Annotated in this window: 50 protein-coding genes and 1 tRNA gene; 28 read left to right on the forward strand and 23 right to left on the reverse strand. The window is 62.0% G+C overall.

Annotated elements, in window-relative coordinates:
• Nucleotides 1-122: 122 nt before the first annotated feature.
• On the forward strand, nucleotides 123-491 hold the full coding sequence (locus ECTPHS_RS09775) for a hypothetical protein (RefSeq protein WP_008932577.1): 369 nt from the start codon (nucleotides 123-125) through the stop codon (nucleotides 489-491).
• On the opposite strand, the gene cyaY is transcribed toward ECTPHS_RS09775, so the two are convergent.
• The gene (gene cyaY / locus ECTPHS_RS09780; protein WP_008932578.1) at nucleotides 475-804 is read right to left on the reverse strand and encodes an iron donor protein CyaY; all 330 of its coding nucleotides are present in this window, start codon (nucleotides 802-804) and stop codon (nucleotides 475-477) included. The two genes, ECTPHS_RS09775 and cyaY, sit on opposite strands and share 17 nt — an antisense overlap.
• 183 nt (nucleotides 805-987) lie before the next feature.
• Here cyaY and ECTPHS_RS09785 point away from each other — a divergent pair, with 183 nt between their 5' ends.
• Nucleotides 988-1,470 (forward strand): YajQ family cyclic di-GMP-binding protein, encoded by a 483-nt coding sequence (locus tag ECTPHS_RS09785; protein WP_008932579.1) that lies wholly within the window; start codon nucleotides 988-990, stop codon nucleotides 1,468-1,470.
• On the opposite strand, the gene ECTPHS_RS09790 is transcribed toward ECTPHS_RS09785, so the two are convergent.
• Nucleotides 1,467-1,814, reverse strand: coding sequence for a hypothetical protein (locus tag ECTPHS_RS09790; RefSeq protein ID WP_008932580.1), 348 nt, complete (start codon nucleotides 1,812-1,814; stop codon nucleotides 1,467-1,469). The two genes, ECTPHS_RS09785 and ECTPHS_RS09790, sit on opposite strands and share 4 nt — an antisense overlap.
• A gap of 35 nt (nucleotides 1,815-1,849) precedes the next feature.
• Between ECTPHS_RS09790 and ECTPHS_RS09795 the strand changes: the two genes are divergently transcribed.
• Both ECTPHS_RS09795 and ECTPHS_RS09800 read left to right on the forward strand, forming a co-directional pair.
• Complete coding sequence (locus tag ECTPHS_RS09795) at nucleotides 1,850-2,428, forward strand: hypothetical protein (RefSeq protein WP_008932581.1); 579 nt, start codon at nucleotides 1,850-1,852, stop codon at nucleotides 2,426-2,428.
• A 10-nt stretch (nucleotides 2,429-2,438) separates the two neighbouring features.
• The gene (locus ECTPHS_RS09800) at nucleotides 2,439-3,218 is read left to right on the forward strand and encodes a class I SAM-dependent methyltransferase (protein ID WP_008932582.1); all 780 of its coding nucleotides are present in this window, start codon (nucleotides 2,439-2,441) and stop codon (nucleotides 3,216-3,218) included.
• A gap of 15 nt (nucleotides 3,219-3,233) precedes the next feature.
• Here ECTPHS_RS09800 and ECTPHS_RS09805 read toward each other — a convergent pair whose 3' ends face one another.
• From ECTPHS_RS09805 to ECTPHS_RS09815, 3 genes are all read right to left on the reverse strand, one after another.
• Entirely contained in the window at nucleotides 3,234-3,452 is a 219-nt protein-coding gene (locus tag ECTPHS_RS09805; protein WP_008932583.1) for a SlyX family protein, read from the reverse strand.
• An 8-nt stretch (nucleotides 3,453-3,460) separates the two neighbouring features.
• A complete protein-coding gene (locus tag ECTPHS_RS09810; RefSeq protein ID WP_008932584.1) occupies nucleotides 3,461-4,429 on the reverse strand; it encodes a 2-hydroxyacid dehydrogenase in 969 nt (322 codons plus the stop codon).
• Nucleotides 4,430-4,534: 105 nt separating this feature from the next.
• Nucleotides 4,535-5,206 carry a Bax inhibitor-1/YccA family protein gene (locus tag ECTPHS_RS09815; protein ID WP_008932585.1) on the reverse strand — a complete coding sequence of 224 codons (672 nt, stop codon included), beginning with the start codon at nucleotides 5,204-5,206 and terminating at the stop codon, nucleotides 4,535-4,537.
• A 229-nt stretch (nucleotides 5,207-5,435) separates the two neighbouring features.
• Here ECTPHS_RS09815 and ECTPHS_RS09820 point away from each other — a divergent pair.
• The 7 genes from ECTPHS_RS09820 to ECTPHS_RS09850 all read left to right on the forward strand — a co-directional run bounded on the left by ECTPHS_RS09820 (nucleotide 5,436) and on the right by ECTPHS_RS09850 (nucleotide 13,804).
• Nucleotides 5,436-5,523 (forward strand) — tRNA-Ser (locus tag ECTPHS_RS09820).
• A 101-nt stretch (nucleotides 5,524-5,624) separates the two neighbouring features.
• Complete coding sequence (gene sugE, locus ECTPHS_RS09825) at nucleotides 5,625-5,939, forward strand: quaternary ammonium compound efflux SMR transporter SugE (protein WP_008932586.1); 315 nt, start codon at nucleotides 5,625-5,627, stop codon at nucleotides 5,937-5,939.
• Nucleotides 5,940-6,201: 262 nt separating this feature from the next.
• Nucleotides 6,202-8,160, forward strand: coding sequence for a methyl-accepting chemotaxis protein (locus tag ECTPHS_RS09830; protein WP_050814247.1), 1,959 nt, complete (start codon nucleotides 6,202-6,204; stop codon nucleotides 8,158-8,160).
• 25 nt (nucleotides 8,161-8,185) lie between these two features.
• On the forward strand, nucleotides 8,186-9,709 hold the full coding sequence (locus tag ECTPHS_RS09835; RefSeq protein ID WP_008932588.1) for a DUF342 domain-containing protein: 1,524 nt from the start codon (nucleotides 8,186-8,188) through the stop codon (nucleotides 9,707-9,709).
• Between the two features lie 192 nt (nucleotides 9,710-9,901).
• Nucleotides 9,902-10,471 carry an NnrU family protein gene (locus tag ECTPHS_RS09840; RefSeq protein ID WP_008932590.1) on the forward strand — a complete coding sequence of 190 codons (570 nt, stop codon included), beginning with the start codon at nucleotides 9,902-9,904 and terminating at the stop codon, nucleotides 10,469-10,471.
• Between the two features lie 110 nt (nucleotides 10,472-10,581).
• Nucleotides 10,582-12,162: a PAS domain-containing methyl-accepting chemotaxis protein gene (locus tag ECTPHS_RS09845; RefSeq protein ID WP_008932591.1), complete on the forward strand. Its 1,581-nt coding sequence runs from the start codon at nucleotides 10,582-10,584 to the stop codon at nucleotides 12,160-12,162.
• Between the two features lie 61 nt (nucleotides 12,163-12,223).
• Complete coding sequence (locus tag ECTPHS_RS09850) at nucleotides 12,224-13,804, forward strand: PAS domain-containing methyl-accepting chemotaxis protein (RefSeq protein WP_008932592.1); 1,581 nt, start codon at nucleotides 12,224-12,226, stop codon at nucleotides 13,802-13,804.
• Here the strand turns inward: ECTPHS_RS09850 and ECTPHS_RS09855 are convergent.
• The 4 genes from ECTPHS_RS09855 to ECTPHS_RS09870 all read right to left on the reverse strand — a co-directional run bounded on the left by ECTPHS_RS09855 (nucleotide 13,798) and on the right by ECTPHS_RS09870 (nucleotide 17,466).
• A complete protein-coding gene (locus ECTPHS_RS09855) occupies nucleotides 13,798-15,090 on the reverse strand; it encodes a RuBisCO large subunit C-terminal-like domain-containing protein (RefSeq protein WP_008932593.1) in 1,293 nt (430 codons plus the stop codon). The genes ECTPHS_RS09850 and ECTPHS_RS09855 overlap by 7 nt on opposite strands.
• Before the next feature lie 5 nt (nucleotides 15,091-15,095).
• Entirely contained in the window at nucleotides 15,096-15,524 is a 429-nt protein-coding gene (locus ECTPHS_RS09860; protein WP_008932594.1) for a secondary thiamine-phosphate synthase enzyme YjbQ, read from the reverse strand.
• Between the two features lie 75 nt (nucleotides 15,525-15,599).
• The gene (locus ECTPHS_RS09865) at nucleotides 15,600-16,049 is read right to left on the reverse strand and encodes a hypothetical protein (protein WP_008932595.1); all 450 of its coding nucleotides are present in this window, start codon (nucleotides 16,047-16,049) and stop codon (nucleotides 15,600-15,602) included.
• A 46-nt stretch (nucleotides 16,050-16,095) separates the two neighbouring features.
• The gene (locus ECTPHS_RS09870; protein WP_008932596.1) at nucleotides 16,096-17,466 is read right to left on the reverse strand and encodes an NAD(P)/FAD-dependent oxidoreductase; all 1,371 of its coding nucleotides are present in this window, start codon (nucleotides 17,464-17,466) and stop codon (nucleotides 16,096-16,098) included.
• 230 nt (nucleotides 17,467-17,696) lie between these two features.
• Between ECTPHS_RS09870 and minC the strand changes: the two genes are divergently transcribed.
• The 3 genes from minC to minE are packed head-to-tail and all read left to right on the forward strand — an operon-like array spanning nucleotide 17,697 to nucleotide 19,562.
• A complete protein-coding gene (gene minC, locus ECTPHS_RS09875; protein ID WP_008932597.1) occupies nucleotides 17,697-18,452 on the forward strand; it encodes a septum site-determining protein MinC in 756 nt (251 codons plus the stop codon).
• A 28-nt stretch (nucleotides 18,453-18,480) separates the two neighbouring features.
• Nucleotides 18,481-19,290 (forward strand): septum site-determining protein MinD, encoded by an 810-nt coding sequence (gene minD, locus ECTPHS_RS09880; RefSeq protein ID WP_008932598.1) that lies wholly within the window; start codon nucleotides 18,481-18,483, stop codon nucleotides 19,288-19,290.
• On the forward strand, nucleotides 19,290-19,562 hold the full coding sequence (gene minE / locus ECTPHS_RS09885) for a cell division topological specificity factor MinE (RefSeq protein WP_008932599.1): 273 nt from the start codon (nucleotides 19,290-19,292) through the stop codon (nucleotides 19,560-19,562). The genes minD and minE overlap by 1 nt, the downstream gene beginning before the upstream one ends.
• Here the strand turns inward: minE and aat are convergent, their stop codons facing one another.
• The 3 genes from aat to trxB form a co-directional block, all read right to left on the reverse strand.
• Nucleotides 19,563-20,306 (reverse strand): leucyl/phenylalanyl-tRNA--protein transferase, encoded by a 744-nt coding sequence (aat, locus tag ECTPHS_RS09890; RefSeq protein WP_008932600.1) that lies wholly within the window; start codon nucleotides 20,304-20,306, stop codon nucleotides 19,563-19,565.
• A gap of 34 nt (nucleotides 20,307-20,340) precedes the next feature.
• Nucleotides 20,341-21,513 carry a GNAT family N-acetyltransferase gene (locus tag ECTPHS_RS09895; RefSeq protein ID WP_008932601.1) on the reverse strand — a complete coding sequence of 391 codons (1,173 nt, stop codon included), beginning with the start codon at nucleotides 21,511-21,513 and terminating at the stop codon, nucleotides 20,341-20,343.
• A gap of 75 nt (nucleotides 21,514-21,588) precedes the next feature.
• The gene (gene trxB / locus ECTPHS_RS09900; RefSeq protein ID WP_008932602.1) at nucleotides 21,589-22,539 is read right to left on the reverse strand and encodes a thioredoxin-disulfide reductase; all 951 of its coding nucleotides are present in this window, start codon (nucleotides 22,537-22,539) and stop codon (nucleotides 21,589-21,591) included.
• Nucleotides 22,540-22,744: 205 nt separating this feature from the next.
• Here trxB and ECTPHS_RS09905 point away from each other — a divergent pair, with 205 nt between their 5' ends.
• A complete protein-coding gene (locus ECTPHS_RS09905; protein WP_008932603.1) occupies nucleotides 22,745-25,195 on the forward strand; it encodes a DNA translocase FtsK in 2,451 nt (816 codons plus the stop codon).
• Nucleotides 25,196-25,202: 7 nt separating this feature from the next.
• Nucleotides 25,203-25,832, forward strand: a complete 630-nt coding sequence (lolA, locus tag ECTPHS_RS09910) for an outer membrane lipoprotein chaperone LolA (protein ID WP_246828351.1) — start codon at nucleotides 25,203-25,205, stop codon at nucleotides 25,830-25,832.
• 49 nt (nucleotides 25,833-25,881) lie between these two features.
• Here lolA and ECTPHS_RS09915 read toward each other — a convergent pair whose 3' ends face one another.
• From ECTPHS_RS09915 to ECTPHS_RS09935, 5 genes are all read right to left on the reverse strand, one after another.
• Nucleotides 25,882-26,547, reverse strand: coding sequence for a trimeric intracellular cation channel family protein (locus tag ECTPHS_RS09915; protein ID WP_008932605.1), 666 nt, complete (start codon nucleotides 26,545-26,547; stop codon nucleotides 25,882-25,884).
• Between the two features lie 16 nt (nucleotides 26,548-26,563).
• A complete protein-coding gene (locus ECTPHS_RS09920; protein ID WP_008932606.1) occupies nucleotides 26,564-28,882 on the reverse strand; it encodes a nitric oxide reductase activation protein NorD in 2,319 nt (772 codons plus the stop codon).
• Nucleotides 28,883-28,911: 29 nt separating this feature from the next.
• Nucleotides 28,912-29,715: a CbbQ/NirQ/NorQ/GpvN family protein gene (locus ECTPHS_RS09925; protein ID WP_008932607.1), complete on the reverse strand. Its 804-nt coding sequence runs from the start codon at nucleotides 29,713-29,715 to the stop codon at nucleotides 28,912-28,914.
• Nucleotides 29,716-29,780: 65 nt separating this feature from the next.
• On the reverse strand, nucleotides 29,781-30,113 hold the full coding sequence (locus ECTPHS_RS09930) for a ribulose bisphosphate carboxylase small subunit (RefSeq protein WP_008932608.1): 333 nt from the start codon (nucleotides 30,111-30,113) through the stop codon (nucleotides 29,781-29,783).
• A 65-nt stretch (nucleotides 30,114-30,178) separates the two neighbouring features.
• Nucleotides 30,179-31,600, reverse strand: coding sequence for a form I ribulose bisphosphate carboxylase large subunit (locus tag ECTPHS_RS09935; protein ID WP_008932609.1), 1,422 nt, complete (start codon nucleotides 31,598-31,600; stop codon nucleotides 30,179-30,181).
• A gap of 274 nt (nucleotides 31,601-31,874) precedes the next feature.
• Here ECTPHS_RS09935 and ECTPHS_RS09940 point away from each other — a divergent pair, with 274 nt between their 5' ends.
• The 3 genes from ECTPHS_RS09940 (at nucleotide 31,875) to ECTPHS_RS09950 (ending at nucleotide 34,721) form a co-directional block, all read left to right on the forward strand.
• On the forward strand, nucleotides 31,875-34,001 hold the full coding sequence (locus ECTPHS_RS09940; RefSeq protein ID WP_040405751.1) for a SulP family inorganic anion transporter: 2,127 nt from the start codon (nucleotides 31,875-31,877) through the stop codon (nucleotides 33,999-34,001).
• Between the two features lie 85 nt (nucleotides 34,002-34,086).
• The gene (locus ECTPHS_RS09945; protein ID WP_008932611.1) at nucleotides 34,087-34,338 is read left to right on the forward strand and encodes a type II toxin-antitoxin system Phd/YefM family antitoxin; all 252 of its coding nucleotides are present in this window, start codon (nucleotides 34,087-34,089) and stop codon (nucleotides 34,336-34,338) included.
• On the forward strand, nucleotides 34,335-34,721 hold the full coding sequence (locus tag ECTPHS_RS09950; RefSeq protein WP_008932612.1) for a type II toxin-antitoxin system VapC family toxin: 387 nt from the start codon (nucleotides 34,335-34,337) through the stop codon (nucleotides 34,719-34,721). The genes ECTPHS_RS09945 and ECTPHS_RS09950 overlap by 4 nt, the downstream gene beginning before the upstream one ends.
• Nucleotides 34,722-34,772: 51 nt before the next feature.
• Here the strand turns inward: ECTPHS_RS09950 and rfbD are convergent, their stop codons facing one another.
• From rfbD to ECTPHS_RS09965, 3 genes are read right to left on the reverse strand one after another with little or no spacing between them, the layout of a single operon-like run.
• Nucleotides 34,773-35,681 (reverse strand): dTDP-4-dehydrorhamnose reductase, encoded by a 909-nt coding sequence (gene rfbD, locus ECTPHS_RS09955; RefSeq protein ID WP_008932613.1) that lies wholly within the window; start codon nucleotides 35,679-35,681, stop codon nucleotides 34,773-34,775.
• Nucleotides 35,678-36,751 (reverse strand): dTDP-glucose 4,6-dehydratase, encoded by a 1,074-nt coding sequence (gene rfbB, locus ECTPHS_RS09960; protein ID WP_008932614.1) that lies wholly within the window; start codon nucleotides 36,749-36,751, stop codon nucleotides 35,678-35,680. Before rfbB ends, rfbD begins: the two co-directional genes overlap by 4 nt.
• Before the next feature lie 22 nt (nucleotides 36,752-36,773).
• On the reverse strand, nucleotides 36,774-37,466 hold the full coding sequence (locus ECTPHS_RS09965) for a hypothetical protein (protein WP_008932615.1): 693 nt from the start codon (nucleotides 37,464-37,466) through the stop codon (nucleotides 36,774-36,776).
• Nucleotides 37,467-37,787: 321 nt separating this feature from the next.
• On the opposite strand from ECTPHS_RS09965, the gene ECTPHS_RS09970 reads away from it, so the two are divergent.
• On the forward strand, nucleotides 37,788-39,077 hold the full coding sequence (locus ECTPHS_RS09970) for a capsule biosynthesis protein (RefSeq protein ID WP_246828352.1): 1,290 nt from the start codon (nucleotides 37,788-37,790) through the stop codon (nucleotides 39,075-39,077).
• A 58-nt stretch (nucleotides 39,078-39,135) separates the two neighbouring features.
• On the opposite strand, the gene rfbC is transcribed toward ECTPHS_RS09970, so the two are convergent.
• Both rfbC and rfbA read right to left on the reverse strand, forming a co-directional pair.
• On the reverse strand, nucleotides 39,136-39,684 hold the full coding sequence (gene rfbC / locus ECTPHS_RS09975) for a dTDP-4-dehydrorhamnose 3,5-epimerase (RefSeq protein WP_008932617.1): 549 nt from the start codon (nucleotides 39,682-39,684) through the stop codon (nucleotides 39,136-39,138).
• A gap of 2 nt (nucleotides 39,685-39,686) precedes the next feature.
• Complete coding sequence (gene rfbA, locus ECTPHS_RS09980; protein ID WP_008932618.1) at nucleotides 39,687-40,571, reverse strand: glucose-1-phosphate thymidylyltransferase RfbA; 885 nt, start codon at nucleotides 40,569-40,571, stop codon at nucleotides 39,687-39,689.
• A 195-nt stretch (nucleotides 40,572-40,766) separates the two neighbouring features.
• Between rfbA and ECTPHS_RS09985 the strand changes: the two genes are divergently transcribed.
• Both ECTPHS_RS09985 and ECTPHS_RS09990 read left to right on the forward strand, forming a co-directional pair.
• Complete coding sequence (locus ECTPHS_RS09985; protein WP_008932619.1) at nucleotides 40,767-40,997, forward strand: ParD-like family protein; 231 nt, start codon at nucleotides 40,767-40,769, stop codon at nucleotides 40,995-40,997.
• Nucleotides 40,994-41,263: a type II toxin-antitoxin system RelE/ParE family toxin gene (locus ECTPHS_RS09990; RefSeq protein WP_008932620.1), complete on the forward strand. Its 270-nt coding sequence runs from the start codon at nucleotides 40,994-40,996 to the stop codon at nucleotides 41,261-41,263. The genes ECTPHS_RS09985 and ECTPHS_RS09990 overlap by 4 nt, the downstream gene beginning before the upstream one ends.
• Before the next feature lie 9 nt (nucleotides 41,264-41,272).
• On the opposite strand, the gene ECTPHS_RS09995 is transcribed toward ECTPHS_RS09990, so the two are convergent.
• Nucleotides 41,273-43,039 carry an SLC13 family permease gene (locus ECTPHS_RS09995; protein WP_008932621.1) on the reverse strand — a complete coding sequence of 589 codons (1,767 nt, stop codon included), beginning with the start codon at nucleotides 43,037-43,039 and terminating at the stop codon, nucleotides 41,273-41,275.
• A 178-nt stretch (nucleotides 43,040-43,217) separates the two neighbouring features.
• On the opposite strand from ECTPHS_RS09995, the gene ECTPHS_RS14040 reads away from it, so the two are divergent.
• The 6 genes from ECTPHS_RS14040 to ECTPHS_RS14270 are packed head-to-tail and all read left to right on the forward strand — an operon-like array spanning nucleotide 43,218 to nucleotide 50,126.
• A complete protein-coding gene (locus tag ECTPHS_RS14040) occupies nucleotides 43,218-44,204 on the forward strand; it encodes a Stealth CR1 domain-containing protein (RefSeq protein WP_168044660.1) in 987 nt (328 codons plus the stop codon).
• A gap of 23 nt (nucleotides 44,205-44,227) precedes the next feature.
• On the forward strand, nucleotides 44,228-44,689 hold the full coding sequence (tagD, locus tag ECTPHS_RS10005) for a glycerol-3-phosphate cytidylyltransferase (protein WP_008932623.1): 462 nt from the start codon (nucleotides 44,228-44,230) through the stop codon (nucleotides 44,687-44,689).
• Between the two features lie 3 nt (nucleotides 44,690-44,692).
• Nucleotides 44,693-45,967 (forward strand): LicD family protein, encoded by a 1,275-nt coding sequence (locus ECTPHS_RS10010; protein ID WP_008932624.1) that lies wholly within the window; start codon nucleotides 44,693-44,695, stop codon nucleotides 45,965-45,967.
• Nucleotides 45,968-45,997: 30 nt separating this feature from the next.
• Nucleotides 45,998-47,314: a LicD family protein gene (locus ECTPHS_RS14045; protein WP_008932625.1), complete on the forward strand. Its 1,317-nt coding sequence runs from the start codon at nucleotides 45,998-46,000 to the stop codon at nucleotides 47,312-47,314.
• Entirely contained in the window at nucleotides 47,311-49,626 is a 2,316-nt protein-coding gene (locus ECTPHS_RS14265) for a tetratricopeptide repeat protein (RefSeq protein WP_083838828.1), read from the forward strand. Before ECTPHS_RS14045 ends, ECTPHS_RS14265 begins: the two co-directional genes overlap by 4 nt.
• On the forward strand, nucleotides 49,572-50,126 hold the full coding sequence (locus tag ECTPHS_RS14270; protein ID WP_246828353.1) for a CDP-glycerol glycerophosphotransferase family protein: 555 nt from the start codon (nucleotides 49,572-49,574) through the stop codon (nucleotides 50,124-50,126). The genes ECTPHS_RS14265 and ECTPHS_RS14270 overlap by 55 nt, the downstream gene beginning before the upstream one ends.
• Nucleotides 50,127-50,320 lie beyond the last annotated feature (194 nt).

Raw genomic sequence — 50,320 nt, forward strand, 5'->3', positions numbered from 1 at the left:
CGAGGGCCGGCACGGTGCCTACCCCACCCCCTCATCCCCGGCCCTTCTCCCCCAGGGGGGAGAAGGGAGCGTCTCTAGCTGACTTGGTTCTTTCACGTTAACCCAACCGGAATCCGTGATTCATGATCTCCCAGGAAGAATTCGCCGCGCATCAAGAAGATTTTGCCGCCTTCGTGGCCACCATCCATCGTTTTGCCACCCTGCTGTTCATCGTCAGCTTCATCGGCTACGGGGCGGCCGCCTGGATCTGGTTCCAGAGCGCCACCTGGACGGCACTGATCGTAGCCACCCTGTCCTATCTGTTCTTCCGCCAGTTCCGGCGCCTGTCCCTGAACATGGCCCGCATCCAGTACACCATGCAGCCCCGTTATCATCCCATGCTGCTGCTGGTGGACCGGATGCTGGAAGACCACAAGCCCGCCGTAGTGGTGGGGCAGCTGGAGTCCCTGCTGAAAAAGCCGGAACAGACGCCGTCTAGTCCGGAATCCTGATCGCCTCGCCGAGCTTTTGGCTCAGCACCCGGTTGAGGGTGTCCAGCAGCCCTTCTCCGGTGCGGTCGTTCACCCAGCCTGTACCGCCGGTGTCCTGATTGAAATGGGCCGGGCCTTCCGGTGAGGCCAGCCACAGCTGGCGCACCGGCTCCTGCCGGTTGATGATCAGCTTGCTGCCGTCATCAAACTCCATTTTCAGTACCCCGTCCACCAGATCCATGTCCAGGTCCGCCAGCGCGTCCACTTCACTCATGCGCTCCATCAGCGATTCCAGGGCCTGTTCCGCCTGTACGGCAAAGGAGACTGGGTTCATGACAAGATTCCTCGGAAAGAGATGCAAAGCCCGGACGGTATTGGATTGTCGGGCCAATAGCAAATCCTCCGGAACCGCCGGGCAGGGCAGGTTCCCTTCGTGCCCGTGGGCCTGATCCCGATGGAGGCGTCCTGCGCGTATTTTGATAGACTTGCGCGCTGATTCAGCAATACGGAGAAGATCATGCCTTCATTCGACGTGGTGTCCGAAGTGGACATGCAGGAACTGCGCAACGCCGTCGACCAGACCAAGCGCGAAGTGGAGAACCGCTACGACTTCAAGGGCAGCCCCGCCGACGTGGAACAGAGCGAGGCCGAGCTGACCCTGTTCGGTGCCTCCGAATTCCAGGTGGACCAGGTGATGGACATCCTCACCCAGAAGCTGGCCAAGCGGGGCATCGACGTGGGCTGTCTGGAATCCGGCAAGCTGGAAGAGGGGGGCGGCAAGGCCCGCCGCGTGGTCACCATTCGGCAGGGCATCGACCAGGATCTGGCCAGGAAGATCATCCGTCTGATCAAGGACAGCAAGCTCAAGGTGCAGGCCTCGATCCAGGGCGACAAGGTCCGGATCACCGGCAAGAAGCGCGATGACCTGCAGGAGGCCATCGCCCTGTTGCGCAAGGCCGAACTGGACCTGCCCCTGCAGTACAACAACTTCAGGGACTAAAGCTGTTGCTCCATGCTGCCGTCCACATCCATGCCGGGCACCCAGCCCTGGGCCTTGGCGCGGGCAATGGCCTCGTCATGGATGCGGGCATGGCGCTCCCGCAGGTCCGGCGGCAGGCGGCTGGCCAGCAGGCCGTGCTGATCCCAGGCGGCGGCCACCTGGTCATGGAGCATCTGGATCCGGGCCGGTGTCCAGCCCTCGCAGGTCTCCGTTTCCGGGATCAGGCCGAACACCCAGGCATCCTTGATGATGCCGCCGATGGTGGTCATGCCGCCGTGAAGATCGTTATGGATGCCGACATAGGCGTGTCTGGAAGGGACGTTCATCGCATGTTCTCGGATCATTGTGACATTCTCCATTATTCCCGGATGGCTCCCTCATGACTACTGAAGAGTCGGATATTCGCGTCTATTACCGGGTTGCCCTCAAGGTCATGGCCCTGCTGGGGATACTGGCCCTCGCCTATGCCATGATCTCCGGCTTTTTGAGCGAACCGCGCACCAGTCATGTCCTGACCCAGTCCGTGGACATCACCTCGCTGGCGCCGGGGGAGATGCTGGAAGTGGAGTGGAGCGGCCGGCCCGTGCTGGTACTGCGCCGGGACGAGGGCATGGCGATGGCGGATGCGACCTTTGCCGAGCGCCTCTATGACCCGGGTTCCCGTTTCAGCCGCCAGCCCCGTGCTTATCGCAATGATCATCGCTCCGCGGCACCGGATCTCTTCGTGGCCTTTGCCACCGGCACCGATCTGGGTTGCCGCCTGGACCTGGTGCCCCCCGAGATCGCGGCGGAGCAGGGCTGGGGCGGAGGTTTTGTCGACCGCTGCCGGGGCGGGCGTTACGACTTCGCCGGTCGGGTCCATGACGGTCAGGCCGCCCGGCGCAACCTGGAAGTGCCGGATTATCGACTGCATCCGGATGGCCGGGTGATCCTGGGCGAAACGCCCGCTTCCGACTGAGCCTGGTCCCGTGAACGGCCTTTCCATTGCCCACGACACCCCCGATACCCGGGATCGGGCCGAGCATCTGGCCCGGCAGCTGGGCCTGCCCCTGCGGAGACCGGATCACCCGGACGGTCCGGTCCTGATGGTCACTCCCGAACGTCTGGAGCTGCGCCAGACCGGCCCGAATGCGCCGGGGCCCGTCTATGTGGACTTTGCCGGGGGGCGTCTGGGGTATCGCGGACGCCAGTCCAGCCCCCGCAACGAGCCGCTGGCCCGCGCCGCCGGACTCAAGAAGGGGCATCGTCCCGAGGTGGTGGATGCCACCGCCGGCCTGGGCCGGGATGCCTTCATCCTGGCCGGTCTGGGCTGCCAGGTCATCCTGCTGGAGCGCCATCCGGTCATTGCCGCCCTCCTGGCCGACGGGCTGGCCCGGGCCGCCGAGGTGGCCGCGCTGGCACCGGTCATCGAACGCATGACCCTGATTCCGGGGGATGCCGTGCAATGGCTGAGTGGGCAACGGGCCGACGTGGTCTGCCTGGACCCCATGTATCCCCACCGGGACAAGCAGGCCCTGGTCAAGAAGGAGATGCGGGTATTTCGTACCCTGGTGGGGGATGACGGGGACGCCGCCGCGCTGTTGGATGCCGCCCTGGGGGCGGCCCGTGAGCGGGTGGTGGTCAAGCGGCCGACGCGGGGCGAGCCGCTGGGAGGCAGGGCGCCCAGTCACACCCTGCCGGGCAGCAGTACCCGGTTCGACATCTATCTCACGCCCTTCTCTCCTGCGGGGGAGAAGGGCCGGGGATGAGGGGGAAAGGTGTTGTCAGTAATGGGGTGGGGGCGGTTCCGGCAGTTGCGCTCCCGGAGACTGGCGTTCCATCAGCTCCACCAGTCGCAGCCGCAGACCCTCCACCTGCAACTGCAGCCGGTCGATCTCCTGCTGCTGTCGGATCACCACGTCATTGAGATCCTGGCACAGGGCCTCCTGATGGGCCATGCGGATCTCCAGTTCCACCATTCTTTCACTCACGGCATCCGACATGTCCAGCCTCACCCGTTCACCTGATTGATGATGTCGCCGGTCACAAAACCGGCAATGTTTCGTGCCAGCGCATCCACCATCCGCTGCCGGGCCTCCACCGCCGCCCAGGCCACATGGGGCGTGATGATCAGGTTCGGGATGTCCCCCTCCAGCAGCGGGTGATCCGCCGGGGGCGGCTCCTGTTCCAGTACGTCGATACCCGCCCCGCCCAGTCGTTTCTCCCGCAGGGCTTGAGCCAGGGCCTGGTTATCCACCACCGCACCCCGGGCCGTGTTGATCAGCAGGGCGTCCGGCTTCATGCGGGCCAGGCGCTCGGCATTCATGAGCCGCTCGGTCCGGGGCGTGAGCGGGCAGTGCAGACTGATGATGTCCGCGTCGGCCAGTACATCATCCAGCGGCAGACGCCCCGGCTGCGATGGATCGCCCCGCAGACTCTCCGCCACCAGCACCTCCAGGCCGAAGGCCCTGGCGGCATCGGCGGTGGCCCGTCCCAGCACCCCGTGGCCGATGATCCCCAGTCGGCGTCCCGCCAGCTCGCGGATGGGGTGGTCCAGGATGCAGAACTGACGACTGGCATGCCAGCGTCCTTCCCGGACATCCCGCTGGTAGGCGTCCAGGCGGACGGTCAGGGCCAGGATCAGGGCAAAGACATGCTGTACCACCGAGGCGGTGGCATAGTCCCTCACATTGCAGACCACAATGCCCCGTTCGGCGGCGGCTTCCAGATCCACGTTGTTGGTGCCCGTGGCCGCCAGGCAGACCAGCTTCAGCCGCGGCGCGGCGAACAGGGCCTGCCGGTCCAGCACCACCTTGTTGGTGATGACCACCTGGGCATCCCGGATCCGCTCGGCCACCTGTGCCGGCGTGGTGTAGTCATGGAAAGTCCAGTGGGGCAGGGCATGCTTCAGGGGGGAGAGATCCAGGTCGCCCCGATCCAGGGTTTCCAGGTCCAGGAATACGCCGTGTTCGATCTGCATGTTCACCGTTCCATTCGTGGGGGTTCAGGCAAGGCTTGACGCAAGAAGGCCCCGGGGCGATGCCCGGGGCCTTCGGTCACGTGTCCGCAACGGCTCGAACGGCGATCAGTTATCGCCGGTGAGCATGGCAAACAGGTTCATCAGGTGCAGGAACAGCACATAGATGTTGGCGAACAGGGAGACCGTCATCACCACGTAGTTGGCCTCGCCGTCGTGCACCATGCGGCTGGTGTCCCACAGGATGGCGGCCGACACCAACAGCACCACAGCCGAGGAAATGGCCAGGGACAGGGCCGGAATGGCCAGGAACAGATTGGCCACGATGGCCGCCAGCACCACCAGGAAGCCCACGAACACGAAGCCGCCCAGGAAGCTGAAGTCCTTGCGGGTGATCAGTGCATAGGCGGACAGGCCCACGAACACCAGCGCCGTGCTGGCCAGCGCGCCACCCACCACGCCCGGACCATTGGGCAGACTCAGATACATGCCCACGATGGGGCCCAGGATGTAACCCATCACGCCGGTGAACACGAACACCAGCGGCAGGCTCCAGATGCTGTTGCGCAGATAATTGATCAGGAAGGGAAAGCCGATGAAGAAGGCCAGCATGAACAGCCAGTGAACCGGCCGGGCACCCACGGCCATGGCGACAAAGGCCATCACGGCACTGAAGGCCAGGGTCATGGACAGCAGCATGTAGGTGTTGCGGATGACCTTATTGGAAGCCAGGACGCCCTCAGCCGGACGGCTGACGGCGGTGACGCGCTCGGTTGACATGGTGGATGCTCCTCTTTGACGGGATGGAATGACGAACATCAAGTGTGTCCGTGATGGCGCTAAGGTACTTGATTGGCGTCCCGGGATCAAAACCGGCGATGGTCGCCGGAATCTGAGACCGGCAGGTGTCGTGCCTTGTTCCCGTGCGTCCGCGACCCGAGTTGTCGCTTTTTCTCCGGCCGGTTAAACTAGACCGCTTGAAGACCCCTCGCCTGCAAGGCATCCCCGCGGAAGGGTGGCAGAGTGGTCGATTGCACTGGTCTTGAAAACCAGCGACGGGCGACCGTCCGTGGGTTCGAATCCCACCCCTTCCGCCATCCCCTTGGTTTAAAACGTCATTTCTCCGCGCAGGACGACCTGCGTGTGCCTGCCAAACCCGGGGACGACCCCGCCGATTCGTGGAGATTCCATCATGAACATGGCGTGGCTTGCCCTCATCATCGCCGGCTTGCTCGAAGTGGTCTGGGCCATCGGCCTCAAGGCCAGTGAAGGCTTCACCCGTCTGTGGCCCAGTGTGATGACCCTGACGGCCATGTCCGCCAGCTTTTGGCTGTTGGCCCAGGCCATGAAGACCCTCCCGGTGGGCACGGCCTACGCCATCTGGGTGGGCATCGGTGTGGTTGGCACTTTCATTCTCGGCATTCTTTACTACGGCGAGACCCTGTCCCTGCTGCGGGTGTTGAGTGTGCTGCTGATCGTCGCCGGCCTGGTGGGGCTCAAGCTGGCAGGTTAAAGTGCGCGGGTTCTTGCGGTTCGTCAGGATTTTCGGCCATTGCGTCTCTCCGGTCATGGACCGTATCCCTGTCAAATGCTAAGAATCATTATAAATCAGGAGATTTTCCATCATCCTGCCCGGCAAGCCAGGGTTTTGCATCCTCCGAGGCAAGATTTCTTGCCTGTTGGCATCCGTCTCCCCGGGCTAAGGGGACGGATCAAGGCAAGTAAAAGAAAAACGCCTAAAAGAAAAACGCCGCTTTCGGGAGGGAATGATTGTCATGTCCATGACAAGGCGCTTGGTATTTGCCGTTTTGTTGACGGGGTCCGTTTGTCTGCTTCTGGGGCTTCTCTACGTACAGTGGTTGCGTGCCTCGCTGGAACAGGACGTGATGGAGCAGAATGGCCACTACCTGGCCACCATGCTCGAAGAACGCCTGCAAAGTAAGAGGGAGTTCGGTATCGGGGTCAGCGTCATGCTGGCGGAGCACCCCGATATTCGCGATGCCTATCTTCTCGATGATCGTGACCGCGCTCATCAAGCCATTCGTGACATTCTTGAGACCTTCAGGACGACCACCAATTACCGGGGTCTGAGAGTTCAGGTCCATACCGGGGACGGGGCATCCTGGCAGCGTAGCTGGGCGCCCGACCAGTATGGTGACGACCTCAGCTTTCGTGCCAGCATTCAGGAAATGCTCAGAACCCAGCGACCCATCGCCGAAGGCAATGAAATGGGTCGAGCCGGTTATGCCATTCGTGCCCTGGCCCCCATCATGGAAAACGGCGTTTACCGCGGCAGTCTCGAACTCCTGCAAGGGGTGGGCAGCATCAGTCGGGATTTCGAGGCCGAGGGGGCTGCCTATGTGCTTCTGTTGTCCCCCACGGCCCTGGAAAACAGCCCCGGTATCGCCGGTAATCGGCGTGTCGGCGAGTATTTCGTGGCCAATGATAATTGGTTCAACCAGTACGCCATGGAGTTTGCCAACAGCCTTGATCTGGACAGGCTGGTGAATGACGGCCTTGATATTGGAAGGGACTGGTTTGGTGTTCAGGTTCCCCTCGTCAACGACAGGGGCGAGCAGATCGGCATGCATGTCATCGGCATGCGGGCTGATGCGGTACGTGAACAGATCGTCAGCGCCACCCGTTCCGCATGGATGTTTCTCGGTCTCATTGCCGCCCTGGTGATCATCATGGGGCTGGTCATTGCCTGGCTGGTACAGCGCGGCATGGTGGGACCGATCCGCGCCGGGGTCGAGCGTATCCGGCAGATGGAGCACGACTCCAGCCTGCGGCTTGAAGTTCGCGGCAAGGACGAACTGGCCGTGCTGTCACAAGCCTTCAACCACTATGCCGACAACCTTCAGGACATCCTGCAGCAGATCTCCGGGACTTCCACTTCCCTGGGAGGAGCGGCTGAAGAACTGGTGAATCATTCCCGCCAGGGTCTGGATCTGGTCAGGCAGCAACAGCAGGAAACCCAGCAGGTGGCTTCCGCGAGTGTGGAAATGGCGGCTTCCGCCGGGGAGATGTCGCAGCATGCGCAGAGCACCCAGGATGCCGCCGGCGAGGCGTTGTCCTCCGCCGAAAACGGCATTCGCCTGGTGGGGGAGACGGCCAACGCCATCGAGGCCCTGGCAACCAACATGCGCGGCATGCTGGACGTGATTCAGCGACTGGATCAGGGTAGCCAGAGTATCGGCAAGGTACTGGAAACCATCTCGGAGATTGCCGATCAGACCAATCTGCTGGCACTCAACGCAGCCATCGAAGCGGCTCGCGCCGGTGAGCATGGTCGTGGTTTTGCCGTGGTCGCCGACGAAGTCCGCAAACTGGCGAGCAAGACTCAGAACTCGACCAGTGAGATCTACGGCATCATCAAGGACGTGCAGAACTCGGTATCCGACGTGACCGCGGCGATCCATCGGGGGCAGGGCGAGGCGGAGACTTGTGTGTCCCATGCCCAGGAGGCCAGCGGAAGCCTTGGCTCCATCAAGAAGGCGGTTAAGGATGTCCACGAGCAGGGTATTCACATCGCCCAATCGGCCCGTGAGCAGAATCATGTGGCGGAAGAGGTGAGCCGAAACATTGTCCGCATCAACACGTTGGCCGATGATAATGGCCGCGCGGCAGAGCAGATCCTGGATATCGCCCAGGGTCTTGAGCAGAGCGCCGAGGCCCTGGATCGGATGCTGACGGCCAATCGTCTTGTCCGGCTGGCGGAGATCGGGCATTGATGAGCCTGTGCGCAAGGAACAAGACATGACCGTTTTCGGACTGGTGTTTCGGGTGGACGATGCAACGGGTCGTCTTTTTGTGGGCGTGACCGATCCGGCGCGCCGGCACGAGATGGATGAGTCCCGTCTGACCGCCGCCCTGGCGGAAGCCGGGTTTGGTGACTGGGCCGTTGATCCAAGGGAGATGTCCCTGTTGCTGGAGGCCCTGGCCAATGAGGCGGCCGAGCTTGCCGGACGAGAGTTTCCCGTTGCCCGCCGCATGGACGGCAGTTTCAGGCTCACCCTGGATGCGCGCAAACAGGCCGCCACGCTGCGTGTCACGCCACCCAGAGGTGGGCAGGTGGTTTCCGAGGACGCCGTCCGCGAGGCCATCAAGGCGCAGGGTATCGTCCACGGCCTGGATGAGGCCGCCTTGTTTGACACCCTGCGGGCGGGCCGCGAGGCGCCCGCGGAAGCGATCATTGCCCGGGCCACGCCTCCGGTTCACGGTCGGGACACGGAGTTTGAATCCCTGATCCCCAAGGCCCGCCGCCGCATGCCTCATATCGATGAGCGAGGACGGGCCGATTACCGGGATCTGGAAGAAGTACCCCAGGCCGCCCCCGGCACCCCCCTGATGCGTCGGCATGCCGCTACCTCGGGTACACCCGGTACGAACCTGCTGGGTCAAATCATCCCGGCCCGGCCCGGTCGGGAACTGGCCTTTGCCGGTTCACTGCGCAATGTCGCCCCCGATCCCGATGACCCCGATCTGCTGGTGGCGACCATCGCCGGTGCGCCGGTGGTCGTGCCCCGGGGCGTGATGGTCGAAGAATCCCTTCAGGTCGATAAGGTGGATCTCTCCTCGGGCAATCTCGCCTTCGAGGGCAGTGTCCTGATCCGGGGTGACGTGGTGTCCGGCATGAAGGTGACCGCCAGTGGTGACATCATCGTCAACGGCATGGTGGAGGGCGCTATTCTCGAGGCCGGTGGGGATATCCGGATCCGGCACGGCGTGGTGGGCCAGCTGCATCCGGATGAACAGGAGGAAGGCAAGACAAGACCGACGGCATCGCTCAAGGCCCTCGGCACGGTCAGCGCCCATTTCCTGGAGAATGCACGGGTTCAGGCCGCCCATGTGGTGGTTCAGGAGCAGGTTGTCCATTGCTGGATCAGTGCGGCCCATACCGTGGTGGTGGGTGGCACGGGGGCGCGCAAGGGTCAGATCGTGGGAGGCATGGTGCGTGCCCGGGAACTGATTGAATGCCTCCTGCTGGGTTCTCCCACGGGCCCTCATATCCAGGTGGTGGTGGGCGCCGATCCCGAGTTGCGGGACCAGCTCCAGGCCCTGGAACAGCGCATCGAGCAACAGACCCATCTGGCGGAAGAACTCTCCCGTAGTCTGCAGTTCGCCAGACACCATCCCGAGCGGGTGGCGGCGGATTTTCAGCGCCGGGCCGCCAATACCCTGGTCGAGGCCCAGGGCCATATCCGGGATCTGGGGCTGGAAAAGGACAGCCTGACGGCTCAGATGGGGCGCTGTGAAGGGGCCTGCATCCTGGTCAGGTAACGGATCCACCCCGGCGTGGAGGTCTGGGTCGGGGACAAGCCGCGGCGCATGGAATCGGAATCGGTCGGCGGCGTCTTCCTGCTGCGGGAAGGCGAGTTGATGCTGGATCATGCCCCTGCATAAGCATTTCAGCAAATTCGGTTAGAATTCCCCGGCTTTTACCGTCAAAACCCAATACAGGAAGGAATAACCGTGATCGTACTCATCCTTGGTCTGGCGATGTTTCTGGGGATTCATTCCCTGCGCATCTTTGCCGATGACTGGCGCAGTGCCCGTATTCAGCAATGGGGAGAAAAGGGCTGGATGGCCTTTGCCGGGGCGGTGTCCCTGGTCGGCTTCATTCTCATCATCCTTGGATACGGCAAGGCCGCTCCCATCCCCGTCTGGTCTCCACCTATGTGGCTGCACCATGTGACGGCCCTTTTGTCCCTGCTGGCCTTCATCATCCTGGCGGCGGCCTTTGTGCCGGGCAACCACATCAAGGCAGCGGTGAAGCACCCCATGGTCATCGCCGTCAAGGCCTGGGCCTTCGGGCATCTGCTGGCCAACGGCATGCTCGCGGACATCCTGCTGTTCGGCGCCTTCCTGGTGTGGTCCGTGCTGTGCTTCCGTTCCCTGCGCCAGCGCGATCAGGTTCAGGGTTCCACGGTTGCTGCCGCTAACCTGAAAGGAACCGCCATCACGGTCGCGGCCGGTCTGGCGGGCTACCTGATCTTTGCCTTCTTCCTGCACGAGTGGCTGATCGGGGTGCCCGTCAAGTAAGGCCAGGACCCCCATCCCCTCCGCGCCGGTTCATGCTCGCCGCGCCGGAGGGGCCCCTTGAGCTTCACTGGTTGCAGGCTTGTCTTGCATTTACGGGATCCGAATTTACGATGAAAAAAAATTTCCCGATTACCGGCAGGGAGCAGTCCTTCGGGGACAAGGCCAATATTCTCTCCACCACGGACCTCAAGGGCGCCATCAGTTACGTCAACGATGATTTCATCGCCATCAGCGGTTTTGCCGAAGACGAACTGCTACGCAAGAATCACAACATCGTGCGCCATCCCGAGATGCCCCCCGAGGCATTTTCGGATCTGTGGTCGAACGTCAAGGCCGGACGAAGCTGGATGGGCATGGTGAAGAACCGGTGCAAGAACGGGGATCACTACTGGGTCAGTGCCTTCGTCATGCCGATCCTGCAGAACGGCAAGGTGCAGGAATATCAATCCGTCAGGACCCGGCCCCATCGCGACCTGGTCAATCGTGCCACTGATCTCTACACCCGCATCCTGGCCGGCAAGCCCCCCATCGTCCTGAAACTCCCCGCCATTTCCCCGCATCTGCGTCTGCTCACGGGTGTTGGCCTGGCCGGCATGGCGGCTCTGCTGGGTGCCGTGTGGCTGGGGACGCCGGTGTCGATTGCCCTGTTCACGCTGGTACCGGCCACGACGTTGGCGCTAGCGGGGACCGGTTGGCAGTTGCAGCCCCTGTCGGCACTGCGGACCAAGGCGCGGGCCATTGCCCTCAACCCCCTGGGCCAATATGTCTATACCGGAAGACGGGATGTGTTCGGTGAAATCGAATTTGCCCTGCGCATGCTCGAATCGGAGCGGGGCGCGGCGGTCGGTCGGGTGGCCGACGATGCTGCCCGTCTGGCCCGTCAGTCCGGGCACATGGTTGATACCGTTCAGGCCGCCGCCGCGCAGATTTTGCGTCAGCAGGCGGAAACGGATCAGGTGGCGACGGCCGTGAACGAGATGGCTGCCAGCGTCCAGGAGGTCGCCCACAATGCCCATAGCACCGCGGAGGCGGCGGATGTGGCGGATGGCAATTCCAGTCATGGTCGGCAGGTGGTTGCCTCTACCGAAGACTTGATCCTGCATCTGGCCCAGGAAGTGAAACGGGCCACGACCGTGATTCAGGCACTGGAGCACAGCAGCAGCCAGATCAGTGCCGTGCTGGATGTCATCCGGGGCATTGCGGAGCAGACCAATCTGCTGGCCCTGAATGCGGCCATCGAGGCGGCCCGTGCCGGTGAGCATGGTCGGGGGTTTGCCGTGGTGGCCGACGAAGTGCGCAGCCTGGCCACCCGGACCCAGAACTCCACCCAGGAGATCCAGACCATGATCCAGAAGCTGCAGGCAGGCGCCCGTTCTTCGGTGAGCGTGATGCAGGAAAGTCTGCAGCAGGCGGAAAGGAGCGTGAGTCAGGCCCGGGACGCGGCCGCCGCGCTGGAGGCCATCACCCGTGACGTGAAGTCCATCACGGACATGAGTACCCAGATTGCCACGGCGGTGAATGAACAGAGTCTGGTCAGCGAAGAAATCAATCGCAGCATCACCCGGATAAGGGAGGCCGCGGACAGCAACGCCCGGGACAGCCGTAGTATCGAGGCGCTGGCGGTGGGGGTGGCCGGGCTGGCTTCGGAACTGCGACTGCTGGCGGCGCACTTCTGGGACAGGAAGCAGTGAGCAGGTCGTCGTTCCGGGTTTGTCGGGCCGACCTCCATTACATTACCGAGAGCTTGCCTCCATGAAGAAGAATCTACCGGTTACAGGACGGGAGAGAACCTTTTCCAGCCAGGTCAATATTCTTTCGACCACCGATCTCAAGGGCATCATCACGGACGTTAATGGGGATTTCGTCGAGATCAGCGGCTATACGGAAGCCGAGCTGCTGAACAAGAACCACAATATCCTGCGCCACCCTGACATGCCGCCGGCCGCATTCCAGAACCTTTGGGATTCGCTCAAGGCCGGCAGAAGCTGGATGGGGTTGGTCAAGAATCGCTGCAAGAATGGCGATCACTACTGGGTCAACGCCTATGTCACCCCGATTCGAAAGGAGGGCCGGGTGGTGGAATACCAGTCCGTGCGTACCCGTCCCGACAGGGAACTGGTGCAACGGGCGGAAGCCGTCTATGCCCAGGTCATGGCCGGCAGGTTGCCTCGGGCACTCCGATGGCCGTTGCCCGGGGTGCGGGTTCGTTTGCCGGTGCTGATCCTCGCCGCCGCGACGGTGGGCGGGGTACTGGGGCTTTTCGCGGGTGGCTCGGCCGCGCAGGTGCTGGCACCAGTGGCCGGGTTCGGCGTCCTGGCCGGCGCCTGGGCCTGGTTTGGTTTATCTCCCCTGGCCCGATTGCAGCAGCGTGCGCGGGCGGTGGTTCATAACCCGCTCTGCCAGTTTGTCTATACCGGCCGCACCGATGAATACGGGGAGATCGACTTCGCGCTGCGCATGCTGTCGGCCGAGACGGGGGCGGCGGTGGGGCGTGTGGCGGAAGCCGCCAAGCGTCTGTCCGAGCAGACCCGGGAGATGGTGACCAGCGTGGAGAAATCCCGCAAGTCGATCATGGCCCAGCAGGCGGAGACGGAGCAGGTGGCCACCGCCGTCAACCAGATGTCCGCCAGTGTGCAGGAAGTGGCATCCAGTGCCCGACATACCGCGCAATCCGCAGAACATGCCGATCAAGGTGCTGCCTCCGGTCGCCGATTGGTGGTGGAAACCGGCGCCGCCATCGGTCACCTGTCCCGGGAGGTGGACCGGGCAACCCAGGTGATTCATGACCTGCAGACACGCAGTAACGAGATCAGCAAGGTGGTGGAGGTGATCCAGGGGATCGCGGAACAGACCAACCTGCTGGCCCTGAACGCGGCCATCGAGGCGGCCCGGGCCGGCGAGGAAGGGCGCGGCTTTGCGGTGGTGGCCGATGAGGTGCGCAGCCTGGCTTCGCGCACCCAGAAGTCCACCCAGGAGATCCAGGACATGATCGAAAAGCTCCAGGCCGGTGCCGGGTCATCGGTGCAGGTGATGGGGCAGAGCCGGGAGCAGGCCGAGCGTTGCGTGGTTCAGGCAGAAGAGGCCGCCGAGTCCCTGGAGGCCATTACCCGTAGCGTAGGGGCCATCACCGAAATGAGCATCCAGATCGCCACGGCGGTGGATCAGCAAAGTGCCGTGAGCGAAGACATCAACCGCAGTGTCACGAACATCCGTTACAGCGCCGAAGAAAACGCCGATGCCATTCTCAAGATCGAACAGGCCGCCGGTGAACTGGCGGACCTGTCACGGCATCTGGAATTGCTGGCGATGCAGTTCTGGGACCGGGTTCACTGAAACTGCTTGAGTGCCGCCGCCAGCTCCGGGTGTTGCCGGGCCTGTTCCGGCACCGGCACCCCCCGGGCCAGGGCATCCCAGGCCTGCCGGATGCTGGCGGCACCACCGCGGGGACCCATGGCATGGCCGAATACACCGCGTCCCGGCACGAAACCGAAGTCCACGCTGCCCACCTTCTCGTACACCCGCTGCAGGGTGGCGGCGGAATCGCTGCCGCCGGGCACCGGCAGGCAGGGCTTGATGGGGCCTATGTCTTCCAGGCAGGCGCGGACATTGGCCATGACCTCCTCGTCGCTGGTCATCATGCGTGGCCCGAAACCCGGCATGATCACCGAGTCATAGCCGGCCAGACGCTGCAGCCGGGTGATGACCCGGGAGTGGATGCCGTAGTGGGGCAGGCGGCTGAAGGCGGCAATGAAGGGAAAATGCCCGAACAGGGGGACCTGAGTGTGCTTGCGGAGCATCCGCACCGCGGATAGCCCCACCGGCATGGCGTTCACCAGCAGGGCATTGGCGCCCCGTGCCACGGCGATGTCGTGAAGCTCGGTCAGACGATCCACTTCGTCGGTGATGTTGGCCATGTACATCTTTGGGGTGCCGGTTTCCTGCTCGGCCCGTCGCCGGGCCTCGCCCAGATGGCGGCAGCGCTCATCCAGGGGGGACCAGTCCGGATCGGCCAGCATCTCGTCGTCCTTGGCAATGTCCAGCCCGCCCAGCCAGGCTTCACTGGCAATGGCCGAGAACGCTTCGGGTGGCAGTCCGATGTTGGGTTTGATGACCCCCAAAAAAATGGGGCGGTCATGGGCATGGAGCAGCTCACGCAGCCCCTGTACCCCGAATTTTGGCCCCTGGAAGGCCCTGAGGAAGACCTCGGGGAAGTGGATGTCCATCAGCTTGATCAGGGGGATGCCCGGGGTGAAGAACGGACCTTCGCCGCAGACCGCCGACAGCAGGTTGGGAATCCGGGGGCCGAAGTTCTCGTGGGGATGGGCGATGCGGACCCGGCAGGCGAAAATGCGCCCTTCGGCGGCATGGGTGACCGGATAGCTCAGGGCTTCCCGCTCTTCCAGGATTTCCATCTCGATCACCTTGGCCGCGAACCGGGGACGCAGGTCTTCGTCCACATCCACCCGCTTCCACTGGGCGGTGGACTGTTCGCTGCACAGGTGGGCCACTGCCAGGCGTGGGTCACCCACGCATTCCAGTTCGTAGTCCAGGATCAGATAGCGGTTCAGATCCAGATCGGCAGGATCGGCGAAGAAACCTTCAATGTCGGCGGGCTGCATCGGCTTTAGTCGGTTCCCATGAAATGTACGGTCAGACGGCGCTCGGGGCGAGGACCGTCCAGTTCGATGAAGAAGATGGACTGCCAGGTGCCGAGAACCAACTCGCCGTCCACGATGGGAATGGTTTCGGAGGCGTTCATGAACAGTCCCATGAGATGGGAATGGGCGTTGTCCCGGCCGTCCACGGGGTTTTCGTTGTGAAGGTAGTCGCCGTCACGGGGCACCAGACGCTTGAGGTGGGTGAGCATGTCCCGCTGCAGCATGGGTTCCTGCTCGTTGAGATTCACGCAGGCGGTGGTGTGCCGGGAGATCACGGTGCAGATGCCGTTGCGGATGCCGCTATCCGTGAACAGATCCTTCACCTGCCGGGTGACATCGATGATCTGGATGGGGGCCTCGGTGCGAAGGCGGATATCGTGGTGTGAGATCTTCATCGTCGCTGGACGGCTCTCGGTCTCGGTCGGGATGCCGAAGCGTAACCCGACCGAGGCGAGATATCCAGCGGGTGGTCAGTCCGCGACCTTTTCCGCCATGGCGGGCTGGGGCTGAGGCGAGGCTTGGGGTTGGGAGGGCGTTTCGGTGCGCGTCGCCTGGCTGGTGGGCCTGGGTCTGGAACGAATCCCCAGCAGGTTCAGCATGAAGGGGAAGGCCAGGATCGCGAACAGGGCACCGAAGCCGATGCTGGCGCCGATCAGGGCCAGATAGTCGATGCCGGACAGGGCCGCCCAGCTGGACTTGGTGATGGTCGGCAGGGTGATCATGGAGAGTATGAAAATGAAGACCCCGAAGCCGACGGTCACATAGGCCGGCAGGATCCAGCAGGTCTTGCAGCCCGAGGAGCGCTTGAGGAAATAGAAGGTCAGTGCAAAGTCCAGCAGCAGGAACAGCCCGATAAACCACAGCCAGCCCCGGAAGAACTCCAGGACCACTGCCAATAACCCCAGGATTGAAAATGCCATTGCCGATTCCTCTCTAAAAATGTTCTGAAAAAGTCATGACGGCGCCTCAGATACGGCCCCGGAGCATGGCTTTGTAGGCGGCCAGCAGCAGACGGTCCTTCATGACCCAGGGTACCCAGTGCTCCTGATAGGGGCTGATGAAGGGGAAGGAGGGCTTCATCTTCAGGTCGTAATCGAACTCCACCAGAATGGCCTGACCCAACTCGGTGATCAGGGGGCAGGAGGTATAGCCGTCGTAAGCCGCGTTGAGCTGACTGCCCTGAATGGTCCGGATCATGTTCTCCACCGCCACCGGCACCTGGGCCTTGACACTGGCCGCGGTCTTGCCGATGGGGACGCCGTTGATGTCGCCGGCGCCGAACACATTGGGATAGCGCTTGTGCTGCAGGGTGAAGCGGTCCACCTCCAGCCAACCGGTGAAGGGAACCTCGCGGGCCGCCAGCTCACTGTTGCGCAGGGAATCGGGGGCGCTCATGGGCGGCACCACGTGGATGAAATCGTAATCCAGGGTCTCGTCACCCAGGGGGGTGGCAAAGGTGGCGGTCTTGCGCTCGGGATCAATGGCCTTGAGGGGATGATCCCAGTGGATATGAATGCCCCGTTCGGGGAAGTTCTTGCGCAGGAAGTCGTCGGTGTGGGGCTGGGAAAACAGGCCGGTACCGGGGGGCAGGTAGTGCATCTCGGCGCGATCCCGGGTGCCGCGCTCCTTCATTCGGCTTTCCGTGAGCATGGCCACCTTGAGCGGGGCGCCGGCGCATTTCATGTCACCCCGCGGGCGGGTGAACAGGCCGATGCCGCCCTCGTTCACGAAATGGTCGACGGCCTGCCAGGTGCGTTCGGCCAGTTCCGGCTTGTCATAGACGCAGCCCACGCCCCGGTGACCGATGAGATTCTCCGACATGCCGTCAATGGCGGTGTAGTTGACCTGCAGTCCGGTGGCCACCATGAGGAAGTCATAGTCGATGGTGCGACCGGTTTCGGTCACCACCCGGTTGTTGTCCGGATCGTATTCGGCGACCATGTCGTGAACCCAGTTGACACTGGAGGGGACGTAGCGCCGGTTCCGGTCCAGGAGCTTTTCCGTCTGCCAGACGCCGGTGGCCACCAGGGTCAGGCCGGGCTGGTAATAGTGGTCCTGGCGACGATCGATCAGGGTGATGTCCGCTCCATCCAGTTCCCGGGCCAGCCGGGTGGCGCAGGAAAGACCGGCGGCACCGGCACCGACGATGACGATGCGGGCGTTGGTGGGAACGGCCCGGGCAGCGGCCGGATACATCATGCCGCCGGTGCCCACGGCGGCCCCCGCCAGCAGGGCGCCACCGCCGGAAAGCTTGAGGAAATCCCGGCGTGAGAGACCGGAGTGCTTCAGGGCACGCTCAACCGCGTCTTTTGCGTGCTTGTCATCTTGGCTGCTCATCTTTGCTTCATCTCCATTCCTGCTTGGTGGACGGCCGCAACGGACTTTCCGTGCATGCCGACAGGGCGGTTTGCTCGACTGGGTCGATGCTTTATTGGATAGATCATAAGTATATTAACATGTTGCCGGCGCGTTGAATCCTCCGAACCGTTACAATGATGCGCCAGATCCCAAATCCACGTCTTCATAACCGGCGGGCCCTTGCGGCCCGGCTTTGCGGAACGAACTTTATGAATGCCAATCCCAGCCCCATCCAGCCCATTGAACTCAAGGGGCGCATGATCCTGGTATCCATTCTTCGGCTGCATGATGCGGATACCCATCGACTGAATGAGGCGCTGAATGCCCGCATGCGGGAGGCCCCCGAGCTGATGCGGGACATGCCCCTGCTGGTGGACCTGGAGCATCTGGCGGACACGTCGGTGGAGACCCTGACGCAGGTGATCGAAACCGTGCGCGGGCGGGGATTCAAGCTCATCGGATTGCAGCAGGGGACCGCGGCCCAGTCCGTCGCCTCCAGGGTGGGGCTGCCACTGATTGTCCTGGGCGGCAAGGGGGGCGAGATCCCGCTCCGTGTCGCCCCTTCCCCGCAGGCCGAGCCCGCGAACGAACCCGCCCCCGCCGCACATCAGGAATCGGCACCGGTGCAGGCGCTGCATACGGCTTCGCTGGTGGTGAATCAGCCGGTGCGTTCCGGCCAGCAGGTCTATGCCCGGGGGGGCGATCTGATCGTCCTGGGGACGGTGTCGGCGGGGGCCGAGCTGCTGGCCGACGGGCATATCCATGTGTACGGCACCCTGCGGGGCAAGGCCCTGGCCGGGGTCCGCGGCATGACGGGGGCAAGAATCTTCTGCCGGCGCCTGGATGCGGAACTGGTATCCATTGCCGGGCATTATCGGATCGCGGAGGATATCCTTGATGCCGAACGGGGAGATCACCGGCTGGTGACCCTGGCCGGCGAGACCATCAACATTTCGGAAATCTAGCGCAGAATTTCAAGGAGATGCAGGCTATATGGCACGCATTGTAGTAATTACCTCAGGCAAGGGCGGCGTCGGCAAGACCACGACCTCGGCGGCCGTGGCCACCGGCCTGGCCCTGGAAGGGCACAAAACCGCCGTCATCGACTTTGACGTGGGTCTGCGCAACCTGGATCTCATCATGGGGTGCGAGCGGCGGGTGGTCTACGATTTTGTCAATGTGATCAACGGTGACGCCAATCTGTGCCAGGCCCTGATCAAGGACAAACGCACGGACAACCTGTTCATCCTGCCCGCCTCCCAGACCCGTGACAAGGACGCCCTGACGGAGGAAGGGGTGGAAAAGGTGCTGGATGAGCTGAGTCAGGAATTCGACTATATCGTCTGCGACAGCCCGGCCGGCATCGAGCGGGGGGCCATGATGGCCGCCTATTTTGCCGATGAGGCTATCGTGGTGACCAATCCCGAGGTCTCCAGCGTCCGTGACTCGGACCGGATGCTGGGCATCCTCTCCAGCAAGACCCGCAAGGCGGAGCGGGGCGAAGGTCCCTTGCCGGCCAAGCTGCTGCTGACCCGTTATTCCCCCGAGCGGGTGGAAAGGGGCGAGATGCTCAGTGTGGATGATGTCACCGAGATCCTGTCCATCGACATGCTGGGGGTGATTCCCGAATCCCAGTCGGTGCTCAATGCCTCCAATGCGGGCATGCCGGTGATTCTGGACGAAGAGTCCGACGCCGGGCAGGCCTATCGTGACGCGGTAGCCCGTTTTCTGGGCGAAGACCGCCCGCACCGTTTTCTCACCACGCAGAAGAAGGGGCTCTTCGGACGCCTGTTCAGGGGTTAATGGCCATGAAAGGCATTTTCAATTACTTTCGTTCACCCCGACAGGGCAGCGCCAAGGTGGCCAAGGAACGTCTGCAGGTGATCGTGGCGCGGGAGCGGAGCCACCGCTCCGGTCCCGACTATCTGCCGGCCTTGCACCGGGAACTGCTGGAAGTCATTCGCAAGTACGTCCAGGTGGGGGACGAGGCGGTGCAGATGAGTCTGGAAAATCAGGGCGATTGCGAGATTCTGGAGGTCAACATCACCTTGTCCGAGCCTGAACGACAGGGGTAGTCATGGCTTGGCAGCGGCCCCCGGTTCCAGCTCCATTGCCCAGGGGCCGGGGCGGCTGGGCACCGAGCACAGCTGCTGCAGCCGGGTGCTGAAACGCTGCCGCGACATGGGTACGGCCCCCATGCGGGTCAGGTGCTCGGAAGGGGTCTGACAGTCCAGCAGCGGATATCCCCAGTGGTCCAGATGACGGCACAGGGTGACCAGGGCCACCTTGGAGGCATCCGGGACCTGGCTGAACATGGACTCGCCGAAGAATACCCGCCCCATGCTCACTCCATAGAGTCCTCCCACCAGTACGTCATCTTCCCAGACCTCCACCGAATGGGCGTGTCCGGTATGGTGCAGCTGGATGAAGGCCTGCTGCATCCCGTAGGTGATCCAGGTGCCGTGAACCCCTCGCCGGGGGCCTGCGCACCCCTTGATGACATCGGCGAAGGCCTGGTCGAAGGTCACCTGGAAGCGATGTCCGCGCAGGACCTTGCCCAGGCTGCGGCTCACCTTCACCTGGGAAGGGTAGAGGATGGTGCGGGGGTCCGGCGACCACCAGAGGATGGGCTGACCCGCCTCGTACCAGGGAAAGATGCCGTGACGGTAGGCATTGAGCAGTCTGGGCAGGCTCAGGTCGCCGCCGGCGGCCAACAGGCCGTTGGGCTCACGCAGGGCGCGCTCCACCGGCGGAAACGGCTCATCGCTCTGTCCGGGGTGCAGCCAGGTGAGGGAATGCATATCGTTGTTGCCAGACATGGTCCGTGATCCCTTTGGGTGTCCGGGATACAGCCTAACCCGAGCCGGACTCCGCTTCCACCCGGAACGGCGACAGACGCATCAGTTGTTCGCACTGGATTGCCATGGCCGCCTGCTCCCGCTGACAGAACGCGGCCACCGCACCCCGGAGTCCCGGATGGGTAATCCAGTGTCCCGACCAGGTCCGGGTGGGCAGAAACCCCCGACTGATCTTGTGTTCTCCCTGGGCGCCCGGCTCAAACCTCGCCAGACCCTGTTGGATGCAGTAGTCGATGCCCTGGTAGTAACAGGCTTCAAAATGCAGGGCATCGTAATCCCGGATGCAGCCCCAGTAGCGGCCGTAGAGGGTGTCCTTGCCCCGGTAGCACAGGGCCGCCGCCACCGGTTCGCCGTCCTCTTCCACCAGGAACATGACCACCTGTCGTCCCAGGGTGCGGCCGGTTTCCTGAAAAAAGCCCAGGCTCAGGGTCGGAATCCCCATCTTGCGTTCGAAGGTGCTCACATAAAAGTGGTGGAACACCGCCCATAGGTCCCGGCTCACCTCGTCACCGTGCAGTACCCGGATATCCAGTCCCTGTTCCTGCACCCGGCGCCGTTCACGTCGGACGTTCTTGCGCTTCTTGGCACTGAAACGCTCTATAAAGTCGTCGAAATCCCGGTAATTCTCGTTATGCCAGTGATACTGGCAGCCCATGCGCAGGGTCAGGCCGGCCGCCTGCAGCGCCCGGCTGTCCTCGTGTTCCGGGAACAGCACATGCAGTCCGGACAACTCGCCCGCATGGGTCAGCTCGATGGCCTGCTGGATCAGTACCTGTTGCAGGGCCTTCCGGTCATGGTCGGGGTGGACCAGCAGACGGGTACCGGTGGCCGGGGTATAGGGGATCGAGCAGACCAGTTTGGGGTAGTAGTTCAGTCCTGACTGGCGCCAGGCCTGTTCCCAGGCCCAGTCGAAGACGAACTCGCCGTAGTTGTTGGTCTTGATGTAGAGGGGCAGGGCGGCGACCAGTTCACCGCCCGGCTGGTGCAGGGTGACATGCCGGGGATACCAGCCGAACCGGCTGCCCAGGCAGTCATGGCGTTCCAGGGCACAGAGGAAGGCATGGCTGAGGAAGGGTTCATCCCGCCCGCCCAGGGCATCCCACTCGGCGGCGGGCAGGGCGGACAGGTCATCGCTGATGCGGCATTCCAGCACGCCCGGGTGATCCATGATGAAGCCTCCGAGTGGAATGGGCCTACCGTGCGGGCGAAGCATTCCCCGTGGAGGGCCGCGCCCGCGGCACCCTCAACCGCCTTCCAGAAAACGCTCCGCATCCAGGGCCGCCATGCAGCCGGAACCGGCCGAGGTCACCGCCTGACGATAGACATGGTCCATCACATCCCCGGCGGCAAACACCCCCGGCACACTGGTGGCCGTGGCATTACCATCCAGACCACTTTTCACCCGAATGTATCCATTGTTCATCTCCAGCTGGCCCTGAAACAGGTCGGTATTGGGCTTGTGGCCGATGGCGATGAAGATCCCCTGCAGCGCCACATCCCGGGTCTGCCCGGACTGCACATCCTTGATCCGCATGCCGGTCACGCCCAGATTGTCGCCCAGGACCTCGTCCAGCACATGGTTCCACTCGATGCTCACCTTGCCCTGGCGTTCCTTCTCGAACAGATGATCCTGCATGATCTTCTCCGCCCGCAACTTGTCCCGACGGTGCACCAGGGTGACATGCTCGGCGATGTTGGACAGGTACAGGGCCTCTTCCACGGCGGTGTTGCCGCCGCCGATCACCGCCACCTTCTGGCCGCGATAGAAAAAACCGTCACAGGTGGCGCAGGCGGAGATGCCCCGGCCCTTGAAGGCCTCCTCGGAGGGCAGCCCCAGGTACATGGCCGAGGCCCCGGTGGCGATGATGAGGGCATCACAGGTATAGGTGCCGGTGTCGCCGGTGAGGGTGAAGGGACGCTGCTTCAGGTCGGCGGTATGGATGTGATCGAAGATGATCTCGGTATTGAAGCGTTCCGCGTGGCGTTTCATCCGCTCCATGAGTTCCGGCCCCTGTACCCCCTGGTCGTCCCCGGGCCAGTTGTCCACTTCCGTGGTGGTGGTGAGCTGGCCACCCTGCTGCAGACCGGTGATCATGACCGGCTTGAGGTTGGCACGGGCAGCGTACACTGCAGCGGTATATCCGGCGGGGCCGGAGCCGAGAATGAGCAGGCGGCAATGTCTGGGGGCAGTCATGGGAAACGGTTCTCCTGGGGAAATGAAGGATGCGGTCAAAATCCGAGCCGCCTAATCTACTTTGAAGCCCCGGCGGCGCCAAGTCCCCGGCAGGATGTACAATACCGACGCGAAGTCCCAAAAAAGGGACTTGAAACCCTTCAAGGGGTTAAACTCGACGGCTTACCCTGATTCTCACACTCAAGCCCCTGACACGACCTGACCATTGGCCAGAGCAAAATCCAAGAAAACGGCGGACAAGCCCGCCCGCAAGCCTGCTTCCGCACCGCGACCCATCAGCGCCCATCTGCGCCGTGCCCTGCGCGAGGGCACCCTGCTGGTGCTGACGGCGGCGGCTGCCTACCTGTTCATCGCCCTGGCCAGCTACAGCCCCACCGACCCCGGCTGGTCCCAGACCGGGACCGGCATGAAGGTCACCAACCTGGGGGGAAGGGCGGGGGCCTGGTTTGCCGATGTGTTCTTCCATCTCTTCGGCTATCTGGCCTATCTGGCGCCGGTGGTGGTGGCCTACAGCGGCTGGCTGGTCTTTCGCGGCCGCAAGGATACCGGTGAGCTGGACCTGCATGCCCTGGGCGTGCGCTGGCTGGGGTTTGTCATCACCCTGGCCGCCGGCTGCGGTCTGGCGACCCTGCACTTTTTGCCGGGCGCGTTGCCCATGAATGCCGGCGGCATCCTGGGCGAGGTGATCGGCGAGGGGCTGGTACCGATCTTTCACCTGCTGGGCGTCACCCTGTTCCTGCTGGCCCTGTTCCTGACCGGCGTGACCCTGCTCACCGGGCTGTCCTGGTTGTCCCTGATGGATCGACTGGGGCGCTACACCCTCCAGGGGGTGGACTGGACCCTGGAATGGATCGCCACGGCCCGGGAGCGCCATGCCGGACGCAAGGCCCGCAAGGAACGGGAAGCCAGGGAAAGCGCCGCCCGAGCCGCCACCCCGGAGCAGGAAGCCCCGCGCCCGCGGTCCCAACCCAAGGTGGAGCCCCGGATCGCCACCCTGCAGGAAGTCCGGGAACCGGACGAGGTAGAAAAACCGGCGCCGAAGATCAAGGCCCGGGTGGAACCGGTCCTGGAAGCGGCGTTGCCCACGCCCGTCACCCCGCCCAAGCCTCCCGCGCCCAAGCGACAGCCCTCCCTGTTTAACGTCGGCGAAATCCCCCCGGACGCCTTCCCGAGCCTGGACCTGCTGGATGCCCCCAAGCCGCAGGAAGGGGGCTATACCGAGGAAGACCTGCACTTCATGTCCCGGCAGGTGGAGGAAAAACTGCGGGACTTCGGGGTCCAGGTGGACGTGGTGGAGGTGCATCCGGGACCGGTGATCACCCGGTTTGAACTGCAGCCGGCACCGGGCCTGAAGGTGAGCCGGATCTCCGGGCTGTCCAAGGACCTGGCCCGGGCCCTGTCGGTGATCAGTGTCCGCATCGTCGAGGTCATTCCCGGCAAGTCCACCGTGGGCCTGGAAATACCCAACCAGAAACGGGAGCTGGTGAGCCTGTCGGAGATCTTCCGGGCGCCGGTATTCGAAAAGGCCGGTTCCGCCCTCACCCTGGCCCTGGGCAAGGACATCAGCGGCCACGCAGTGGTGGCCGATCTGGCCAAGATGCCCCATCTGCTGGTGGCCGGCACCACCGGGTCGGGCAAGTCCGTGGGCATCAACGCCATGCTGCTCTCGCTGCTGTTCAAGGCCCGGCCGGACGAGGTCCGTCTGATCCTCATCGATCCGAAGATGCTGGAGCTGTCGGTGTACGAGGGCATCCCCCATTTGCTGGCCCCCGTGGTCACCGACATGAAGGACGCCTCCAACGCCCTGCGCTGGGGGGTGGCGGAAATGGAGCGTCGCTACAAGCTCATGTCCCAGATGGGCGTGCGCAACCTGGCCGGTTTCAACCGCAAGATCAAGGACGCCATCGCCGCCGGTGAACCCATCCCGGACCCGTTCTACAATCCACAGACCGCCTTCGATCCGGCGGCGCCGCCGCCGGAACTCAAGCCGTTGCCGTTCATCGTCATCGTGGTGGACGAGTTTGCCGACATGATGATGGTGGTGGGCAAGAAGGTGGAGGAACTCATCGCCCGTCTGGCGCAGAAGGCGCGGGCGGCGGGGATTCACCTGATCCTGGCCACCCAGCGCCCCTCGGTGGACGTGATCACCGGTCTCATCAAGGCCAACATCCCCACCCGCATCGCCTTCCAGGTGTCCTCCCGGGTGGATTCCCGCACCATTCTGGATCAGATGGGCGCGGAGCAACTGCTGGGGCACGGCGACATGCTCTACCTGCCCCCGGGCAGCGGGCATCCGGTGCGTCTGCACGGGGCCTTCGTGGCGGACCACGAGGTCCATCACGTGGTGGACTTCCTCAAGGCCCAGGGCGAGCCGGATTACCTGGACGATGTGCTGGAGGAACCGGAATCCGGCGCCGCGGTCGTACCAGGACTGGAGCCGGTGGATTCCGGCGAGGAGAGCGACCCCCTGTACGATCAGGCGGTGGCCATCGTGCTGGAATCCCGCAAGGCATCCATTTCCTATGTACAGCGCCGCCTCAAGATCGGTTACAACCGGGCCGCCCGGATGATCGAGGACATGGAGGCCGCCGGCGTGGTGAGCGCGCTGCAATCCAACGGCAACCGGGAAGTGCTGGCGCCGGCACCCCAGGACTGAAAACGAGATGCCAACACCCATGCGAACCCTGTTTGCCCTGATGCTGACCGCCTGCCTGAGCCTGTCGCCGGTGCTGGCGGACGATGCCCGTGCCCGACTGGATCACTTCTTCCAGGAGATGACCAGTTTCGAGGCGGTGTTCGAACAGATGGTCATCAACGAGCGGGACGAGGTCCTGCAGCATGCCCAGGGCAAGGTCTATCTCAAGCGCCCCGGCCAGTTCCGCTGGGATTATCAGACCCCCTACAACCAGCAGATCGTGGCCGACGGCCAGTATCTGTGGACCTACGACGAAGACCTGGCCCAGGCCACGGTGCAGGAGATGGGCGCCGTGCTGGGGCGTACCCCCATCATGCTGTTGTCCGAACCCCGGGCGCTGGAGGAGGACTTCGAGGTGGCCTCCGAGGGCAATCACCAGGGCCTGAGCTGGCTGTCCCTGACCCCCCATTCCGGCGACACCGATTTTCAGCGCATTCTCATCGGCCTGGACGAGCGCACCGTGCGGATGATGGTGCTCTATGACCAGTTCGGCCAGCAGACCCGCATCCGCTTTGAAGACATGCGGCTCAACCCCCGCATCCCCGATGCCCGTTTCCGCTTCGAGCCGCCGGCCGGGGTGGATGTGATGAGGAACTGAGCACCGCGGCTGCCCGGCGCAACGAGGCAAGCCGGCGAGGTGGAAAGGATTAGGGGCGGCGCCGCTTCAGGTACCGTATCAGACCTTCCCGGTTCACCGCCCGGGTGCTCCAGTTGAATTCGATGGAGGCCATGCGCAGGGCAAAGGTGATCAGGATCGTCACCCAGGCCGCCGCCACCACCGGCACCGACAGCCACTGGGTCATGGCCAGGTAGGCGGTGCCGCCCACCAGGACCGCCAGGGCATAGAACTGACCGGGCTTTAGGATCAGAGGCGGATCACCGGCGATCACGTCCCGGATCAGGCTGCCGCCGACGCCGTTGAGCACCCCCACCAGCAGGGCGGCGGGCAGTCCCAACCCGGCCTCCAGAGAGCGCTCGATGCCTACCACGGCAAAGCCGCCGATCCCGGCGGCGTCGATGATGGCCACCCCGCGACGGGTGTACCAGGGCCGTTCGCCGAACACCAGTCCGATCAGAGTGGCGGCGCCGATGGCGGCCAGGTAGCCCGGATCGGTGAGCAGCACCGGCAGCCCCTGTTGCAGGAACAGCCCGTCCCGCAGCAGACCACCACCCGCGCCGGTGACCAGGGCAAGGAAGAACATGCCGATCAGGTCATACCCCTTGCGCATGGCCACCACCACGCCGGACAGGGCAAAGACGAAGACGGCGCCCAGATCGAAGTAGGCGGGAAGGGCGAAGCTTTCGGGGGACATGCCCGGAGTATAATCCTTATCGGGTCAGTCCGGCATAGAGCATCGGCAGGGTTTCCGGCAGTCGGGCCACATGGTCCACCACCATGTAGCGCCGCGCCCCGAAGATCCGCTCCACATAGTCATCCGCGTGGGGGTCCAGGCTCATGCAGAAACTGTAGACCCCGTGCTTGGCCACTTCCTCCACTGCATGCTTGGCATCCTGACGCAGGTACTGGGGATCCCGCACGTCCGTATCCGCCGGTTCCCCGTCTGTCACGATCAGCAGCAGCTTGCGCCGCGAGGGTTGCCGCCGCAGATGCTCCCCGGCATGGCGGATCGCCGTACCCATGCGGGTGGACATCTGCCCCGTCATTCCCGCCAGACGGGCCTTCACGGTGTCGTCATAGGGGGCGTCGAAATCCTTGAACCGGTAATACTCCACGTCATGACGGCCATCGGAATCAAAGCCGTGAATGGCAAAGGGATCGCCGATCTTCGCCAAGGCCCCCGCCAGCAGCGCCGTGGCCTCCCGGGCCAGATCCAGCACCGTGCTGTCGGTGCCGCGCACCTTGTCGTTGGTGGATTCGGACAGGTCGATCAGCACCAGGACCGACAGGTCCCGCACCTTGCGCTCGGTGCGGATATGCACCCGGGTGTCCGGCTGTCGTCCCATGCGCAGATCCACCAGGGACTCCACCACCGCGTTCAGATCCAGTTCGTCCCCGTCCGGCTGGCGCCGATAGCGCTGCACGCCCTGGGGCTGCATGGCCTCGATCAGGTATTTCAGACGGCTGATCAGCGGCTTGTGCCGTTGCGTCACCGCGTCGATCTCGGCCGGGTCCCCGGTCCGGGGGCGGCGCTCCAGCAAGGTGCACCAGTGGGGGCGCTCCAGCTGCATCTGGTAATCCCATTCCGGGTAATGGAACGGGGCCGACACCGGCGGCTTGCCTTCCTGCTCGTTGAGGCTGGTCTCTTCCTCGTCGCAGAAGAACTCGGTGCTCAGGGTCCAGATCTCCTGGGCGTCATCCCCGGCAAAGGGCACGTCCAGTCCGTTGACCATTTCCATGAGGGTGACGTTGCGCCGTACCTGGGGCCGATCCCAAAGACGGATCAGGTCCACGTCGTCCTGCTCGCCCAGGGTCCACAGATACCGGTTGTCATCCCGATACAGCACCGGGATGTGGTGATGACGGGTGCTGAAGGGTTCGTCGGTGGGGAAGGCCGGCGCCAATTGATGGGCCAGGTCCCAGGCCAGGCCGTGGCGGGTCAGGTCGGCGGCGGCGTCATCGAACCGGGCCCGCGCCCGCTGCACGAAGGGGTGTGGGTCCGGGTAGTCCGGGTCCAGCAGGGCGCGAGCGGTGCGGCCCAGCAGGGCGGTGGTACCGTCGCCGTCCTCGGGTCCGGTCACATGCATGGGCAACCAGAGCTGGCGCAGGCCGGGGAAGGCGGCCAGGGCCAGGGCCTCCACCCGGGCATCCTCGAACAGTCCCACCAGCAGGCCGGTGAGACCGCCGGGATCGTCCGCCGGCATGGGGGCGCGGCTGTGGACCAGATGGGCCGCCCCGTGGGCCGCCGTGGCCCGATAGATCTGCAGGCCGCCGATGCCGAACCCGTCGTCATAGGCATCGGGTACGTAGAGGGTGAAGCCGTCGATGAAGGGGCGCATCCCCTCGCGGGATTCGAAGTCGCCGCTGGTGGGGCGCAGGAAAAAATCCCGGGCCCAGAGGGCACGCAGATACATGTTGATCCGTCGCTGCACGTCCACGAACAGGGTGCCGCGCCGTTCGTTCTGGAACACCGAGCGGGATTCGGGCGTCTCCAGCCCGAAATAGGCGGTCTGGGCCTTGAAGTCCCGACCATGGACCTTGGCCCCCCACAGGGCCCAGCGCCGCAGTCCCCCCAGGGTGAGATGGGTGAGCAGCGGGTCCAGGTGTTCCAGCATGGGCCGCACCCCGCGGGGCACCTGGGCCACCAGGTTGTCCAGCAGACGCAGATACCCCTTGAACAGGGTCGGGTCCGCCAGTCGTCGGGAGGCCACCGGGCTGGTGGCGATCACCAGGCTGATGACCGCGCCGCTGGTCTTGGACGAGAGCTTGATGACGCTCTCGATCAGGTCCATCACCGCGTCTTCCCCCAGTTCCCGGGCCACCACGGGGCTCTCCTGGATGAAGGCCGCCACGGGTTCGGTGCCCTTGCCCAGGGCGTGGAGGGCGCGGGCGCCTTCCATGTAGTAGTTTTTCAGGCCCGTGGAGCTGAAGCTGCGCACCGCTTCCTGCCAGGCCGATTCCAGCACCTCGACGGCATGGCCGCCCAGGTCCTCCAGCAGTTCGGGGTAGTCTTCCAGATGGACGCTCATGGGCCTGATCCTCCTCCCGTGTCAGGGCATCAGAAAAAGGTGGTGACCGCCGCGTCCAGGGCGTCGCGCATGTCCGGATCGTCGGTGAGGGGACGCACCAGGGCCATGCGGCAGGCGGCCAGGGGTTCCACGTCGCGGGCGATCAGGGAACCGGCATGGACCAGCATGCGGGTGGAAATGCCTTCATCCAGGCCGTGGCCCTTCAGGTTCCTGGCCCGTTCCGCCACGCTCACCAGCTTCTTCGCCGTGTCGGTGGCGATGCCGGTTTCATGGGCGACGATCTCCGCCTCCAGGCCCGCTTCCGGGTAATCGAAGTCCAGGGCACCGAAACGCTGCTTGGTGGACTGCTTGAGATCCTTCATCAGGCTCTGGTAGCCGGGGTTGTAGGAGATGACCAGCTGGAAGTCGGGATGGGCGCGCACCAGTTCGCCCTTCTTTTCCAGCGGCAGCACCCGGCGGTTGTCGGTGAGGGGATGGATCACCACCACCGTGTCCTGACGGGCTTCCACCACTTCGTCCAGGTAGCAGATGGCGCCATGGCGGGCGGCCAGGGTGAGGGGACCGTCCTGCCAGCGGGTGCCGTCGGCATCCAGCAGATAGCGGCCCACCAGGTCCGAAGCGGTCATGTCCTCGTTGCAGGCCACGGTGATCAGGGGCTTGCCCAGCTTCCAGGCCATGTATTCCACAAACCGGGTCTTGCCGCAGCCGGTGGGACCCTTGAGCATCATGGGCATGCGCACGGCATAGGCGGCCTCGTACAGGGCCACTTCATCACCGACGGCGCGGTAGTAGGGTTCTTCCTTGATCTGATAATCGCGGATGGTGTCGTGCATGAGTCACTCCCGGAGAACCAGGGCCCCTCTCCCCAAGGGGAGAGGGGGTGGGGTGAGGGGAAAGCTTACTCGCCGCGATGGACGACGAAGGAAGTTCCCTGGCACTGGGCGAAGTTGTCATAGCCGATCACGCGCACCAGGTGATCGGGATGCTCGTTCTTGCAGGCCTCTACTTCGGCCAGCACCGTTTCCACCGACTGCTCGCCGAACATGGGCAGCTTCCACATGTACCAGAAGGAGCCGAAGGCATTTTCCGGTTCGCTGTGCTCGATGGCCGGGTTCCAGCCCTTGCTGATCATATATTCCACCTGCTTGCGCACCTGGTCGGCGGTCATCTGCGGCAGATAGGAGAAGGTTTCGTACTTTTCGGACTGCTTGAAGCTCTGGATCTCGGACATGGTCTTATCCTCTATTCAGTGTCTGGGGGGCGGGGCGGCCCGACGGCCGCCCCCGGCAAGGCTGCTTAGCGGTGCTGCACGTCCAGCTTGTCCACGGTATCGAACTCGAACTTGATCTCTTTCCAGGTTTCCATGGCGATCTTGAGTTCGGGGCTGTGCTGGGCGGCGGCGATGAGGATGTCCTTGCCTTCCTTCTCCAGTTCACGTCCTTCGTTGCGGGCCTGCACACAGGCTTCCAGGGCCACGCGGTTGGCGGAAGCGCCGGCGGCGTTGCCCCAGGGGTGACCCAGGGTGCCGCCACCGAACTGCAGCACCGAGTCGTCACCGAAGATGGTGACCAGGGACGGCATGTGCCAGACGTGGATGCCGCCGGAGGCCACCGCGAAGACACCGGGCATGGCGCCCCAGTCCTGATCGAAGAAGATGCCGCGGGAGCGGTCTTCCTTGATATAGGACTCGCGCAGCAGATCGATCCAGCCCATGGTGGCGGCGCGGTCGCCTTCCAGCTTGCCCACCACGGTGCCGGTGTGCAGGTGGTCGCCGCCGGACAGGCGCAGGATCTTGGCCAGCACCCGGAAGTGGATGCCGTGGCGGGGATGACGGTCCATGACCGCGTGCATGGCGCGGTGGATGTGCAGCAGCATGCCGTTCTCGCGGCACCAGTTGGCCAGACCCGTGTTGGCGCAGAAGCCGCCGGTGATGTAGTCGTGCATGATGATGGGGGCGCCGATTTCCTTGGCGTACTCGGCCCGCTTGTACATCTCTTCCGGGGTGGGGGCGGTCACGTTCAGGTAGTGGCCCTTGCGCTCACCGGTCTCCATCTCGGCCTTGTTGATGGCCTCCATGACGAAGTCGAAGCGCTGGCGCCAGCGCATGAAGGGCTGGGAGTTGACGTTCTCGTCGTCCTTGGTGAAGTCCAGGCCGCCGCGCAGGCATTCGTACACGGCGCGGCCGTAGTTCTTGGCGGACAGACCCAGCTTGGGCTTGATGGTGCAGCCCAGCAGGGGACGGCCGTACTTGTTCATGATGTCCCGTTCCACCTGAATGCCGTGGGGCGGGCCGCCGCAGGTCATGACGTAGGCGATGGGGAAGCGCACATCTTCCAGACGCAGGGCGCGCACGGCCTTGAAGCCGAACACGTTGCCCACCAGGGAGGTGAACACGTTCACCATCGAGCCTTCCTCGAACAGGTCGATGGGGTAGGCGATGAAGGCGTAGAAGCACTCATCGTCACCGGGCACGTCCTCGATGTGGTAGGCGCGACCCTTGTAGTGATCCAGGTCGGTGAGCAGGTCGGTCCACACGGTGGTCCAGGTACCGGTGGAGGATTCGGCGGCCACTGCGGCAGCGGCTTCCTCGCGATCCACGCCCGGCTGCGGGGTCACCTTGAAGCAGGCGAGGATGTCGGTATCCCGGGGGGTGTATTCCGGGGTCCAGTAGGTCTGGCGGTACTCTTTCACACCGGCACTGTAGGTCTTGACTGCCATCATCGACTCCTTTGGGCTTGATGTTTTGAACCACGTCCCGGGTCAAGCCGGGTCGTGGGTAAAGCGTACTCAAATCCGATAGACAAGAGACTACATGATCTATGGGTATAATAGATAATCAATTATGATGATTGTATGTATAAGTTATAACTTATGGTTTGTTGAGTGAGGATCAGGGTGGGGTCCATACCCGTCACTTCTATTTATGAGCAAATCCCAGGTTATAAGTGTTAAACTTTTTGGCATGAACTGAGCACCCAACCTCCTCAGGACCATGCCTCCAAGCCCCACGCCCCGCCTCCAACGCCTGTTCCCCTTCCTGACCTGGTTCCCCATGACCCTCGGCAGTCTGCGGGCGGACCTGATGGCGGGCCTGGCCGTGGCCATGGTGCTCATTCCCCAGTCCATGGCCTATGCCCAGCTGGCGGGCTTGCCCGCCGTCTACGGACTCTACGCCGCCTTCCTGCCGGTGATGGTGGCCGCCTTGTGGGGATCTTCCCGCCAGCTGGCCACCGGCCCGGCGGCCATCGTCTCCCTGCTCACCGCCTCGGCCCTCATCCCCCTGGCGGCCCCGGACTCCATGGAATACATCACCCTGGCCATCAGCCTGGCCCTGCTGGTGGGACTGTTGCAGCTGGGCATGGGACTACTGCGACTGGGGGTCCTGGTGAGCTTCATCTCCCATCCGGTCATCGTCGGTTTCACCAACGCCGCCGCCATCATCATCGTGCTCTCCCAGGTCAACCAGATCCTCGGCGTGCCCATGATCTCCGGCGGCGTGTTCCTGCAGGACATCGGGACCATGCTGATGCAGATCCCCCAGGCCCATTTGCCCACCCTGGCCATGGGCCTGGGGGCGATGCTGGCCATGTGGGGGCTGCGTCGGCGCTTTCCCCGGGTGCCCGGGGTGCTGGTGGTGGTGGTCATGGCCACGGTCATCAGCTGGGCCGTCGGCTTTGAGAAGACCCAGTCCATCACCCTGCAGGACATCCGCTCCGGCCAGGTGCAGGAACTGGTGATCCAGCTCGATACCCAGAAAACGGTACTCAGGACCGAGGATGCCCAGATCCGCACCCTGAAAAAGACCCTGGACGAACTGCCGCCCATGGAGGCCCTGAATCACCGCCATCAGGTGGATGTGCTCATCTACGACAGCCAGCGTCGGGCCGATACCATCAGCCACCTGCAGAGGGAACTCCATGGACTGCCCCTGCGCCAGGCCGGGGGCGAGCATCCGGGGTTCTATCTGGCCGATCAGCTACCGCCGGGGCTGGAACCGGAAGGTCCCGTCTGGCGCATCACCGCCGTGCGCGACAATGTCATCCATCTCAATGGCGGGGGTCACGTGGTGGGGCAGGTGGCCGCCGGCCTGCCGCCCCTGACCCTGCCTCAGCTCAGCTGGGACATGGTGACGGCATTGCTGAGCACCGCCTTCGTCATTGCCCTGGTGGGGTTTACCGAGGCCATCGCCATCGCCAAGGCCATGGCCACCCGCACCGGCCAGCGCATCGACCCCAACCAGGAACTCATCGGCCAGGGGCTGGCCAAGGTGGTGGGCAGCTTCAGCCAGGCCTATCCGGTGAGCGGTTCCTTCTCCCGCTCGGCCATCAACCTGGCCTCCGGGGCGCGCACCGGCATGTCCTCCATCTTCACCGGCCTGCTGGTGCTGCTGGTGATCCTGTTCTTCACCCCCTGGCTGTACCATCTGCCCCAGGCGGTGCTGGCGGGGATCATCATCATGGCCGTGGCCAGCCTGCTGAACCTGCGGGGGCTGCGCCAGTCCTGGGCGGCCCACTGGCATGACGGCATGGCGGCCCTGGTCACCTTTGTCGCCACCCTGGCCCTGGCGCCGAGCCTGGACAAGGGCATCCTCATCGGCGCCGGTCTGGCCCTGGTGCTGTATCTGTATCGGACCATGCATCCCCGGGTGTATGAGCTGGCCCGCACCCCGGAGGGCACCCTGGCGGATGCCCGCATCCACGGCAAGGGCGAGGAAGAGCGCATCTGCATCATCCGTTTCGACGGTTCGCTGTACTTTGCCAACGTGCCCTATTTCGAAGACGCCATTCTGGGCCTGCTGGCCCGCCACCCCAAGGCCCGTTATGTGATCATCATCGCCTCCGGGATCAATGAGCTGGATGCCTCGGGGGAGGAAGTGGTGCGCAACCTGATCTGGCGGCTGCGCAACCGGGACATCAGTCTGGTATTTGCCGGCCTCAAGCCCCAGGTGGTGGAGGTGATGAAGCGCACCGGCCTGTATGAGCAGGTGGGAGAGGGGTTCATGTTCCCCTCCACCGACGCCGCGATCCGCGCCCTGGAAGGGCGTCTGGCGGAGCAGGGCGCCGGTGAGCCGCCGGAAACCGGGCGGGAAGAGAAGGGCTACAGCTCACAGGGGGGGTGAAGCGAAAAACGCTGCCAACACTGGCGAACCCCTATTAAAATGACTAAACTCACTTAGTCTAGTTTGGTCATTACAGGATGCTCCCATGGATACGGTCAATATCCACGAAGCCAAAACCCAGCTCTCCCGGCTGTTGGCGCGTGCCTCGCAGGGAGAAACCGTGATCATTGCCAAGGCAGGCCAGCCCATCGCCAAGCTCACCCCGATCGACACCCCGCCGGCCAGTAAAGTCCGTCGCCTTGGCTTCCTGAAGGGCGCCTTTCAGATTCCCGACGATTTCGACACCATGGCCAGCGATGAAATCGCCGAGATGTTCGGCGGTGAAGATCCCTCATGATCCTGTTGCTGGATACGCACCTGCTGCTCTGGGCGGCTTCTCAACCGGAGAGGCTGTCAGCAACGGCAAAAGAGAAGCTCATGGACGAGAACAATGCGCTCTGGTTCAGCGCTGCCAGTCTCTGGGAAGTGACGATCAAGGCCGGTCTGAGCCGTTCGGATTTTCAGGTGGATCCACACCGGCTGAAACGTGGCCTGATCGACAACGGCTACACGGAACTCCCGATCACCAGCACGCATGCCCTGGCCGTCCACCATCTGCCACCCATCCACCGTGACCCATTCGATCGTCTGCTTGTCGCCCAGGCCGAGAGCGAAGGTGTGCTGCTACTGACGGCCGACGAGACCGTTGCTCGCTATCCCGGCCCGGTCATGCTGGTTTAGATGCAACAAGTCCAAAACCAGAAAGAACCTTGATGAATCGATGCTAGGGTGTCAATGCGGTACTGCTTGGCCATGGTTGTCTTTTACCTGCTCCCTCAAAGTCAGCAACAACTGCGGCTCCCAGTGGGGTAGCTCGATGTCCAGATCGGTCTCCAGCTTCTTCACGCACAACCGCGAATTGCCCGGCCGCCGTGCCGGGGTGGGGTAATCACTGCCGGGGATCGCCGCCACCTGGGCCGGGGTGAGTGTCAAGGCCATCCCCGACTCCGCCGCCCGTCGGAAGATCTCGCAGGCAAACCCATGCCAACTGGTCTCCCCATGGGGCGCCAGATGATACAGACCCTCGATGCCCCGCCCCAGCCGCTGCCGATACACCGCCAGGGCAGTGACCTCGGCAATCAGGCGGGCCGGGGTCGGCGCGCCGATCTGATCATTCACCACCCTCAGGCTGTCCCGTTCCTGGCCCAGCCGCAGCATGGTCTTCATGAAATTGTTGCCCCGGGCGCTGTACACCCAGCTGGTGCGGAAGATCAGATGCGCGGCCCCGCCGGCCATCACCGCCTGATCCCCCGCCAGCTTGCTTTCCCCGTACACGGACAGGGGCCCGGTGGGACTGTCTTCCCGCCAGGGCGCATCCCCGTCGCCGGGATAGACATAGTCACTGGAATAGTGGATCAGCGGAATGCCGGCGATGGCGGCAAAGCAGGCCAGCTGTTCCGGCAGTTCGGCATTCAGGCGAAAGGCCGCCTCCCGCTGCGTCTCGGCCGCGTCCACCGCCGTCCAGGCAGCGGCGTTGACGATCAGTTCCGGACGGATGGCCCGCAAGACCCCGGCCACCGCATCCGGACTGGACAGGTCCAGTTGGGCACGGGTGGGAGCGATCAACGATCCCAGCGGAGACAGGGCCCGCAGCAGTTCAAAACCCACCTGGCCGGTGGCACCCAGGATCAGGATGTTCATGCACTCACCCCCAGTCGTTCGCCCTGATAGCTACCGTCCAGCACATGCTGCCACCAGGAGGCGTTGTCCAGATACCACCGCACCGTCTTGCGCAGACCGGATTCAAAGGTCTCCCGGGGTGTCCAGCCCAGTTCCCGCTCGATCTTGCCGGCATCGATGGCATAGCGCCGGTCATGGCCGGGGCGGTCCTGCACGAAGGTGATCAGGTCTCGATAATGCCCCCCGAAGGCCGGGGCACGCACTGCCTGCAGCAAGTCGCACAGGGTATGCACCACTTCCAGGTTGGTCTTTTCATTGTGGCCGCCGATGTTGTAGGTCTCGCCGGGCCGCCCCTGGGAGGCCACCAGGATCAGGGCGCGGGCATGGTCCTCCACATACAGCCAGTCGCGGATCTGACCACCGTCGCCGTAGACCGGCAGGAGCTTGCCCGCCAGCGCATTGAGGATCATCAGCGGGATGAGTTTTTCCGGGAAGTGGTAGGGACCGTAATTGTTGCTGCAGTTGGTGACCAGGGTCGGCAGGCCATAGGTGCGCTGCCAGGCTCGCACCAAGTGATCGGAACCGGCCTTGCTGGCGGAGTAGGGGGAACTGGGGGCATAGGGCGTGGTTTCGGTGAAGAGGCCGTCCGGGCCTTCCAGGTCGCCGTAGACCTCGTCGGTGGAGATGTGATGGAAGCGGAACCCGTCGGCCTTGTCGGGCCGGTGGGTCTGCAGGCCTTTCCAGTAGCCGCGGGCGGCCTCCAGCAGGGTATAGGTGCCGACGATGTTGGTCTCGATGAAGGCCGCCGGGCCGTCGATGGAGCGATCCACATGGCTTTCCGCCGCCAGATGCATGACGATGTCCGGCTCATGATCGCGAAAGGCCGCCGCCATGGTCTGGGCATCGCAGATGTCGGCCTGGATGAAGTGATAGCGGTCACTGTCGGCCACGGGGGCCAGGGATTCCAGGTTGCCCGCATAGGTGAGCTTGTCCACCACCACCACCCGGTGATCGGTGGAAGTGATCAGCTCACGGACCACGGCGGAGCCGATGAAACCGGCGCCGCCGGTGACGAGAAAGGTTTTGCGCATGGGTCGGATCAAATCCTGATGTTTACCAGTGATACCGCAGCCCGAAGGTCACGAAATTGGAGCCTACCCGCCGAGGGGCGATCACACCATAGATCCCGGACCGATGATGTACCCGGGTGATGAAGCTCAACTGAGGATACCTCACCAGACCCCACTCCACTTCGTAGCCATTGTAATTCTGGAAACGGTAACGTCGCTCCGGGTCATCCTTGGGGCCATCCTCATAGGCCGGATTGCCGAAGGCATAGGACAGCCCCAGGCTCATCGCCGCCCGCAGTCGCACAGGCCCCACTTCCCCCTGGGGGCTGGCCAGCACATAGGCCACGTCCAGTTCCCAGTTGTCCTGTAATCCATAATGCCTGACCACAATGGCCTCGGCGCCGGTGGTCACCCCGGACACCCCGATCCAGCCAAAGGCGGTATCGATGAAACCCGGGGTAGGGGTCTGCTGACGAAAACCCAGGGCGGTGAAGTAGCTGGACTCATAGTCCAGGGAGCCGTCCACCAGTTTCTTGGGCATCTGCAGCAGATCCGAGTCCACCCCCTGGCCCGCGTACAGGGTCAGATCCCGCGCCGGCGCGTCGGCGGCCGCGGCGTGCCCATGCCACGGCCCGCTCACCACAAGCAGGCAGCAGAGCAGGGCGACGGCAAGGTGCCGGCTGGAGAAGGATAGAGTCCCGCGCACGCCGGCCCGGCAGGTGGATCCTTTCAACATGGATGTTTTTCTCACCCCGTGGACGAAGGCAGGTTTCTAACCTGATCCCCGCAAGGGGTCAAGTTGTGCTCACCAAATGCCTTCGTGCAGGTCGTCATTCCCGCGCAGGCGGGAATCCAGCGGGGGGGGCAAAAAAGAAAACCCGATTCTGTGGTGTACTGCAAAGCACCATTCCGGATCAGGATGCTATACTGTCGGCAAGTTTTACCCTCCATGGATTGAGGGCCGGTCGGAACCCCGGCGGCTCCTGTTCTCAACGGCTGAGAGGTCATTGTGCTGTCGCAATTTTCGGGCAAGCGTGTGCTTTTGCTGCAGGGGCCCATGGGGCCTTTCTTCTGGCGCCTGAGGAAAGACCTGGAGGCTGCCGGGGCCGAGGTGGACAAGATCAACTTCTGTGCCGGCGACCAGCTGTTCTACCCGTTCCGTGCCATCAATTATCGCGGCACCCTCAAGGACTGGCCGGATTACCTGGCCGGCTTGCTGGCGGATCGCGGGTACGATGCCGTGATGCTCTTCGGTGACTGCCGTCCCTATCATACCGTAGTGCCCCACGTCATCCGTTTTCTCAAGGTCCGCCTGTACGTCTTCGAGGAAGGCTATCTGCGACCGGATCACATCACCCTGGAACAGGGCGGAGTGAACAGCTACTCCTCCTTGCCTCGGGACCCGGATCACTACCGTCGTTTCGCCCCCCACGAGGTGGAAACCGCCACCTGGGCCCGTGCCACCCGGCCGGTGTTGCGGGCGGGCATCTACGCCACGCTGTATGCCATCGCCAGCCATTTCCTGAACCGTCGCTTCCCCGGCTATGAGCATCATCGCCCCCTGCACCCGCTGTCCGAGGCCTTTGTCTGGACCCGGAGCCTGTGGCGCAAGCACTGGTTCAAGCTACGGGAACGCAAGCTGGCCCGGTCGCTCCAGGACGCTTCGGCGGGGAGTTTCTTCCTGGTCCCGTTGCAGACCCACAACGACGCCCAGATCCGGGTCCACTCCGATTTTCGCGACATCCCGACCTTCATCGAAGACGTGATGCGCTCCTTCGCCGAACATGCGCCGGTCAAGCAGCGCCTGGTCATCAAGCATCACCCCATGGACCGGGGCTATCGGGAATATGGCCCGCTCATCCGTCGTCTGACCGCCAAGTATCAACTCCAGGGCCGGGTTCACTATGTGCACGACGTTCACCTGCCGATGCTGCTGGAGCGTGCCCGCGGCACGGTGGTCATCAACAGCACCGTGGGCCTGTCTTCCATTCTCCATGGCACACCGGTGTGTGTACTGGGTGACCCGGTCTATCACATGCCGGGGCTGACCCATCAGGGCACCCTGCACAGTTTCTGGAACAACCCCGGGGAAGTGGACAAGGCGCTGTTCAAGCGGTTTCGCGCCTGGCTGCTGGCCCACAATCAGGCCAACGGCAATTTCTATCAACCCCTGCCGGGCCTGAAGGGACATGCCGGCGTGACCTGGCCTCCGCTACTGGGCGCCGAGGAACTCGCCATGAACTCGGACCTGGACAGGGCGCGGGAACGGCGTCAGCAGCGCAACCTGCGCCCCGGCACGGCGGTACTGGGAAAATGTGCCCAACCGGTATCCGGAAAGGCGGTCTGAGTTTCATTCCTCCCCTCATCCCCGACCCTTCTCCCACTGGGGAGAAGGACGCGTCCTTTCAAGCAAAGACCTCCGCCTTCGCCAGCGGCACGCCTTCCTGGTCTTTCCCCGACAGCACCGGCTCCCCCTCAAAGGGCCAGGCAATCCCGATCTTCGGATCATTCCAGGCAACGCAGCGCTCACACTCCGGCGCATAGAAATCCGTGGTCTTGTAGAGAAACTCGGCCACCTCGCTCAAGGTGAGGAAACCATGGGCAAACCCGGGCGGGATCCACAGCTGCCGCCGGTTCTGCGCGGACAGCACGGCACCCACCCATTGCCCGAAGGTGGGGGACGAGCGACGAACATCCACCGCCACATCAAACACCTCCCCCTGAACCACCCGCACCAGCTTGCCCTGGGCATGGGGCGGCAGCTGATAGTGAAGCCCTCGCAGTACCCCCCTCACCGAACGTGAATGGTTATCCTGCACGAACTCAGCCCGCACCCCGACGGCGGCCTCGAAGGCCCGGGCATTGAAGCTTTCGTAAAAAAATCCCCGCTCATCGCCGAACACCCTGGGCGTTAACAGCACCACCTCGGGAATGGCCAGACGCTTTGCCTCCATCATCACACCTCCGTCTGGAGCAGGTTCATCAGATACCGTCCATAGCCCGTTTTGGCCAGGGGCGCGGCCAGTGCTTCCAGCTGTGTCCCATTGATCCAGCCGGCCCGGAAACAGATCTCCTCCGGACAGCACACCTTCAGGCCCTGCCGCTGTTCAATGGTGGCAATGAACTGCCCCGCATCCAGCAGACTGTCATGGGTGCCGGTATCCAGCCAGGCATAGCCGCGGCCCATGATCTCCACATGCAGCTCACCCTGTTCCAGGTATCGCCGGTTCAGATCGGTGATCTCCAGTTCCCCCCGGGCCGAGGGCCGCAGGCCCCGGGCCAGTTCCACCACCTGCTGGTCGTAGAAGTACAGCCCGGTCACAGCATAACTGGACTTGGGGCGCGAGGGCTTTTCCTCCAGGGAGAGCACCCGCCGGTCCCGGTCGAATTCCACTACCCCGTAGCGCTCCGGATCTTGCACATGGTAGGCAAACACCGTCGCGCCCCGGGTCCGTTCCATGGCGCTTTTCAGCATGGGCGGCAGGTCATGGCCGTAGAAGATGTTGTCCCCCAGCACCAGGGCGGAGAGATCATCACCGATGAAATCGGCGCCGATGGTGAAGGCCTGGGCCAGACCGTCGGGGCTGGGTTGCACCGCGTAGGAAAGCTGAATACCCCACTGGCTGCCGTCCCCCAGCAGCTGCGAGAAGCGTGGGGTATCCTGGGGGATGGAGATGATCAGGATCTCCCGAATCCCCGCCAGCAGCAGGATACTGAGGGGGTAGTAAATCATCGGCTTGTCGTAGACGGGCAGCAGCTGCTTGGACACCGCCAGGGTCGCGGGATGAAGCCGGGTGCCGGAGCCGCCGGCCAGGATGATGCCTTTGCGCTTCTGGATCATGGTGCCTCGCATGGGTTATGGCAGGGGGACAATGTGCCGGAATTTTACACCGTTCTCATCAAACACCTTGTTAATTAGGCATTAGTTTTCCCTGGTGCCCTTTAGTTTTCCAGCGCATAGGCTCGTCCAATACTTTGACACCGGGAGGGGGGCAGAGTAGGCTACAAAAGTAGCAAACCCCGTCGGGAGAAAATCATGGGCATGCCTGTCCGCATTGAAGACGAACTGTACGAAAGCGCCAAGGCCCAGGCCCGGGCGGAATGCCGCACCATCGCCGGTCAGATCGAGTTCTGGGCCAAGGTTGGTAAGGTTGCTCTCGACAATCCCGACCTGCCGGTCGAGTTCGTACGCGACTTGCTCATCGCCCGCGCAGAAGGCCGCGAGCAGGCCACACCTTTTATTCCGCAGGGTCTTTCCCGGGAGTGATCACGGTCCTCCAAACCAATGCCTTCAGCCGTGCCTATAAGCGCCTTCAGCGCAACCAGCAGGCCGCCATCGACGCTGCAGTCGCAACCATCGTCGACCATCCTGAGCAGGGCGAGGCCAAGAAAGGCGATCTTGCCGGTGTGTTCGTCTACAAATTCCCGTGCGTCGGTCAGCAATTCCTACTCGCCTACGAGTACGACCCGGTTACCCGACTGCTTTTGCTGGTCGGCACCCACGAGAACCTCTATCGCAACCTCAAACGCTGATCACCTCCTCTACCACTCCCACACCATCGGCACCAGCAACAGTGCCAGCGCCCCGGTCACCACCGTCAGCGGAATCCCCGCCCGCAGATAGTCGCTGAATCGATACCCGCCGGGACCGTACACCATCAGATTGGTCTGATAGCCGAACGGGGTGGCAAAACTGGCCGAGGCTGCGAACATGATGATCACCGCAAACGGCAGTACGCTCACCCCCAGATCCGCCGCCACCGCAAACGCAATGGGAAACATCAGGACCGCCGCGGCATTGTTGGTGATCAGCGACGTGAACAGAGCCGTCACCAGATACACCATCAGCAGATTCACCCAAGGGTCCGTTCCCGCCAGCCCCGTCAGGGTCAGGGCGATCGATTGGGCCAGACCGGTGTTCTCCATCGCCGCCGCCACCCCGAAGGCCGCCGCGATGGTCAACAGCACCGACCAGTCCAGGCTGCTGCGGGCGGAGAACATGCTTACGCAGCCGGTCAGAACCATCAGCCCCGCCGCCGCCAGCGCCGCTTCCAGCATGCTCAAAAGCCCCAGGGTGGCACTGCCCACCATGGCCGCCAGGATCCCCACCGCCACCAGCGCCCGGTCATGGCGCGGTGCCACCGAATCCTGCACTTGGCTCATCAGGAAAAAATCCCGCCGATTGCGGTTCTGGGCCAGAAAGCTCGGCCCCGCCTCCACCAGTAGAGTATCCCCCGGCCGCAGCACCACATCCCCCAGCTTGCCCCTGAGCCGCTGGCCGTTGCGGGCCGCTGCGATCACCACCGCGTTGTAACGGTTGCGAAACTTCCCGTCGCGGATGGTCATCCCCACCACCGGGCAGGTATTGGATACCACTACCTCCAGCAAGGCCCGATCCGAACGACGGCCATCCAGCTTGAACACCTGATCGGTGGCCGGCGTCAGCCCACGAATCCGCTGCAGATCCACCATGGACTCCACCACCCCCACGAAGATCAGCCGGTCCCCGGCCCGCAACACCTCCTGGGGCGACACCGCCGGAATCAGGGTGCCGTCCCGATCCAGCTCCATCAGAAAGCCGCCGGGCAGATGCCTGAGACCGGCGGCCTCGATGGTCTGACCCACCAGAGGGCCGCCGGCCTCGACGATCATCTCCAGAGTGTATTCCCTGGGATCATCGATCTCGCTGATGGCCGGCTTGCGGTCCACGAACAGCCAGCGATTGCACAGGATCATGAAGGCCAGCCCCACCAGGGCCACCGGCACCCCCACCCAGGCGATGTCGAACAGCCCCAGCCCGTCGCCGGTCTGCTCCAGCAACAGGCCGTTCACCACCAGGTTGGTGCTGGTGCCGATCACCGTCACGGTGCCCCCCAGGATGGCGGCAAAGGACAGCGGCATCATCAGACGGGACACCGGCAAGTGAAACTTGCGTGCCCACTCGCTTACCGCCGGGATCAGCATGCCCACCACCGGGGTGTTGTTCAAAAAGGCGCTCATGATGGCGACCGGCCCGGTCAGGCGCACCTGCGCTCGCATCAGGTTGGTAGGGCGCCCTAAAAGACGGTTGACGATCCACTGGATCCCCCCGGTCTCCCGCAGGCCGGCGACCACGATATACAGGGCGGCCACCGTGATCACCCCCTGGTTGGACAGCCCCGCGAAGGCCTCGCCGGGAGAGATGATGCCGGTCAGCAGCAACAGCACCACCGCCCCGAAAAAGACGAGATCCGGCGCCGCCCGGGTGAGGGTGAGCACCGACAGCATGCCGACCACAATGGCGGCGGTGAACCAGGCTTCCAGTGGCATGGGATGAGTCTTTTAATCAGTATGGCGGGAGAAGTGTCCTGGCACTGGAATATACAGCAAGAGGGGAGGGCGTGCCGGAGACGGGCAGGGCTTACCCTTTGCGCCGTCTATGCTAGCATTCACCCGAATGTCATAATCCGGGTTGGCAATGAAGCTCCCAACCCCGCGGACGGTGGAATTGAACAACAACGCCTTAAGCACTCCTGTGGACGTCGTGATCGCCTGGGTGGATGGAGAGGATCCGGTCATTCAGGAAAAACGCAACCGATACCTGGGCCAGGAAAAAAATGTTCCCCAAGTTGCCAGCAAGGCAAGACGCTTCACGGACAACGGAGAAATAAAATTTTGTCTGCAGTCAATAGCCACCCATATGACATGGGTGAACCGGATTTTCATCGTGACGGACGGTCAGGTTCCATCCTGCGTCAAAAATGATGCGCCTGAAATAAGCCGCATCCGCGAAAGAATCAGCATCGTGGACCATTCGGAAATCTTTGCAGGATATGAGTCACTCCTGCCCACCTTCAATTCGCTGGCCATCGAGACCTTCATCTGGCGAATCAATGATTTGTCCGAGCATTTCCTCTACCTGAATGATGACTTCTTCTTCTGCGGGCCAGTCCGGGCGAGAGATTTTTTCAGGGACGGGAAAGTGCTGCTCAGAGGCGCGTGGCACGACTGGCACGCCATGGAAAAACTGTCCTTTCATGGGGAGAACAACCGCAACGGCGCCGCCTACAGCGGTTACCATGAAAAGTCCTTCTTCAAAGCGGTTCATGTTGCCTATCCCATGAAAAAAAGCGTGCTTGAGAATGCATTCCACGAACACAAGGAAGCCTTTGAAAAAAATGCAGCTCACCGATTCAGAAGCCGCGGACAATTTTGGCCCGTATCAGTACACAATCATATTGCCTTGGAACATGGACTTGCGGAAGTGAAGCATGACGGCAAGGACTGGGTACACTTTTCCGTCGCCTTCTGCCGCGACGCCAAGCCCACTCACATCAGAAAAAGACTCTCGATGCTGAAAAGAAGAGATAAAAAAGTGTGCTGCATCAATTACTTCGAGGCAGTGCTCAGCAAGGTCCCGGAAGCAAGCAAAAAAGTGGAAAAGGCCATCTCACCAACCCCGCTGCAAAAGTTCATGCACCTTCTCGGCAGGTAACAGGGAATCAACAAGGCAAGCTCATGGCAAAGACAGTCATCACCTACGGCACCTTCGATATGTTCCATATCGGACACCTCAATCTGCTCAAGCGGTTGAGTGAGATGGGTGACCAAGTCATCGTGGCGGTTTCCACCGATGAATTCAATGAAGGCAAGGGCAAGAAAACACTGATCCCCTATGAGCAAAGAGCTGCCATCGTCGAATCGGTCAAGTACGTCGATAAAGTCATCCCGGAGGAAACCTGGGAGCAGAAGCTCACCGATGTCAAGAAGTATAATATCGACATCTTCGCCATCGGCAAGGACTGGGAAGGCAAGTTCGACTTTCTCAAAGACCTGTGTGAAGTCGTGTATCTGGAAAGAACCAGCAACATTTCCACGACTGAACTCAAGAGATCCCTCACTCGCTTTTTGTCCATCCCCCATAAGGACCTGATGAAGGCCTTTGAAGCCCTGGAAATGCTGCGTCGCGATCTGGAGTGACCCGTGGTCGAGCCAGCCGCCCTCGCCAAACATGCCAAGACCCTGGGATATCTGCCCAGGGCCTGGATCACCCTGCAGCGTTGGCTGTCGGTATCTCCCGGTTATCTGGAACGACTCCTGCTCCAGGGACAGCATGCAACGCTGCAGAACCTTTGTCAGGAAGTGTTGAGGCATGACAAGGGCCGCGCTCCCAGTCTGAGTGGCAGACAGGCCCTCCATTACTGGGCAAAAAGCCATTACTACCTGGGGGAATGGGAGAAAGCAGAAGAGTTGCTGGACCGCCTCCTGTTTGCCGCACCCTGGCATGCGGATACCCGCTACCTGGCTGCCGACAACGCCCGCCTGGCCGGCCGGATGGGTACCGCCTGGCAGCATCTGATCGACTTGTCCACCCGCAGCCGACGCCTCAAGACCTGGCTCTACATGGCCGAGCTTGTCAACTCAACGGATGACTGGCATCGCATGCGCGCCCATTATGATCACGCCATCCGACAAAGGGCCATTCGGTCCTGCCATCCCTGCCTGGATGAGCATGTGGCCAAGGGTGCCCAGCGTGGGGGAGACTACACCACCGCCAAGGCATACTGGCGGCAGATCCTGGCCTGTACGCGATCCGGTTCCGGCCGGTTAAAGCCGATATACCACTCACGGCGCCACCGGTTTTCCGTGGCCCTGGCCGGACAGGCGCTGGAAGACATTCAGTCGGTGCTTGCAAAGGCGGACATTCCCATGTTCCTGATCAGCGGCACCTTGCTGGGTTGCATGCGTGAGGGCAATTTCATCGGGCATGACCACGACATCGACATCGGCGTCTGGGACGATGTGCCGCTCGATCGGCTCATCACTGCCATCACGCGGGCAGGGCGATTCCATATCCTGCCCCGGCGCCATTCCGGTTGCCTGAGAATCAAGCATCTTACGGGTATCGCCATCGATTTGTTCATTCACTACCGTGAGTCAGAGAGTGTCTGGCATGGAGGTGTCAAGGTCAGGTGGCACAATACCCCCTTTACCTTGAGGGATCAGACCTTCCTGGGCCGGCGCTATTGGATTCCAGCGGACCATGAGACTTACCTGACGGAAAACTACGGCCAGTGGCGTCGGCCCCAGCGCGGTTTCGACTCGACCCTGGACACCCCCAACGCGGAAATCCTGTGCGAACAGGAACTGGCACTGCATGCCTACCAGAAATACCACAGGGCACTGATCGGACGGTGCCCGGCAGACATTGAGCGCTATGGTAAGCTGCTGGCATCGCTCAGAGAGCCACTTTCCTAATTCCCTCAGGCAGCACAGGCAAGGATCAGCATGCCGTTTCCCCAACTGGTGACGGAATCCCCCGTTTACCGAAAGATCAAGAAACTCCTCGTTACACCACGCCAGTTCATTATGGATGCGCGACTCAAGCGGCATCCCTCCCTGCAACTGGACCGTCAACGATTACGGCAGGCAAGCGACGCCTGGCAGCAGGGGGATACCGGCCTGGCCCGTTCCGTGCTGGAGGCATTGCCGGACGACTGGCCCCAAAAGTGGCTCCATCTGGCCCAGATGGACCTGTTCCAGCAGGATACCCGTCATGGCGAGTATGACGCCTTTCGGGTGTTGCAACAGCTCAAGCCTTCACAGCCGGAATTCCAGGCGGCCTTCTATTTGCATCAGGAAGCCCTGCGCAAACAGGGGCGGTTTGACGAGGCGCTGAGCCTGCTTCAGCCATTGCCGTTCAGGGACCAAAGCGCCCGGTTTTACCGTGCGTTGCGGCTGGCCTGCCTGGGCATGGGCCGGCGGGCGCCCTTTGAGCGGGCACTGCTACCTATCACCGCCGCCGACAAGGACTGGCTACGCGCCCACAACCATTACCTGCTGCTGCTACGTGACCTGGGAGAACGAGACCGCGCCCTGGCCGAGGCCGACCACCTCATGGGGCAGGTCCTGCAATCCCCCCCCGGCAAGGCCCGGCCCGCTCCGGTTCGCAGCCCGGACAAGACGGCACACTGGCAAGCCCGTGCCGCCCTGGCCCTGGCTCAGCTCAAGGAAGATCTGGGAAAGCAGGGCATCGACTTCTTTCTGGTGAGTGGCACCTTACTGGGCTGTGTGCGCGAAGGCGGCATCCTGGGCCATGATTCCGACATCGATGTGGGGGTCATGCCTGACATCAGCATGCAGGCACTGCAGGCCGCCGTAGCCGCGTCGCCCCGGTTCAAGCCGCAAGAAACCCGCAGTGACAATACCCTTTACCTGATTCACCCCAATGGCGTGAAAATCGATGTGTTCCGTCATTATGAAGAGGATGGTCGGCTCTACCATGGCGGCATCAAGTGCCGCTGGTGGAATACCCCATTCACTCTGGTTACACGGACATTTCTGGGAGAGGAATATCTGATTCCCAATGACGCCGATACCTACCTGACGGAAAATTACGGGGACTGGCGAACGCCCGTGACAGCATTTGAAACTTTTCTGGATACACCGAATCTGGAAGTGACCGAGCCTGCTGGGATGGCGCTTTATCATGCTGCTCAGTGCATGGCGGCCCATCGTAGTGGACAAATGGAGCGGTCCGGTCGTCACCGGCAAATCTTTACAAGACTAAAAAATCAGATTACCAGCAAGGATAACCCATCATGATGAAGCCGAATCTGGCTCGGCAACTCAGCCAGCCCCTGTTGAAATTCATCAGCAAAAATCCACCCGCCTATACCGAAGGGCTTGCCCCGTATCGTGATAAAGACTGGCAGACGGCCAAGGATTGCTTTGAGCAGGCTATACTGCAGCGCCCGGATCATGCCCCTAGTCATTTCAAGTTGGGAATGTGTTTCTATAAGTTAAATGATTATGATCATGCGCGCGCGTGCATGAAAAAAGCAATGAAATTGGATCCATCCAGATCTGAATGGATGAAACAAATTGAGTTGGTTGAGAAACGTATTGGAACTGCTGAAAATACAAAAAATAAAAAAATAATTAATAAAAAAGACGGAAAAAGTAAGGATGAATTGATCAAGCTTATGCAGCTATTTTTATTGCATGGAAGCTATGATCAATTTGATCGCCTATCGCATGACTGGAATAACATGGCTGGCGGAAAAGGGACTGCAATAGCCAGGCAAGTTAAATTGCTCAAGGCTGAAGCAGCTTTGATGTCAGGTGAAACCTTGGAGGAAGCATTGCTTGATATCAGGGATTCGTATTCCGACTATATCTATTACCAAGCGATTCATCATTCCATGACCGGTGATCCGGGAAAGGCCATGGAATTGCTTCGTGCTCAACTCCTGGATAGTCCTCAAAAGCCTGAATACCATTATGCATTGATTGAGGCCGCTGCTTTGGCCGGTGAAATCGACATTGCCTTTGACATGGGGGGAAAGGGATTGACTACCTCTCGCCGTGCCAGGACATGGTCCTACCTTTCTGCAATAGTCGATTCGCCAAGCACCCTTCATCGATATTTGAACATGCTTGAGCAATGGTGTGAAAAATCCCCGGATTCCCGCCATCACCGTGATATTGCCTGGGCAACGGCTCGCGCCTGTCTCCAAGGTGGCGCTGGTTTGTTGGCGCGCAAAGTCATGCATGACAGCATTCTTTATCATGAGAGACGTAAAGGCGGTCCGGCCTCAGTGCGCCCTGTTACTGTGGTTTATAGCCAGGATGAACATCTACCACTATGGCTGAACGGATTTGCTGATTTGCCTTACGAAAGCACAATCAAGACTGGGCATCGCGCTGTCAGAGCCATGATTGAGGTAAACCAGTTTTTCTCGGAATCCGGTCTCAAGGTTTTTTTGATTCAGGATACATTAATATGGAGCATGCATGGATTTAGTGCTGAAAAAGCACCTCAGGCAATCACCTTGGGAGTTTGGGGCAATGACCCTGTGCTGGAAGAGATTCAGGCAAAAATAAATTCGGATCCACGTGTCCAGTTGATACCTCAATCCTCTGCAGAAGGACTGATTGCCTGTCGTCACCGCAGTGGCATACCCGTTCGCTTGTTCGTTCACACCTTGGCTTCCGAGGCTGTGACCCACCAATATGCCGGTGCGCAATGGACCAATAGGTCATTTGAAGTCATTGCACAGCAATGGAATCAAGAAATCGTTTACGTTCCTTCCGATCCTCAAGCATATTTGCGTGACTTCCATGGCGATGGAGACATTCGACAGGGGTTTGATTGGGTAATGCAGTCGCGCAATGCTCAGGTCATTAATGAAGACCAACTGGTCTGTTATGCCTATGAGAAATTACTCACCGCGAAAATATTCGGCGATGTAGACCTGGAAGGTGCGGCCATGAGAACCCTGCTGGACCTGGGGGAACATCAGGCAGAGTACCAGCAAGTCCTTACCGGGCGTTTTGTGATTCCAGACCTGGAAAGGATTCGCAGGGATGCACCCAAAGTCGTGCTGTATGTCAGCGGCCTGGAAAAAGTGGGCTATCAAGCGAATATGTGGATTCCTGTGCTGGAACGGCTCAGTGTCAAATCGGCCATCGTGATTCGGGAAAAGCATATTGCTGAAGAACTGATACCAACAGTATTGCCGATTTATTTCATGCGTACCATGCGGGACGTGGAGAATCTGGAACAAGCCAACGTCAGGACGATCTTGTATCCTGCCAATACGCAGAAAAATATTCATACTCTGCGTTTTTACCGGATGAATCATTATTTCATCAATCATGGTGAAAGTGACAAGGTGGTCAATCAAAGCAAGTTCCTGATGGCCTACGATAAATTACTGGTTGGCGGCGAGATGGCCGAACGTCGTTTGAAGGACGCTAATCTTCCATTGCGAGAAGGGCAGGTGGTGCATGTGGGTCGTCCACAGGCGGAACTCATGCTTGAAAAATTGGATCAGCCAACGAAAAAATTAAAACTCTGCTGTATGCTCCAACCTGGGAAGGGTTTGTTGAGGAAGCCAATTACTCATCCGTGAATGCCTTTGGGCTGCAAGTGCTCAGAAAGTTATCGGAGCAATCAAGTATTCGTATACTTTTTAAGCCTCATCCCTATACCGGTTACAACAAGCAGGGAGACTGTGGTGCCTATCTTGAAAAAATGATTGCCCTATGTCGAGAAGACAATCCGCTTGAATATATTGATCCAAATGAAAGTATTCATCCCTACATGAATCAGTCGGATGCGATGATTACCGATATATCCAGTGTGCTGAATGAATACTTGTACACGCTAAAGCCAATATTCCTGATGAATGCCAAAGGCTTGTCTCCGGAAGAATTGATTAGCCAGTTTCCATCCACCCAAGCTGCCTACGTCCTGGGAACTGAGTGTGATATTTTAAAACACATTGATTCGGTGGAGCTTGACGATACAGGATTTAGGGAGCGGGAAAGAATAGGTCAGCTATGCTTTGGAAGTTTTTCAGAGGGTGCTTTGCGAAGGTTCCTTGATGTTGTGGAAGATAGTGTGCGCTGATTTATAGAATTGCGTTTTGATGAACTGAAATTTCCTACTTTAACTATTTCAGTGTATTCTGTTACGCTTTCTCCTGTATGGGTTTATTTCAGCAAGATTTTTAATTTTATTAAGGAGTGTCAATGGCCATCAGAAGCGACCCACCAGCGGTCAATAAAATTGACCCACCCGTGATCGTCAGCTGAGCGTTTTCT

This window comes from Ectothiorhodospira sp. PHS-1, from assembly GCF_000225005.1.
Lineage (GTDB): Bacteria > Pseudomonadota > Gammaproteobacteria > Ectothiorhodospirales > Ectothiorhodospiraceae > Ectothiorhodospira.

Coding starts and splice junctions, on each gene's coding strand:
- ECTPHS_RS09805 (WP_008932583.1), bottom strand. CDS start 3,452: ATGTCGGATGCCGTGAGTGAAAGAATGGTGGAACTGGAGATCCGCATG.
- sugE (WP_008932586.1), top strand. CDS start 5,625: ATGGCGTGGCTTGCCCTCATCATCGCCGGCTTGCTCGAAGTGGTCTGG.
- rfbC (WP_008932617.1), bottom strand. CDS start 39,684: ATGGAGGCAAAGCGTCTGGCCATTCCCGAGGTGGTGCTGTTAACGCCC.
- ECTPHS_RS09790 (WP_008932580.1), bottom strand. CDS start 1,814: ATGATCCGAGAACATGCGATGAACGTCCCTTCCAGACACGCCTATGTC.
- lolA (WP_246828351.1), top strand. CDS start 25,203: ATGCCAACACCCATGCGAACCCTGTTTGCCCTGATGCTGACCGCCTGC.
- ECTPHS_RS14265 (WP_083838828.1), top strand. CDS start 47,311: ATGATGAAGCCGAATCTGGCTCGGCAACTCAGCCAGCCCCTGTTGAAA.
- ECTPHS_RS09870 (WP_008932596.1), bottom strand. CDS start 17,466: ATGAGCAGCCAAGATGACAAGCACGCAAAAGACGCGGTTGAGCGTGCC.
- ECTPHS_RS09895 (WP_008932601.1), bottom strand. CDS start 21,513: ATGGATCACCCGGGCGTGCTGGAATGCCGCATCAGCGATGACCTGTCC.
- minE (WP_008932599.1), top strand. CDS start 19,290: ATGGCCATGAAAGGCATTTTCAATTACTTTCGTTCACCCCGACAGGGC.
- rfbB (WP_008932614.1), bottom strand. CDS start 36,751: ATGCGCAAAACCTTTCTCGTCACCGGCGGCGCCGGTTTCATCGGCTCC.
- ECTPHS_RS09945 (WP_008932611.1), top strand. CDS start 34,087: ATGGATACGGTCAATATCCACGAAGCCAAAACCCAGCTCTCCCGGCTG.
- ECTPHS_RS09860 (WP_008932594.1), bottom strand. CDS start 15,524: ATGAAGATCTCACACCACGATATCCGCCTTCGCACCGAGGCCCCCATC.
- ECTPHS_RS09795 (WP_008932581.1), top strand. CDS start 1,850: ATGACTACTGAAGAGTCGGATATTCGCGTCTATTACCGGGTTGCCCTC.
- ECTPHS_RS09810 (WP_008932584.1), bottom strand. CDS start 4,429: ATGCAGATCGAACACGGCGTATTCCTGGACCTGGAAACCCTGGATCGG.
- ECTPHS_RS09935 (WP_008932609.1), bottom strand. CDS start 31,600: ATGGCAGTCAAGACCTACAGTGCCGGTGTGAAAGAGTACCGCCAGACC.
- ECTPHS_RS09925 (WP_008932607.1), bottom strand. CDS start 29,715: ATGCACGACACCATCCGCGATTATCAGATCAAGGAAGAACCCTACTAC.
- ECTPHS_RS09970 (WP_246828352.1), top strand. CDS start 37,788: ATGGGGCCTTTCTTCTGGCGCCTGAGGAAAGACCTGGAGGCTGCCGGG.
- ECTPHS_RS09995 (WP_008932621.1), bottom strand. CDS start 43,039: ATGCCACTGGAAGCCTGGTTCACCGCCGCCATTGTGGTCGGCATGCTG.
- rfbA (WP_008932618.1), bottom strand. CDS start 40,571: ATGATCCAGAAGCGCAAAGGCATCATCCTGGCCGGCGGCTCCGGCACC.
- ECTPHS_RS09785 (WP_008932579.1), top strand. CDS start 988: ATGCCTTCATTCGACGTGGTGTCCGAAGTGGACATGCAGGAACTGCGC.
- ECTPHS_RS14045 (WP_008932625.1), top strand. CDS start 45,998: ATGCCGTTTCCCCAACTGGTGACGGAATCCCCCGTTTACCGAAAGATC.
- ECTPHS_RS09985 (WP_008932619.1), top strand. CDS start 40,767: ATGGGCATGCCTGTCCGCATTGAAGACGAACTGTACGAAAGCGCCAAG.
- ECTPHS_RS09815 (WP_008932585.1), bottom strand. CDS start 5,206: ATGTCAACCGAGCGCGTCACCGCCGTCAGCCGTCCGGCTGAGGGCGTC.
- ECTPHS_RS09940 (WP_040405751.1), top strand. CDS start 31,875: ATGCCTCCAAGCCCCACGCCCCGCCTCCAACGCCTGTTCCCCTTCCTG.
- minC (WP_008932597.1), top strand. CDS start 17,697: ATGAATGCCAATCCCAGCCCCATCCAGCCCATTGAACTCAAGGGGCGC.
- cyaY (WP_008932578.1), bottom strand. CDS start 804: ATGAACCCAGTCTCCTTTGCCGTACAGGCGGAACAGGCCCTGGAATCG.
- ECTPHS_RS09845 (WP_008932591.1), top strand. CDS start 10,582: ATGAAAAAAAATTTCCCGATTACCGGCAGGGAGCAGTCCTTCGGGGAC.
- ECTPHS_RS09865 (WP_008932595.1), bottom strand. CDS start 16,049: ATGGCATTTTCAATCCTGGGGTTATTGGCAGTGGTCCTGGAGTTCTTC.
- ECTPHS_RS09915 (WP_008932605.1), bottom strand. CDS start 26,547: ATGTCCCCCGAAAGCTTCGCCCTTCCCGCCTACTTCGATCTGGGCGCC.
- ECTPHS_RS09835 (WP_008932588.1), top strand. CDS start 8,186: ATGACCGTTTTCGGACTGGTGTTTCGGGTGGACGATGCAACGGGTCGT.
- rfbD (WP_008932613.1), bottom strand. CDS start 35,681: ATGAACATCCTGATCCTGGGTGCCACCGGCCAGGTGGGTTTTGAACTG.
- ECTPHS_RS09920 (WP_008932606.1), bottom strand. CDS start 28,882: ATGAGCGTCCATCTGGAAGACTACCCCGAACTGCTGGAGGACCTGGGC.
- minD (WP_008932598.1), top strand. CDS start 18,481: ATGGCACGCATTGTAGTAATTACCTCAGGCAAGGGCGGCGTCGGCAAG.
- ECTPHS_RS09775 (WP_008932577.1), top strand. CDS start 123: ATGATCTCCCAGGAAGAATTCGCCGCGCATCAAGAAGATTTTGCCGCC.
- ECTPHS_RS09930 (WP_008932608.1), bottom strand. CDS start 30,113: ATGTCCGAGATCCAGAGCTTCAAGCAGTCCGAAAAGTACGAAACCTTC.
- ECTPHS_RS09965 (WP_008932615.1), bottom strand. CDS start 37,466: ATGTTGAAAGGATCCACCTGCCGGGCCGGCGTGCGCGGGACTCTATCC.
- aat (WP_008932600.1), bottom strand. CDS start 20,306: ATGTCTGGCAACAACGATATGCATTCCCTCACCTGGCTGCACCCCGGA.
- ECTPHS_RS09850 (WP_008932592.1), top strand. CDS start 12,224: ATGAAGAAGAATCTACCGGTTACAGGACGGGAGAGAACCTTTTCCAGC.
- ECTPHS_RS09950 (WP_008932612.1), top strand. CDS start 34,335: ATGATCCTGTTGCTGGATACGCACCTGCTGCTCTGGGCGGCTTCTCAA.
- ECTPHS_RS09855 (WP_008932593.1), bottom strand. CDS start 15,090: ATGCAGCCCGCCGACATTGAAGGTTTCTTCGCCGATCCTGCCGATCTG.
- ECTPHS_RS09830 (WP_050814247.1), top strand. CDS start 6,202: ATGTCCATGACAAGGCGCTTGGTATTTGCCGTTTTGTTGACGGGGTCC.
- tagD (WP_008932623.1), top strand. CDS start 44,228: ATGGCAAAGACAGTCATCACCTACGGCACCTTCGATATGTTCCATATC.
- trxB (WP_008932602.1), bottom strand. CDS start 22,539: ATGACTGCCCCCAGACATTGCCGCCTGCTCATTCTCGGCTCCGGCCCC.